The 54892-nt window shown below is 65.2% G+C and carries 53 protein-coding genes and 2 rRNA genes (1 of these 55 cut by a window edge); 32 read left to right on the top strand and 23 right to left on the bottom strand.

Annotated elements, in window-relative coordinates; genetic code table 11:
- The 7 genes from CCZ28_RS21410 to CCZ28_RS21440 all read left to right on the top strand — a co-directional run.
- Nucleotides 1–1841: ribosomal RNA gene (locus tag CCZ28_RS21410) — 23S ribosomal RNA — on the top strand; it begins 1052 nt to the left of the window's first position.
- A 158-nt stretch (nt 1842–1999) separates the two neighbouring features.
- A 5S ribosomal RNA gene (rrf, locus tag CCZ28_RS21415) occupies nt 2000–2115 on the top strand.
- An 85-nt stretch (nt 2116–2200) separates the two neighbouring features.
- On the top strand, nt 2201–3148 hold the full coding sequence (gene birA / locus CCZ28_RS21420) for a bifunctional biotin--[acetyl-CoA-carboxylase] ligase/biotin operon repressor BirA (protein ID WP_140220776.1): 948 nt from the start codon (nt 2201–2203) through the stop codon (nt 3146–3148).
- Nucleotides 3138–3890, top strand: coding sequence for a type III pantothenate kinase (locus tag CCZ28_RS21425; RefSeq protein ID WP_140220777.1), 753 nt, complete (start codon nt 3138–3140; stop codon nt 3888–3890). Before birA ends, CCZ28_RS21425 begins: the two co-directional genes overlap by 11 nt.
- A complete protein-coding gene (locus CCZ28_RS21430; RefSeq protein WP_037006863.1) occupies nt 3887–4066 on the top strand; it encodes a hypothetical protein in 180 nt (59 codons plus the stop codon). The genes CCZ28_RS21425 and CCZ28_RS21430 overlap by 4 nt, the downstream gene beginning before the upstream one ends.
- Before the next feature lie 28 nt (nt 4067–4094).
- On the top strand, nt 4095–4553 hold the full coding sequence (locus CCZ28_RS21435; RefSeq protein ID WP_140220778.1) for a DUF3301 domain-containing protein: 459 nt from the start codon (nt 4095–4097) through the stop codon (nt 4551–4553).
- A 95-nt stretch (nt 4554–4648) separates the two neighbouring features.
- A complete protein-coding gene (locus tag CCZ28_RS21440; protein ID WP_140220779.1) occupies nt 4649–5941 on the top strand; it encodes an MFS transporter in 1293 nt (430 codons plus the stop codon).
- A 39-nt stretch (nt 5942–5980) separates the two neighbouring features.
- On the opposite strand, the gene CCZ28_RS21445 is transcribed toward CCZ28_RS21440, so the two are convergent.
- Both CCZ28_RS21445 and CCZ28_RS21450 read right to left on the bottom strand, forming a co-directional pair.
- On the bottom strand, nt 5981–6370 hold the full coding sequence (locus CCZ28_RS21445) for a hypothetical protein (protein WP_140220780.1): 390 nt from the start codon (nt 6368–6370) through the stop codon (nt 5981–5983).
- A 119-nt stretch (nt 6371–6489) separates the two neighbouring features.
- Complete coding sequence (locus tag CCZ28_RS21450; RefSeq protein ID WP_140220781.1) at nt 6490–7425, bottom strand: alpha/beta hydrolase; 936 nt, start codon at nt 7423–7425, stop codon at nt 6490–6492.
- Nucleotides 7426–7564: 139 nt separating this feature from the next.
- Here CCZ28_RS21450 and CCZ28_RS21455 point away from each other — a divergent pair, with 139 nt between their 5' ends.
- From CCZ28_RS21455 to CCZ28_RS21495, 9 genes are all read left to right on the top strand, one after another.
- Nucleotides 7565–8083: a hypothetical protein gene (locus CCZ28_RS21455; protein ID WP_140220782.1), complete on the top strand. Its 519-nt coding sequence runs from the start codon at nt 7565–7567 to the stop codon at nt 8081–8083.
- A complete protein-coding gene (locus CCZ28_RS21460; RefSeq protein WP_140220783.1) occupies nt 8080–8466 on the top strand; it encodes a DUF3140 domain-containing protein in 387 nt (128 codons plus the stop codon). The genes CCZ28_RS21455 and CCZ28_RS21460 overlap by 4 nt, the downstream gene beginning before the upstream one ends.
- A 144-nt stretch (nt 8467–8610) precedes the next feature.
- Nucleotides 8611–9501: an EamA family transporter gene (locus CCZ28_RS21465; protein WP_140220784.1), complete on the top strand. Its 891-nt coding sequence runs from the start codon at nt 8611–8613 to the stop codon at nt 9499–9501.
- 56 nt (nt 9502–9557) lie between these two features.
- Nucleotides 9558–10340 (top strand): DeoR/GlpR family DNA-binding transcription regulator, encoded by a 783-nt coding sequence (locus CCZ28_RS21470; protein ID WP_140220785.1) that lies wholly within the window; start codon nt 9558–9560, stop codon nt 10338–10340.
- A 21-nt stretch (nt 10341–10361) separates the two neighbouring features.
- Nucleotides 10362–11495 carry an MFS transporter gene (locus tag CCZ28_RS21475; protein ID WP_140220786.1) on the top strand — a complete coding sequence of 378 codons (1134 nt, stop codon included), beginning with the start codon at nt 10362–10364 and terminating at the stop codon, nt 11493–11495.
- Nucleotides 11496–11561: 66 nt separating this feature from the next.
- The gene (locus CCZ28_RS21480; RefSeq protein ID WP_140220787.1) at nt 11562–13610 is read left to right on the top strand and encodes an AsmA family protein; all 2049 of its coding nucleotides are present in this window, start codon (nt 11562–11564) and stop codon (nt 13608–13610) included.
- Nucleotides 13611–13899: 289 nt separating this feature from the next.
- A complete protein-coding gene (locus tag CCZ28_RS21485) occupies nt 13900–14136 on the top strand; it encodes a hypothetical protein (RefSeq protein WP_058765520.1) in 237 nt (78 codons plus the stop codon).
- Nucleotides 14133–14354: a YgdI/YgdR family lipoprotein gene (locus CCZ28_RS21490; RefSeq protein ID WP_140220788.1), complete on the top strand. Its 222-nt coding sequence runs from the start codon at nt 14133–14135 to the stop codon at nt 14352–14354. The genes CCZ28_RS21485 and CCZ28_RS21490 overlap by 4 nt, the downstream gene beginning before the upstream one ends.
- 13 nt (nt 14355–14367) lie before the next feature.
- Nucleotides 14368–14769 carry a Rho termination factor N-terminal domain-containing protein gene (locus tag CCZ28_RS21495; RefSeq protein WP_140220789.1) on the top strand — a complete coding sequence of 134 codons (402 nt, stop codon included), beginning with the start codon at nt 14368–14370 and terminating at the stop codon, nt 14767–14769.
- Nucleotides 14770–14826: 57 nt separating this feature from the next.
- On the opposite strand, the gene CCZ28_RS21500 is transcribed toward CCZ28_RS21495, so the two are convergent.
- The 4 genes from CCZ28_RS21500 to CCZ28_RS21515 form a co-directional block, all read right to left on the bottom strand.
- Nucleotides 14827–16020: a class I SAM-dependent rRNA methyltransferase gene (locus tag CCZ28_RS21500; protein WP_140220790.1), complete on the bottom strand. Its 1194-nt coding sequence runs from the start codon at nt 16018–16020 to the stop codon at nt 14827–14829.
- Nucleotides 16021–16087: 67 nt separating this feature from the next.
- Nucleotides 16088–16327, bottom strand: a complete 240-nt coding sequence (locus tag CCZ28_RS21505; RefSeq protein WP_140220791.1) for a hypothetical protein — start codon at nt 16325–16327, stop codon at nt 16088–16090.
- A gap of 59 nt (nt 16328–16386) precedes the next feature.
- Nucleotides 16387–16773: a Cu(I)-responsive transcriptional regulator gene (cueR, locus tag CCZ28_RS21510; protein ID WP_140220792.1), complete on the bottom strand. Its 387-nt coding sequence runs from the start codon at nt 16771–16773 to the stop codon at nt 16387–16389.
- A complete protein-coding gene (locus CCZ28_RS21515) occupies nt 16770–19166 on the bottom strand; it encodes a heavy metal translocating P-type ATPase (protein ID WP_140220793.1) in 2397 nt (798 codons plus the stop codon). The genes cueR and CCZ28_RS21515 overlap by 4 nt, the downstream gene beginning before the upstream one ends.
- Before the next feature lie 109 nt (nt 19167–19275).
- On the opposite strand from CCZ28_RS21515, the gene CCZ28_RS21520 reads away from it, so the two are divergent.
- Nucleotides 19276–19470 (top strand): heavy-metal-associated domain-containing protein, encoded by a 195-nt coding sequence (locus tag CCZ28_RS21520; protein ID WP_140220794.1) that lies wholly within the window; start codon nt 19276–19278, stop codon nt 19468–19470.
- Here CCZ28_RS21520 and CCZ28_RS21525 read toward each other — a convergent pair.
- Nucleotides 19452–20081, bottom strand: coding sequence for a TetR family transcriptional regulator (locus CCZ28_RS21525; RefSeq protein WP_140220795.1), 630 nt, complete (start codon nt 20079–20081; stop codon nt 19452–19454). The two genes, CCZ28_RS21520 and CCZ28_RS21525, sit on opposite strands and share 19 nt — an antisense overlap.
- A gap of 113 nt (nt 20082–20194) precedes the next feature.
- On the opposite strand from CCZ28_RS21525, the gene CCZ28_RS21530 reads away from it, so the two are divergent.
- From CCZ28_RS21530 to zapE, 3 genes are all read left to right on the top strand, one after another.
- A complete protein-coding gene (locus tag CCZ28_RS21530; protein ID WP_140220796.1) occupies nt 20195–21367 on the top strand; it encodes a multidrug effflux MFS transporter in 1173 nt (390 codons plus the stop codon).
- A 68-nt stretch (nt 21368–21435) separates the two neighbouring features.
- The gene (locus tag CCZ28_RS21535) at nt 21436–21822 is read left to right on the top strand and encodes an MAPEG family protein (protein WP_140220797.1); all 387 of its coding nucleotides are present in this window, start codon (nt 21436–21438) and stop codon (nt 21820–21822) included.
- A gap of 88 nt (nt 21823–21910) precedes the next feature.
- Nucleotides 21911–22960, top strand: a complete 1050-nt coding sequence (gene zapE / locus CCZ28_RS21540; protein WP_140220798.1) for a cell division protein ZapE — start codon at nt 21911–21913, stop codon at nt 22958–22960.
- Here zapE and CCZ28_RS21545 read toward each other — a convergent pair.
- Both CCZ28_RS21545 and CCZ28_RS21550 read right to left on the bottom strand, forming a co-directional pair.
- Nucleotides 22957–23604, bottom strand: coding sequence for a hypothetical protein (locus tag CCZ28_RS21545; RefSeq protein ID WP_140220799.1), 648 nt, complete (start codon nt 23602–23604; stop codon nt 22957–22959). The two genes, zapE and CCZ28_RS21545, sit on opposite strands and share 4 nt — an antisense overlap.
- A gap of 113 nt (nt 23605–23717) precedes the next feature.
- Nucleotides 23718–24608 (bottom strand): LysR family transcriptional regulator, encoded by an 891-nt coding sequence (locus tag CCZ28_RS21550; protein WP_140220800.1) that lies wholly within the window; start codon nt 24606–24608, stop codon nt 23718–23720.
- Nucleotides 24609–24762: 154 nt separating this feature from the next.
- On the opposite strand from CCZ28_RS21550, the gene CCZ28_RS21555 reads away from it, so the two are divergent.
- Entirely contained in the window at nt 24763–25188 is a 426-nt protein-coding gene (locus CCZ28_RS21555) for a VOC family protein (protein WP_140220801.1), read from the top strand.
- Between the two features lie 88 nt (nt 25189–25276).
- A complete protein-coding gene (locus tag CCZ28_RS21560) occupies nt 25277–26575 on the top strand; it encodes a flavohemoglobin expression-modulating QEGLA motif protein (RefSeq protein ID WP_140220802.1) in 1299 nt (432 codons plus the stop codon).
- A 55-nt stretch (nt 26576–26630) separates the two neighbouring features.
- On the opposite strand, the gene CCZ28_RS21565 is transcribed toward CCZ28_RS21560, so the two are convergent.
- On the bottom strand, nt 26631–28544 hold the full coding sequence (locus CCZ28_RS21565; protein WP_140220803.1) for an AAA family ATPase: 1914 nt from the start codon (nt 28542–28544) through the stop codon (nt 26631–26633).
- 197 nt (nt 28545–28741) lie between these two features.
- Between CCZ28_RS21565 and CCZ28_RS21570 the strand changes: the two genes are divergently transcribed.
- Nucleotides 28742–29518, top strand: a complete 777-nt coding sequence (locus CCZ28_RS21570) for an SIR2 family NAD-dependent protein deacylase (protein ID WP_140220804.1) — start codon at nt 28742–28744, stop codon at nt 29516–29518.
- A 17-nt stretch (nt 29519–29535) separates the two neighbouring features.
- Here CCZ28_RS21570 and CCZ28_RS21575 read toward each other — a convergent pair whose 3' ends face one another.
- Nucleotides 29536–30303 carry a hypothetical protein gene (locus CCZ28_RS21575; protein WP_140220805.1) on the bottom strand — a complete coding sequence of 256 codons (768 nt, stop codon included), beginning with the start codon at nt 30301–30303 and terminating at the stop codon, nt 29536–29538.
- A gap of 150 nt (nt 30304–30453) precedes the next feature.
- Between CCZ28_RS21575 and CCZ28_RS21580 the strand changes: the two genes are divergently transcribed.
- Nucleotides 30454–30720, top strand: a complete 267-nt coding sequence (locus CCZ28_RS21580) for a hypothetical protein (protein ID WP_140220806.1) — start codon at nt 30454–30456, stop codon at nt 30718–30720.
- 53 nt (nt 30721–30773) lie between these two features.
- Here the strand turns inward: CCZ28_RS21580 and CCZ28_RS21585 are convergent, their stop codons facing one another.
- Together CCZ28_RS21585 and CCZ28_RS21590 are read right to left on the bottom strand one after the other, a co-directional pair.
- A complete protein-coding gene (locus CCZ28_RS21585; protein ID WP_140220807.1) occupies nt 30774–31049 on the bottom strand; it encodes a hypothetical protein in 276 nt (91 codons plus the stop codon).
- Between the two features lie 124 nt (nt 31050–31173).
- Nucleotides 31174–31989 (bottom strand): HDOD domain-containing protein, encoded by an 816-nt coding sequence (locus CCZ28_RS21590; RefSeq protein WP_140220808.1) that lies wholly within the window; start codon nt 31987–31989, stop codon nt 31174–31176.
- Nucleotides 31990–32328: 339 nt separating this feature from the next.
- Between CCZ28_RS21590 and CCZ28_RS21595 the strand changes: the two genes are divergently transcribed.
- Nucleotides 32329–33348 (top strand): GGDEF domain-containing protein, encoded by a 1020-nt coding sequence (locus tag CCZ28_RS21595; RefSeq protein WP_140220809.1) that lies wholly within the window; start codon nt 32329–32331, stop codon nt 33346–33348.
- Between the two features lie 50 nt (nt 33349–33398).
- Here the strand turns inward: CCZ28_RS21595 and CCZ28_RS21600 are convergent, their stop codons facing one another.
- The gene (locus CCZ28_RS21600; RefSeq protein WP_240795188.1) at nt 33399–34697 is read right to left on the bottom strand and encodes a sensor domain-containing diguanylate cyclase; all 1299 of its coding nucleotides are present in this window, start codon (nt 34695–34697) and stop codon (nt 33399–33401) included.
- A 424-nt stretch (nt 34698–35121) separates the two neighbouring features.
- Here CCZ28_RS21600 and CCZ28_RS21605 point away from each other — a divergent pair, with 424 nt between their 5' ends.
- Complete coding sequence (locus CCZ28_RS21605) at nt 35122–35382, top strand: BTB/POZ domain-containing protein (RefSeq protein ID WP_140220810.1); 261 nt, start codon at nt 35122–35124, stop codon at nt 35380–35382.
- A 12-nt stretch (nt 35383–35394) separates the two neighbouring features.
- Here the strand turns inward: CCZ28_RS21605 and CCZ28_RS21610 are convergent, their stop codons facing one another.
- Together CCZ28_RS21610 and betT are read right to left on the bottom strand one after the other, a co-directional pair.
- Nucleotides 35395–36465 carry an AbrB family transcriptional regulator gene (locus tag CCZ28_RS21610; RefSeq protein ID WP_140220811.1) on the bottom strand — a complete coding sequence of 357 codons (1071 nt, stop codon included), beginning with the start codon at nt 36463–36465 and terminating at the stop codon, nt 35395–35397.
- Between the two features lie 127 nt (nt 36466–36592).
- Nucleotides 36593–38557, bottom strand: a complete 1965-nt coding sequence (betT, locus tag CCZ28_RS21615) for a choline BCCT transporter BetT (RefSeq protein ID WP_140221408.1) — start codon at nt 38555–38557, stop codon at nt 36593–36595.
- A 246-nt stretch (nt 38558–38803) separates the two neighbouring features.
- Here betT and CCZ28_RS21620 point away from each other — a divergent pair, with 246 nt between their 5' ends.
- The gene (locus CCZ28_RS21620; RefSeq protein WP_240795189.1) at nt 38804–39208 is read left to right on the top strand and encodes a response regulator; all 405 of its coding nucleotides are present in this window, start codon (nt 38804–38806) and stop codon (nt 39206–39208) included.
- A gap of 561 nt (nt 39209–39769) precedes the next feature.
- Here CCZ28_RS21620 and CCZ28_RS21630 read toward each other — a convergent pair.
- The 3 genes from CCZ28_RS21630 to CCZ28_RS21640 form a co-directional block, all read right to left on the bottom strand.
- Nucleotides 39770–41599: a glycoside hydrolase family 15 protein gene (locus tag CCZ28_RS21630; protein ID WP_140220812.1), complete on the bottom strand. Its 1830-nt coding sequence runs from the start codon at nt 41597–41599 to the stop codon at nt 39770–39772.
- Nucleotides 41592–42395 (bottom strand): 3-oxoacyl-ACP reductase FabG, encoded by an 804-nt coding sequence (gene fabG, locus CCZ28_RS21635; RefSeq protein WP_140220813.1) that lies wholly within the window; start codon nt 42393–42395, stop codon nt 41592–41594. Before fabG ends, CCZ28_RS21630 begins: the two co-directional genes overlap by 8 nt.
- 83 nt (nt 42396–42478) lie before the next feature.
- Nucleotides 42479–43705, bottom strand: a complete 1227-nt coding sequence (locus tag CCZ28_RS21640) for an MFS transporter (protein WP_167509268.1) — start codon at nt 43703–43705, stop codon at nt 42479–42481.
- A gap of 299 nt (nt 43706–44004) precedes the next feature.
- Here CCZ28_RS21640 and CCZ28_RS21645 point away from each other — a divergent pair, with 299 nt between their 5' ends.
- The 4 genes from CCZ28_RS21645 to CCZ28_RS21660 all read left to right on the top strand — a co-directional run bounded on the left by CCZ28_RS21645 (nt 44005) and on the right by CCZ28_RS21660 (nt 48547).
- Nucleotides 44005–45450 carry a cytochrome ubiquinol oxidase subunit I gene (locus CCZ28_RS21645; RefSeq protein WP_140214987.1) on the top strand — a complete coding sequence of 482 codons (1446 nt, stop codon included), beginning with the start codon at nt 44005–44007 and terminating at the stop codon, nt 45448–45450.
- The gene (cydB, locus tag CCZ28_RS21650) at nt 45447–46469 is read left to right on the top strand and encodes a cytochrome d ubiquinol oxidase subunit II (protein WP_140220814.1); all 1023 of its coding nucleotides are present in this window, start codon (nt 45447–45449) and stop codon (nt 46467–46469) included. Before CCZ28_RS21645 ends, cydB begins: the two co-directional genes overlap by 4 nt.
- Entirely contained in the window at nt 46469–46630 is a 162-nt protein-coding gene (locus CCZ28_RS21655) for a DUF2474 domain-containing protein (protein WP_074529420.1), read from the top strand. The genes cydB and CCZ28_RS21655 overlap by 1 nt, the downstream gene beginning before the upstream one ends.
- A gap of 1023 nt (nt 46631–47653) precedes the next feature.
- Nucleotides 47654–48547 carry a proline iminopeptidase-family hydrolase gene (locus tag CCZ28_RS21660; protein ID WP_140220815.1) on the top strand — a complete coding sequence of 298 codons (894 nt, stop codon included), beginning with the start codon at nt 47654–47656 and terminating at the stop codon, nt 48545–48547.
- On the opposite strand, the gene CCZ28_RS21665 is transcribed toward CCZ28_RS21660, so the two are convergent.
- Both CCZ28_RS21665 and CCZ28_RS21670 read right to left on the bottom strand, forming a co-directional pair.
- On the bottom strand, nt 48544–49920 hold the full coding sequence (locus CCZ28_RS21665; protein ID WP_140220816.1) for a GTPase/DUF3482 domain-containing protein: 1377 nt from the start codon (nt 49918–49920) through the stop codon (nt 48544–48546). The genes CCZ28_RS21660 and CCZ28_RS21665 overlap by 4 nt on opposite strands.
- Nucleotides 49917–51305 (bottom strand): DUF2868 domain-containing protein, encoded by a 1389-nt coding sequence (locus CCZ28_RS21670; RefSeq protein ID WP_140220817.1) that lies wholly within the window; start codon nt 51303–51305, stop codon nt 49917–49919. The genes CCZ28_RS21665 and CCZ28_RS21670 overlap by 4 nt, the downstream gene beginning before the upstream one ends.
- Before the next feature lie 81 nt (nt 51306–51386).
- Here CCZ28_RS21670 and CCZ28_RS21675 point away from each other — a divergent pair, with 81 nt between their 5' ends.
- Nucleotides 51387–51902, top strand: coding sequence for a dihydrofolate reductase (locus tag CCZ28_RS21675; protein ID WP_140220818.1), 516 nt, complete (start codon nt 51387–51389; stop codon nt 51900–51902).
- Nucleotides 51903–51948: 46 nt separating this feature from the next.
- Here the strand turns inward: CCZ28_RS21675 and CCZ28_RS21680 are convergent, their stop codons facing one another.
- Nucleotides 51949–53472, bottom strand: a complete 1524-nt coding sequence (locus CCZ28_RS21680) for an APC family permease (protein WP_205894609.1) — start codon at nt 53470–53472, stop codon at nt 51949–51951.
- A gap of 25 nt (nt 53473–53497) precedes the next feature.
- Nucleotides 53498–54820: a tetratricopeptide repeat protein gene (locus CCZ28_RS21685; RefSeq protein ID WP_140220819.1), complete on the bottom strand. Its 1323-nt coding sequence runs from the start codon at nt 54818–54820 to the stop codon at nt 53498–53500.
- Nucleotides 54821–54892: the final 72 nt, after the last annotated feature.

The raw sequence follows: 54892 nt of genomic DNA on the forward strand, positions 1-54892 counted from the left end.
GGCTTAGAAGCAGCCACCCTTTAAAGAAAGCGTAATAGCTCACTAGTCGAGTCGGCCTGCGCGGAAGATGTAACGGGGCTCAAACCAGGCACCGAAGCTACGGGTATCACCTCTGGTGATGCGGTAGAGGAGCGTTCTGTAAGCCTGTGAAGGTGAGTTGAGAAGCTTGCTGGAGGTATCAGAAGTGCGAATGCTGACATGAGTAACGACAATGCGAGTGAAAAACTCGCACGCCGAAAGACCAAGGGTTCCTGCGCAACGTTAATCGACGCAGGGTGAGTCGGTCCCTAAGGCGAGGCTGAAAGGCGTAGTCGATGGGAAACGGGTTAATATTCCCGTACTTCTAGTTACTGCGATGGGGGGACGGAGAAGGCTAGGCCAGCTTGGCGTTGGTTGTCCAAGTTTAAGGTGGTAGGCTGATCGTTTAGGTAAATCCGGACGGTCAAGGCCGAGAGCTGATGACGACCCTTCTTTTAGAAGGGGAAGTGGTTGATGCCATGCTTCCAGGAAAAGCCTCTAAGCTTCAGGTAACTAGGAACCGTACCCCAAACCGACACAGGTGGTCGGGTAGAGAATACCAAGGCGCTTGAGAGAACTCGGGTGAAGGAACTAGGCAAAATGGCACCGTAACTTCGGGAGAAGGTGCGCCGGTGAGGGTGAAGGGTTTACCCCGTAAGCTCATGCCGGTCGAAGATACCAGGCCGCTGCGACTGTTTATTAAAAACACAGCACTCTGCAAACACGAAAGTGGACGTATAGGGTGTGACGCCTGCCCGGTGCCGGAAGGTTAATTGATGGGGTTAGCGCAAGCGAAGCTCTTGATCGAAGCCCCGGTAAACGGCGGCCGTAACTATAACGGTCCTAAGGTAGCGAAATTCCTTGTCGGGTAAGTTCCGACCTGCACGAATGGCGTAACGATGGCGGCGCTGTCTCCACCCGAGACTCAGTGAAATTGAAATCGCTGTGAAGATGCAGTGTATCCGCGGCTAGACGGAAAGACCCCGTGAACCTTTACTGTAGCTTTGCACTGGACTTTGAGCTTGCTTGTGTAGGATAGGTGGGAGGCTTTGAAGTGGGGACGCCAGTTCCCATGGAGCCATCCTTGAAATACCACCCTGGCAACCTTGAGGTTCTAACTCTGGTCCGTCATCCGGATCGAGGACAGTGTATGGTGGGCAGTTTGACTGGGGCGGTCTCCTCCTAAAGAGTAACGGAGGAGTACGAAGGTGCGCTCAGACCGGTCGGAAATCGGTCGCAGAGTATAAAGGCAAAAGCGCGCTTGACTGCGAGACAGACACGTCGAGCAGGTACGAAAGTAGGTCTTAGTGATCCGGTGGTTCTGTATGGAAGGGCCATCGCTCAACGGATAAAAGGTACTCCGGGGATAACAGGCTGATACCGCCCAAGAGTTCATATCGACGGCGGTGTTTGGCACCTCGATGTCGGCTCATCACATCCTGGGGCTGAAGCCGGTCCCAAGGGTATGGCTGTTCGCCATTTAAAGTGGTACGCGAGCTGGGTTTAGAACGTCGTGAGACAGTTCGGTCCCTATCTGCCGTGGACGTTTGAGATTTGAGAGGGGCTGCTCCTAGTACGAGAGGACCGGAGTGGACGAACCTCTGGTGTTCCGGTTGTCACGCCAGTGGCATTGCCGGGTAGCTATGTTCGGAAGAGATAACCGCTGAAAGCATCTAAGCGGGAAACTTGCCTCAAGATGAGATCTCACTGGAGCCTTGAGCTTCCTGAAGGGCCGTCGAAGACTACGACGTTGATAGGTCGGGTGTGTAAGCGCTGTGAGGCGTTGAGCTAACCGATACTAATTGCCCGTGAGGCTTGACCATATAACACCCAAACAATCTGACCGCGTGTCAGAGCGTGAGGAAGACGACGCCGAAAACAGCGCGTGGGTTCGCAAGACCCAAGACGACACGTTTACTTCTGTCACCAACCCAATTGGGCCAGCCAGGTAGCCTCATCGCCTGGCCAGCCAACCGAATTGCTTGACGAACATAGAGCATTGGAACCACCTGATCCCTTCCCGAACTCAGAAGTGAAACGATGCATCGCCGATGGTAGTGTGGGGTTTCCCCATGTGAGAGTAGGTCATCGTCAAGCGCCTAACACCCAGCACCCCCGCTCAGTTCACTCTGGCGGGGGTGTTGTCTTTGGGGCGGAAGAAAGTCGAACCGGAGGTTCGAGCATGCCGTTGCTGAAACTGCTGAGTGATGGGAAATTTCATTCCGGCGTGGAGCTGGGAGAGGCCTTGGGCGTTTCTCGGAGTGCCATCTGGAAGCGGCTGAAGACACTTGGCGAAGACTTCGGGATCGAGGTGTTCAAGGTGCCAGGCAGAGGGTATCGCCTGGAAGAACCCTTGTATCTGCTCGATGGCGAGCGGATCGCCCAGCAGGGCGGCTGGCCGGTTACGGTGCTCGCCTCGATAGACTCCACCAATGCGGAGGCGCAACGCCGGCTGCAGCAGCATCAGCTACCTCCTTTCGCCTTGCTGGCCGAGCATCAGCAAGCAGGGCGGGGGCGACGCGGTAGAGCCTGGGTCAGTCCCTATGGCAAGAATCTGTATCTGACCGCCGTGGTGTCCAGCCAAGGTGGTATTCAGAAACTGCAGGCCCTGAGTCTGACGATGGGTTTGGCGGTCATCCGTACCCTGCAGCAACTCGGTGTCGAAGACGCCTGCCTGAAATGGCCGAACGATGTGCTGGTCAGAGGCCGAAAGCTGGCGGGTATTCTCATCGAGTTGTCGGGCGATCCGCAGGATACCTGCCAGGCCATCATCGGTATTGGCATCAACGTCAACATGCGGCTGGCCGACAATATCGACCAACCTTGGATTTCCATGGCCGAGGCGCTCGGTGGCCTGCAGGATCGCAACGCAGTCGCCGCCTTGCTGCTACGGGAGATCGATTCTCTTTGGCATATTCATCGGCAGTCGGGATTCGCCGTCCTGCGTAGCGAGTGGGAGCGGTATCATGGCTGGCAAGGTCGAGCGGTTACCCTTTCTTCGGGGGTTCGCTGTATCCAGGGCACAGTGGAAGGAGTTGCCGAAGATGGGGCCATTCTCATGCGCGTGAATGGGCAGACACAGGCGTTCAGTGGTGGTGAATTGAGTCTGAGCCTAGATCATGATTCTTGAACTCGATTGCGGTAACAGCCTCATCAAGTGGCGGCTGGTCGATCCCAGGGCTGAAGCCATCACCACGGGCATCGTCGAGAGCGACGATGCCTTGATCGCTGCCTTGTCCCAACCGGAGGCACCGACCTTCACGGCTTGCCGACTGGTCAGTGTGCGGAGTGACGAAGAGACCCAGCAACTCAAGGAGCGGTTGAGCGCTACCTTCGGCATCACCTGCCATCAGGCGCTGCCCGTGGAGAGCTGGAAGGGTGTCCGCAATGGTTACCGGGATCATCAACGGTTGGGAATGGATCGCTGGTTGGTGATCTTGGCGGCGGTCCAATTGGCCCAGGGCAAGGCCTGTGTGGTGCTGGACCTGGGCACGGCGGTCACCGCGGATCTGGTCGATGCCCAAGGTGAACACCAGGGCGGATTCATTTGTCCGGGTATTCCGTTGATGCGTCGGGAATTGCAGACCCACACCCGCCGTATCCGCTACGATCCACATTGGGCCAGTGGTGAACGCTACGAGGCGCCGGGACGGACGACCATCGAGGCGGTCGAGCGTGGTTGTCTCTATATGCTCAAGGGCTTCGTGCGTACGCAGTACGAACTGGCACAAGAGATGTTCGCCGAGGGTTGTGAGATATTTTTGACCGGCGGTGACGCGGAACTGGTCAAACATGTCGTTCCAGGCGCGCGGATCGTGCCCGATATGGTGTTTGCTGGATTGGCTTTGGCGTGTCCGCTCGAGAACGAATGATGCGTTGGTTGTTTCTGCTATTGGTGGTTCTGAACGTTTTCTACTACATATGGCATCAACAGCAGGTGCCTTTGTTGGGTAAGGAAATTGCCCCTCTGGCGCTTTACAAAGGCGAGCGTGAGAACATTCGCCTATTGAACGAGACGGCATCCGGTGACGCGGCGCGGCGTCAGTGACGGCGGTACCTTTCGATGAGGAACGAAGATGCTGACGCTTGGTAATCTCTGCCTGTTGCTGGGCGCGTTCGGCATCGGTCTGAGCTTCTGGCACGCCCGCGGGATCCGCGAGCGGGCGTTGGTGCTGGCGGAGCAGGAGTGTCGTCGACGCAACGTGACGTTGCTCGATGGTGCCGTGGCGTTCTCCCGCTATCGCTGGCTGGCCGATGCCCAGGGGCGCAAGCGCCTGGCTCGGCTGTTCGCCTTTGAGTTCACGGTGACCGGGGAAGAGCGGCTGAATGCGTCCCTGGCGTTGTTCGGCAAGGTGCTCGCCAAGGTCGAGTTTGCACCTTTCGTGGTGCCGGAGGTCGAACGGCCCGCGGCGAATTCGGTGGTGGCTTCGGCCCCGGTGTATCAGGCCAAGCCGGAACATGGTCAGGTGGTCTATCTGGACCAGTGGCGGCAGCGACAGCGTACCGAGACCGATCGGCGCCAAGAGTCGGAGTGACCTCCGGCCTGCGCCTTCAAATCATCCCTTTCGAGTAGTCCCAATGGTCAGCGAAGGCTGGCCTGCCTGGCTTTTCGCTTTTTCATGTGACCCTGATGTTCAGCCCTCTGATTACCTTTCCTGCGCTCTATTTCGCCACGTTGCTCATGCTGGCCGGTTCCGGCCTGTTCACTACCTATATCGGCCTGCGGCTCACCGAGCAGGGCGCGGGCGATATCTGGACCGGCGCCCTGATGGCGGCTTACTACTTCGGCCTGGTCTGTGGTGGCAAGTTCGGCCACCGGCTGATCGCCGGGGTCGGTCATATCCGTTCCTATGTGGCCTGCGCCGGCGCGGCGACGGTCACGGTGCTCATCCATGCACTGGTGGACGATCTGAATATCTGGATCGCGCTGAGATTCATCATGGGCGTGGTGATGATGAACCAGTACATGGTGATCGAGAGCTGGCTCAACGAGCAGGCGGAGAACCACCAGCGCGGCAAGGTGTTCGCCGGTTACATGGTGGCGGTGGACCTGGGCTTGGTGATCGGTCAGGCGCTGCTGGCCTGGCATCCGCAGCTCGACTACAAGCCTTTGCTGCTGGTGGCCATCTGCTTCGCGTCCTGTCTGATCCCCCTAGCGATGACGCGGCGGGTGCACCCGGCCAAGCTGGTGGCGGCGCCGCTGGAGATCCGTTTCTTCTGGCGGCGGGTACCCCAGTCGCTGGTAACCATTTTTACCGCCGGGCTATTGGTAGGTGGCTTCTATGGCCTGGCACCGGTGTTCGCCAGTCGTAGCGGCCTGGATACGGCACAGTCGAGCTTCTATGTCGGGATGTGCATCGTGGCGGGCTTCTGTGCCCAGTGGCCCTTGGGGTGGCTGTCGGATCGTTTCGATAGGTGCAAGCTGATCCGCGGCAATGCGGTATTGCTGTGCATCGCGGCGGTACCCCTGTGGGGATGGGTGACCTTGCCCTATCCCTGGCTGCTGACCGCGGGTTTCGTCTCGGGGATGCTGCTGTTCACCCTCTATCCCCTGGCGACAGCCTTCGCCAATGACCACGTGGAGCCCGAGCGGCGAGTGGAGTTGTCGGCGATGCTGCTGACGACCTACGGTGTCGGTGCCTGTATCGGTCCCTTGCTGGCCGGGGTAGCCATGGAGCATTTCGGGCCGGGCATGTTCTATGTGCTGGCTTCGGCCTACGCGCTGATCCTGGTGTTCTTCGTGCAACCGCGCTTCGTCAGTGGCGAGCATCGGCTGGACGAGGCGCCCCTGCATCACGTGGCGATGCCGGATACGGTGAGCCCGATGGCGGCGGCCTTGGATCCGCGGATCGATGAGGTACCGCAGGGATTGGTGGTGGAGGCTCCCGCCAGCATCGGGCCGGGTAGCGACAAGCCGTCTTGAGCGAGCCCGGCGCAAGGCCGGGCAGGGGGAGGCGATCGATCAGGCCTGGCTACGCTGGGCTTTTGCGATCAGGGGGGCCAGGGTGCGCGCCGAGCCGTTTTCAGCGACGAAGCGCTCCTGTAGGCGCTGTTGCTGGCGCTCGATCAGGTGACCCACCGGGCGTTGCGCCGATTCTTCGGCAATCCGGCGATCCTGCACGCGCTGCTGCTGTTGCTTGATGACCTCACCCAGGGGGCGCAGGCTGGATTCTTCGGCGACCTTGCGGTCTTGCAGGCGCTGCTGCTGTTGCTTGATCAACTCGCCGAGTGGACGCTGGCTGGACTCTTCGGCGATTTGAGTGGCCGTGCTGGGGGTGAAAGCGAAGTCCTGGGCGAAGGTGTTCAGGGCCAGGGCGGTCAGGGCGAAACCGAAAGCGATACGCAGGTTCATGGTGGTGTCCTCGGGGAAACTGTTCTGGAGTGAGTTCAGTATCCGGATGAGGACGACCAGGAAAAAATAGACTGGCGAGATAGTGACTATCATCGCCGTCGATGACCTAGGCGAAGCGCCTAGCCTCCCGTCGATGATTCCCCTTCGTTTTCCTGGGTTATCCGAGCGGCGCCGAATACCTGACGGAGCGCCTCGGCATAGTCGTGCGTGCCTATCACCATGCTGTTGGAGTGGGTACCGCCGGGTACCAGCAGCAGGCGCTTGGGCGGTCGCGCCGCGGCATAGAGGGCCTCGCTGAAGCGCGGCGGGACATAGCGGTCGTCGCTACCGTGGACGATGAGGATCGGGAGGCGAATGTCGGGGATCTTGTCGAGGGAGTCGAATTTCTCCGACATCAGCCAGCGCAGGGGAAAGCGGGTGTCGATCACCGCCGAGGCGGCATCGGCCAGGGTGGTGAAGGTGGACTCGATGATGAGCCCGGCGGCGGCTGGATAGTCGCCTGCGGGGTCGTTGGCGCGGGCGATGCGCCAGGCCAGATCCACCGCCACGGCGCCGCCGAGGGAGTGGCCGTAGATGTATCTCTTGCGCGCATCGGGTTGCAGGCTTTGCAGGTACTTCCAGGCGATGCGCGCATCTTCGTAGACGCTACGCTCGGAAGGGACGTCGCCAGGGCTTTCGCCGAAGCCGCGATAGTCGATGGCGAGGATCGAGTAACCCAGTTGACCCAGGGTCGCGAGGCGCCGCACCTGGGCCGTCAGATTCCAGCGGGTACCGTGCAGATAGAGCACCGTGGGGGCATCCGGACGCCGCGCCGGCCACCACCAGGCGTGGATGTACTCGGTGCCCTTGAGCGCAGTGCTGACCGGGATATTGAGCTGGCGGACGCCTTCGGGAATGCCGGTGAACCAGCTGGCGTTGCCCGGCTCGATGCTGAATACCCATTGGCGTTCGCGATAGGCCAGTTCCGAGCAGCCATAGGGTACGCCGACGCCCACCAGCAGGGTGACGAAGAGCAGGGGAATCCAGCGGCGGCGGAGCAGGGTAGCGAGCGACATGGCGGTTTCCGGCTACGAAGTGGGCAAGGGGCTGCTGGGCCCAGGGTAGGGGCGTTCGTCGCCTGGGGCGAACCCCCGTTTCGGTTGGACAGTCATCCCTATGACAGCGACTGCAATGACCCCCACTTGAGGTGCAGCCATGAGTGCCACGGCCAAGAAGAGCGATCCCGAACTCTGGGAAAAGGTGAAGCGAGAGATTACCGAGGGCGACAAGGGCGGCAAGCCCGGCCAGTGGTCGGCGCGCAAGGCGCAACTGGCTGCCCAGGAATACCAGAAGCGCGGTGGAGAGTACGAGGGGGGCAAGAGCAAGGACAACCACCTGCAAGAGTGGACCGACGAGAAGTGGGATACCCGCTCCGGCAAGAAGTCCGCGGAGACCGGTGAGCGCTATCTGCCGGAAAAAGCGCGGGACTCCCTGAGCAAGGACGAGTACGAGCGCAGCACCACCAAGAAACGCCGTGATACGCGACGGGGCAAGCAGCATTCCAAGCAACCCGCCGATGTCGCGCGCAAGACGGCGGCAGCCCGCAAGTCAGGGCTGGCCGATCTCACCAAGGACGAATTGATGAAACGCGCGGCGCGCCGCGAGGTACGCGGTCGGTCGCGCATGAAAAAGGACGAACTGGTGAAGGCGTTGCAAAAGGCAGGTGAAAAATGACTACCAAGAAACCCTCCGACGACGACAAGAAGGAACTGCGCAGCGAATTCAAGCAGGTGGTCAATATGACGCCCACCCAGCTGCGCAGATGGCTCAGCGGTGATACCAGCAAGGGCGTGGGCATGACCAAGGGCGGCAAGAAGGTCACCGCGGCCAACGACGGCAAGGCCGTGGGGCATGCCATGGGCGAGCGCATCCTGGAGATCAAGGGCAAGCGTCAGGCCGAGCTGGAAGATGATGACTACCAAGCCATGCGCAAGGTGATCGGCTACGTGCATCGGCATCTCAAGCAGCGGCCGGAGGGCGATATCGAGGATTCGCGCTGGCGCAAGTCGCTGATGAACTGGGGCCATGATCCCTTGCGTGACAAGCGCAGTGCCTGATCCCAACGAACCGCAGCCCTGGCTGCGGTTTTTGTTTGGCGAGAGTGATTGGCCAAATTTGTGGGTAACTGTGACGACGGGAAACGGACGTAAAGGAGTAGGGTAGCAGCCTATCAATTTGTCTGATGTTTCGAGGAGTCGTGCATGTCACCCAGGGATCTACTGCTGGCGTTGGTCGTCATTCTGGCCTGGGGGGTGAACTTCGTTGTCATCAAGCTTGGCCTGCAGGGCGTGCCCCCCATGTTGCTGGGCGCTCTGAGGTTCTGTCTGGCCGCCTTCCCGGCCATTCTCTTCGTCCGGCGGCCCCAGGTATCCTGGCGACTGTTGCTGGCTTATGGGTTGACCATTTCCCTTGGCCAGTTCGCCTTTCTGTTTTCGGCCATGTATGTGGGCATGCCGGCCGGCCTGGCCTCGCTGGTGTTGCAAGCCCAGGCTTTCTTTACCCTGGCCTTCGCCGCCAGCCTGCTCGGTGAAAAGGTGCGGCGCGCCAGCCTCGTTGGCTTGCTGGTAGCCGCCCTGGGCCTGTTGCTGATCGGCTCCGAGCATGGCGTGAGCATGACCCTGGCCGGTTTTCTGCTGACCCTGGCGGCAGCGGCCATGTGGGGACTGGGCAACATTGTCACCAAGCAGATCGGCAAGGTCGACATGCTCGGCCTGGTGGTCTGGGGCAGCCTGATTCCGCCCATTCCCTTCTTCATCCTGTCCTGGCTGCTCGAAGGACCGGAGCGGATGGCTGCGGCGCTGTCCTCGTTGTCGGGCAATTCCCTGTTCGCCATCGTCTATCTCGCCTTCATCGCCACGCTGCTGGGCTACGGTATCTGGAGCCGCTTGCTGTCGCGCTATCCGGCCGGCCAGGTGGCGCCTTTCTCCTTGCTGGTACCTGTGGTGGGACTGAGCTCGGCGGCCGTGCTGCTGGGTGAGCAGATGACCATCCAGCAGGAACTGGGTGGTCTGGCGGTGATGCTGGGCTTGCTGATCAATGTCTTCGGCGGTCGTTGGCTGGATGCCCGCGGTAATGTCTCGCGCAATGCATGATGTTGCACGTTTGTATTTGATTTTGCATGATTAGCTGGTCTTCCTGGAGTATCAGCATGAATGCAGCCATTCACCTACCCGAAGAGCGGCAAGCCGCGATCCTGGCGCTGCTGCGTGAGCGTGGCCGGGTGCTGTCGGCCGAGCTGGCCGAGACCTGGGGCATTTCCGAAGACAGCGTGAGGCGCGACCTGCGCGAACTCGCGCGCCAGGGCTTGTGTCGGCGGGTCTATGGCGGGGCGCTCTCGTTGTTGACGCCACCGGAGGCGCTCCCGACCCGCATCGGTCAGGACGAGGCGGCCAAGCAGGCACTGGGGCAGGCGGCTGCGGCCTTGGTGCAGTGCGGGCAACTGCTGCTGCTGGATGCCGGCTCGACCAATCTGGCCATCGCCCAGGCCTTGCCTCTCGATCACGACCTGACCGTGGCCACCAATGCCCCGCTGATCGCCGCGGCGCTGTTGCAGCGCCCGGGCATCCGGGTGCTGATGATCGGCGGGCTGGCCGCGCCGGAGTCGGGGGCCTGCCTGGGCGCGCGGGCGCTGCGCGATCTACGGGCGATACGGGCTGACCTGGCCTTCCTCGGCACCTGCGCCCTGGCGCTGGAGACCGGGGTGACCGGCTTCGATCTGGAAGAGGCCGAGTTCAAGGCTGCGGTGGCGGAGCAAAGCACCAGGGTGGCCGTCGCAGTGACCGCCGAGAAACTCGACAGCGTGGCTTTCTATCACGTGCTGGACCTCGACCGGGTGAACCATCTGGTGGTGGAGGCCGAGCTGAGTGAGGAACGCTTGCAGCCCTATAGAGACGCCGGGCTGCACCTGCACCAGGCCAAGCGCGACCGCTAAGCCTCCTCTACAAGGATCCCCATGACCTCTGCCGTACTGCGTCGCCAACGTCGGGCCACCTTTACCGTCTTTCTCGCCAATGGCTGCGGGATCGGCGGTTGGGCGGCGGCCATTCCCGAGCTCAAGCGCGATCTGGCGCTGGGAGACGGCCAGCTCAGTCTGGTACTGCTCGCCGTCGCCCTGGGCGCCATGCTCACCATGCCCTTCGCCGGCGTGCTGGTGCCGCGCCTGGGTGGTACCGGGCGGCTCACCCGCTGCAGCATCCTGGCCTTCGTGCTGGTGCTGAGCTGGCCGGGGGCCGCGCCGTCGCTCGCCTGGCTGTTGCCCTGCGCGCTGTTGCTGGGCGCCTGCAATGGGCTGATCGACGTGGCCATGAATGCTCATGCCAGCGATGTGGAAAGTCGCTGGGACGGCCCCCTGATGTCGTCTTTCCATGCCGCCTTCAGCCTGGGCGGCTTTCTCGGGGCCGGCCTGGGGGCGCTGGTGCTGCATCTGGGGGCTTCGGCCTTTGCGGTGCTCCTGACGGCCGCGCTGGTGGCGTTGGTGTTGGCCCTGCCGGCTGCCCTGGCGCTGGACGAGGGGGATCGCAGCCCGGTGAGCCACGCCTTGCGGCTACCGGATCGGCGCGTGCTGGCGTTGGGCTTGATCGCCCTGGGGTGCCTGATGCTGGAAGGCGCCATGACCGACTGGAGCGCCGTCTACCTGGACCAGGTGGGCGGGGCGACACCGGTGGTCGCGACCCTCGGCTATGCCGCCTTTTCGCTGACCATGCTGATCGGGCGCCTCTGTGGCGATGGCATCCGGCGGCGCTTCGGTGGACCCCAGGTGATCTCTGGAGGTGCGCTGCTGGCCACTCTGGGACTGGCCGTGGCGGTCCTGCTGCCGGCGCCCTGGACGGCGATCCTGGGCTTCGCCCTGGTCGGCCTGGGCCTCTCCAATGTGGTGCCGGCCGCTTTCAGCGCCGCGGGCCAGGTGGCCGAGACCCCGGCCACTGGCATTGCCATGACCGCTACCGCCGGCTACCTGGGGTTCCTGCTCGGCCCACCGCTGATCGGCGCCGTGGCGGGGCAGGTGGGACTAAGGGGCAGCCTGCTGCTGCTGACCCTGATCGGGGTGGCGGTGGCGCTGCTGGCGCTGCGCCAGCGCAAGACGTGAGGTCGATCCAGGGAACCCCGCTGCGCTGAGCAGACCCAAGGAGAACGGAAAGACAAGGAGGCGGCCATGACGCGCCCACGCAAGATCCTCGCCTGGTTGCTGGGAATCATCCTGCTGCTGCTCTTGGTGCTGGTGGTGGTATTGGCCACCTTCGACTGGAATCGACTCAAGCCGACCCTCAACGAGCAGGTGTCGAGCGCCTTGCACCGGCCGTTTGCCATCGAGGGCAATCTGGGCGTGGTCTGGCAACGTGAGCCCGACCAGGGTGGCTGGCGCGCCTGGATTCCCTGGCCGCACATCGCCGCCGAAGACCTGACCCTCGGCAATCCGGACTGGGCCAAGGAGAAGACCTTCGTCCATCTCGACCGGGTGCAGCTAAGGATCTCGCCGCTGGCGCTGCTGGCCAAGCAGATCTACATCCCGCGCATCGCTCTCACCCGGCCGGTAGTCAATGCCCAACGCCTCGCCGATGGCCGCAACAGCTGGACCTTCGAGACCGCCGAGAAGGAGCCCAAGGCCGAGCCTTCGGCCTGGACGGTGGACATCGGCACCATCGGTTTCGATGCCGGCCAGGTCAGTTTCGACGATGCCCAGACCGCGACCCAGCTGCGTGCGCGGATTACCTCGCTGGATGCACCCATCGCCTACGCCGATCTGGTCGGCAAGCAGGGCACCTCGCGCCAGCGGGCCAACGTCAAGCAGACCCAGGCCTTCCAGTTCGCCGTGGCGGTGGAGGGTCGCTACAAGCAGGTACCGGTCAGCGGCCGTGGCCAGATCGGCGGGCTGCTGGCGCTGCAGGATGCCGCTACGCCGTTCCCGATCCAGCTCGACGCCCGCGCCGGGGAGACCCGCGTCCAGCTGTTCGGCACCCTGACCGATCCGCGGCGCCTGGGCGCGCTGGACCTGCATCTGGTGCTGGAAGGCAAGAGCCTGGCGCAGCTCTATCCGCTGACCGGCGTCACCCTGCCGGAGACGGCGCCCTATGCCACCGATGGCCATCTCACGGTCAAGCTCAACGATCCGGCCGGTGCCCGTTTCAGCTACGAAGACTTCAATGGCCGGGTGGGCAAGAGCGACTTGCACGGCGACGTACTGTTCACCAGTGGCCAGCCGCGACCCAAGCTCAGCGGCACCCTGAGGTCCGATCAGTTGCTGTTCGAAGACCTGGCACCGCTGATCGGTGCCGATACCAAGGAGCAGCAAGTCGCCAAGGGTGAGACCAGCAAGCAGCCGGCGAACAAGGTATTGCCGGTATCCGAATTCCGCACCGAGCGCTGGCGGGCCATGGATGCGGACGTCCGCTTCACCGGCAAGCGCATCGTGCAGAACGCGCAACTGCCGATCACCGATCTCAACACCCATGTCCGCCTGACCGACGGGGTATTGCTGCTCGATCCCCTGCGCTTCGGGGTGGCGGGGGGCGACCTGAACACCACGGTGCGCCTGGAGGGCAACAAGACGCCCATGCCGGGGCGGGTCGATCTGCACGTGCGCCGGGTCAAGCTGAACCAGTTGTTCCCCGCCGTGGAAACCATGAAGCGCAGCATGGGTGAGCTCAATGGCGATGCGACCCTGAGCGGCACCGGCAATTCGGTGGCGGCCCTGCTCGGCACCAGTGACGGCGAGCTCAAGCTGCTGATGAACGATGGCCGAATCAGCCGCAGCCTGATGGAACTGGCCGGTCTCAACGTGGGCAACTACCTGGTCGACCGCCTGTTCGGTGATGACGAGGTGGAGATCAACTGTGCGGTTGCCGATCTCGACTTCAAGAAGGGTCTGGTGACGCCCCAGGTGTTCGTGCTCGACACCGAGAACGCCCTGATCAACGTCACGGGCAGCATCAACCTGGCGACCGAACAGCTGGATCTCACCATAGATCCCCACAGCAAGGGGCTGCGCATCTTCTCCCTACGCTCGCCGCTCTATGTGCGCGGCACCCTGAAGAATCCTTCGCCAGGCGTGAAGGCGCTGCCGCTAGCCGCACGCGGCGCGGCGGCGGCCTTGCTGGCGACCTTCGCTGCACCGGCCGCTGGCCTGCTGGCGCTGGTGGCGCCGAGCAACGAGCAGGGCGCCCAATGCAGTGCGCTGTTGCAGCAGATGCGGGCGGGGCGTTGAGTGAAAGGGCGCCCTTGAGTGGCCAGGGCTGGCGGCGCCTTTCATGCGTGGCCGGCTTTGCCTCGTCTCGCCCTGGCCCTGCCGCAGGCGGTCGGGGCGCCTGATTCAGACGAAGGGCTTAACCGCCCAAGGATCATTCGGCGGATTTTTGAAGCGCCGTGCTAGAGCCTTTGCGCGGGACTTGACAGATGACCGTTCGGCGGCAGGTGGGGAGTGGCAAAGAACCGCTCTGGTTGCTCAGGCTCTATAGAAGTAACCCGAGTCGGGCAGCCTTTCGCGGAGATCTCTCATGCGTGACGACACCGATAGCCATTACGAAATCCACTACAAGTTGCTGGGCGAGAGTTACACCGACCGTATCAGCAATCTGGACGTACCCATTACCGACGTGGTCCGCGATCTGGCCTGCCGGCACCTGGATGCGATCAACGACGAGCGCTTCCAACTGGCCGACATCGAGTCCGGCCAGGCGCTGGTGGCGCTGCACGACGTCTCCATCCATCGCGTTTCGCCGGAAGCGCCATGAGTCGCGGTCTGCGCTGTGGATTGCTGGCGCTGGTCGTACTGGGCCTTGCTGCCTGTTCCACCGAGACAGTGGTGACCTTGCAGGATGGCACCCAGTACATCACCGAGGATAGACCTAATACCAAGACGGCCGACGGCTTCTATGAATTCACCGACGTGGCGGGTCGCCATGTACGGGTGAAGGCGAGTGACGTGGCCACCATCAAAGCGGAAGACTGACGAGGAGACTGCCATGCCCCGCGGCGACAAGTCCAAGTACAGCGACAAACAGGAACGCAAGGCCGAGCACATCGAGGAGAGCTACGAGAAGAAGGGCGTCTCCAAGGATGAAGCCGAAGCGCGGGCCTGGGCGACGGTGAACAAGCAGTCCGGCGGTGGCGAAAAGGCGGGCTCCGGCAAGAGCAAGAGCGGTACCGCCAAGCGCGCGGATCGCAAGGACTCGGCCCGGCGTGCGGTGGCGACCAAGCAGGGGCAATCGCCCAACAGCGGCCGCTCCTCGGCGCGGCGCTCCCGTAGCGGCAGCACCTCGCTTAGTGACCTGACCCGCGATGAGCTGGTGAAAAAGGCGGCTGAACAGAATGTGCGCGGCCGTTCGCGGATGAAGAAGGACGAGCTGATTCGCGCCCTGAGCTGAGGCTCTGGTAGGCACAAAAAAGCCGGACAGTGTCCGGCTTTTTCTTTGCCTGGCGCCTTAGCTGGGCAGCAGGCGGCAGGTCAGGCTCTTGATGTAGCGGGTTTCCGGGATCGCCGGGTGTACCGGGTGGTCCGGGCCCTGGGCGCCGCGTTCGAGGATCTGCAGGTTGCGATCCAGATGACGGGCGCTGCCGAGCAGGATGTTCTGCAGGTCATCTTCCGGCAGGTGCATGGAGCAGGAGGCGCTGACCAGGATGCCGTCCTTGTTGAGCAGGCGCATGGCCTGTTCGTTGAGGCGGCGATAGGCGGCCTCGCCGTTCTTCAGGTCCTTGCGCTTCTTGATGAAGGCGGGCGGGTCGGCGACGATGACGTCGAAACGCTCGTCACCGGCCTTGAGCTCCTTGAGCGCCTCGAAGACATCGCCTTCGACGCACACCAGCTTTTCCGCCAGGCCATTGAGGGTGGCATTGCGCTCTACGCCATCCAGGGCGAAGCCCGAGGCGTCCACGCACATGACTTCGCTGGCGCCGAAGGCCGCGGCCTGCACGCCCCAGCCACCGATGTAGCTGAACAGGTCGAGCACCCGCTTGCCTTCGACATAGGGCGCCAGGCGCGCACGATTCAGGCGGTGGTCATAGAACCAGCCGGTCTTCTGGCCTTCGCGCACCGGGGCTTCGAAGCGCACGCCGTTCTCTTCCAGCGCCACCCAGTCGGGCACCTCGCCGTAGGCGACTTCCACGTAGCTGCCGAGGCCTTCGGCGGCGCGGGCGCTGCCATCGTTCTTCCACAGCACGCCCTGGGGTTTGAACACCTGCAGCAGGGCGGCGAGGATGGCGTCGCGCTGGCGTTCCATGGTCGCCGAGGCGATCTGCACCACCAGGATGTCGTTGAAGCGATCCACCACCAGGCCGGGCAAGAGGTCCGAATCGCCGTAGACCAGGCGATAGCAGTGGCTGCCGAATAGCCGCTCGCGCAGGCTCAGGGCGACCTTGAAGCGATGCACCAGCAGCGACTTGTCCAGCTCGTAGCCGGTGTCACGGGAGAACAGGCGGGCGCAGATGAGGTTGTTGGGCGACAGGGCCACCACGCCCAGCGGCTTGCCGCTGGTGGTTTCCAGGATGGCTTGGTCGCCCGGCTCGAAGGCGGTGAGCGGCGTGGCGACGACGTCCACCTCGTTGCTGTACACCCAGAGGTGCCCGGCGCGCAAACGGCGGTCGGCATTGGCTTTGAGGCGCAGGCGAGGCAGGGTCATGAAGGTCTCCGGCGAAGGGGGCAAAAGCGCGGAATTATAGCGCAAAGCCACCCGCCTGGCCCGGCCGTCAGTCCTGCTGGCTGACCTCGATGTCGCTCAGACCGGCTTCCTGGGCGCGGCGGGCGATGCTCGGCTGGGCATGACGCTCCCAGGGCGCATCGACCACCACCTGGGGTTCCTCGATGTGCTTGATCAGCAGTTGCAGCACGGCTTCTTCCTCGGTCACGGGCTCGAAGCTTTCCAGTTCGTGAGTGAGCGGCTCGCCGTTGAAGCGGTAGCGGATCTGGTAGTGATGCAGTCTGTGCATGGACTAGACCTCGGCAGTGGGGGATAGAAAATGGACCCCGCGGGCCGTCGGCGGTTGCGTCAGCCGCCGAGCGTATCGAGGATGGGGCAGTCGGGGCGGGTATCGCCATGGCAGCAGGAGACCAGGTCGCCCAGGGTGCTGCGCAGGCGGCTCAGCTCGGCGATCTTCAGATCCAGTTCGGCGATGTGCCGCTTGGCCAGTGCCTTGACGTCGGCGCTGGCGCGTTGCCGGTCCTGCCAGAGGCTGAGCAACTGGCGGATCTCTTCCAGGCTGAAGCCCAGCTCCCGCGAGCGACGGACGAAGGCCAGCACCCGCAGGTCTTCCGCGCCGTACTGGCGATAGCCGCTGTCGGTCCGGCCGGCGGGGGCCAGCAGCCCGATTCGCTCGTAGTAACGCAGCATCTTGGGGGTGAGCCCGCTGGCCTTGGCGGCCTGGCCGATGTTCATGACGGGTGGTCTCCGGACGGGCGCCAGCGGCCGAGCAACAGGGCATTGGCCAGGACGCTGACGCTGGAAAAAGCCATGGCGGTACCGGCATAGACCGGATCGAGCAGGCCCAGGGCCGCCAGCGGCAGGCCGATGACATTGTAGATGAAGGCCCAGAACAGATTCTGGCGGATCTTGCGCTGGGTGCGGCGGGCGATGTCCAGCGCCGCCACCACCTGGCGCGGGTCTTCCTGCAAGAGGGTGATGCCGGCCGCATGGCGGGCAGCGGCAGTGCCCGAGCCCATGGCGATGCCCAGTTCGGCGGCGGCCAGCGCCGGAGCGTCGTTGAGGCCGTCGCCGACCATGGCGACGCCGCCCCGGGTGCCTTGCAGGCGAGCGACCACGGCGGCCTTGTCGGCGGGCAGCACCTCGGCCTCCCAGTGCTCGATACCGAGCGTGGCCGCGACCTGGCGGGCGCTGCCACGGTTGTCGCCGGTCAGCAGCCAGCTGTCGATACCGTCCGCGCGCAGTTGGGCGATGGCGGCGGCGGCGCCGGGGCGCACCTCGTCGCCAAAGGCCAGCAGCCCCAGTACCCGTGATTGAACACCGGTTTCCAGCAACCAGGACAGGGTCAGGCCCTGGTCTTCCCAGGCCCGGGCAGTCTCGGCCAGGGCGCCGGCGTCCTGGCCCTGTTCGCCCAGCAGGCGGGCATTGCCCAGCAGCAGCGGGCGCATCTGCCAACTGCCCGCGAGGCCACGGCCGGGCAGGGCGCGGACGTCGCTGGCCGGTGGGGTGTCCAGGCCGCGTTCGCGACAGGCCGCCAGCACGGCGGCGGCTAGGGGATGCTCGCTGCCTCTTTGCAGGCTACCGGCCAGGCTCAGCAGTTCGCGCTCCTCGATGCCGGGTGCGGTGGCCAGCTGGCGCAGACTCAGCTGGCCGGCGGTGAGGGTGCCGGTCTTGTCGAAGACCACGGTGGTCACGCCCTGGGCGCGCTCCAGTGTCTCGGCGTCCTTGATCAGGATGCCGTGGCGCGCCGCCACCCCGGTACCGGCCATCAGCGCGGCGGGCGTGGCTAGGCCCAGGGCACAGGGACAGGCGATGACCAGTACGGCGACGGCGGCGAGCAGGGCGGTTTCCAGGCTGTGGCCAGTCAGCAGCCAGCCGAGCAGCGTGACGAAGGCCAGGCTGACCACCACCGGGACGAAGATCCGGCTGATGCGGTCCACCAGCTGCTGGATGGGCGCCTTAGTGGCCTGGGCGTCTTCCACAAGGCGGATAATGCCGGCCAGCACGGATTCGCCGCCCAGGGCGGTGACTTCGATCTCCAGGTTGCCTTCGCCATTGATGGCGCCACCCACTACCTCGTCGCCGGGGCCCTTGGCGACGGGACGGCTCTCACCGGTGAGCAGGGCTTCGTCCACCTGGCTTTCGCCCTGGCGGATGCGGCCATCGGCGGGGATGCGCTCGCCCGGGCGGATCTGCAGGCGATCACCCAGGCGCAGTCGGTTGAGGGCAACGTCCTCTGCGTTGCCGTTGGCATCCAGGCGGCGGGCCTGTTCGGGACGCAGGGCTTCCAGGGCGCGCAGGGCGGCACCGGTACGGCGCTTGGCGCGGGCTTCCAGGTATTTGCCGAGGCGGACCAGGGCGATGACCATGGCCGCCGTCTCGAAATAGAGATGGGGGCTGTCCTTGACCAGCCAGAGATAGAGACTCAGGCCATAGGCGGCGCTGGTCCCCAGGGCGACCAGCACGTCCATGTTGCCGCTGCGGGCGCGCAGGGCATGCCAGGCGCCGCGATAGAAGCGGGCACCGACCAGGAACTGCACGGGAGTGGCGAGCAGGAATTGCAGCCAGGCGGGCGGCATCAGGTGCCAGCCGAGGGGGGCCAGCAGCATGGGCAGAACCAGGGGTGTGGCGAGCAGCAGCGCCAGGGCCAGTTCCAGCGGCTCCCAGGGCAACCCTTTACGGGCGACGGGGCCGTCTGCTTCGGCGAGGCGATCCTGGGCGCCGTAGCCTGCGGCTTCCACTGCGCCGATCAGGGTCTGGGTCTCGACCGCGGCCAGGGTCTTTACCCGGGCTCGCTCGCTGGCCAGATTGACCTCGGCCGAGAGGACGCCGGGAACGGCGCGCAAGGCCTTTTCGATGCGCCCGGCACAGCTGGCGCAGCTCATGCCGGACAAGGCCAGGTCGTGCTCGGCCTCGGCCACCTGGTAGCCGGCGGCGCTGACGGCCTCGGCCAGGGCCGGCGCCGCCTCGGCCGGGGCACTGACCCGCGCCTTTTCGCTGGCCAGGTTGACGCCCGCGGCGGTGACCGTTGGCACCTTCTGCAGGGCTCGCTCGACCCGCCCGGCGCAGGCCGCGCAGGTCATACCGGTGATGGAGAGTTCGAAGTCGTGCATGGGGACCTCTGTCATCAGTGTTTCGCTCAGTGTTGACCTTGACCCGAGGTCAAGGTCAACACTGGAACCCTGTCCTGGCGTTGGCGTCAGGTGAGAGAGTCAGATCAATAGACAGGAGCAGACCATGCACGTCATCAAAGTGATAGGAATGAGTTGCGCCCATTGCGTGAGCGCCATTGAAGCCGCGGTTCTCAAGGTCGATTCCCGCGCCCGGGTGGAGGTGGACCTACAGGCGGGCGAGGTACGCATCGACAGTGCCGAGCTGGACGCGCCCTTCCGCTCGGCCATCGAGCAGGCGGGTTATACCGTCGCGGGCTGAGTCCAGTCGCACACGATGGCACGAAAGAAGGTGGTGAAGACCTGTTCGACGTCCAGCAGCGGAGCAAAGGTCTGTTCATCCCGCAGGATGTCGGAGAGAGTGCCGAGGAACAGGCTGTGCAGCAGCCGGCTGGCCAGCTGTGGTGTAACGCCCGGCTGCAGGCGCGCGGCCTGGGCGGTGAAGAGGTCATCGGTGATGCGGATGAATTGCCGCAGGAACTGCAGATCGCGCTCCTCGGCCTCGCGCAACTCTTCTGTGACTTCGCAGCGGTGCAGCAGGATGGTCATCACCCGCTGCTCGCGGCCAGGGCGAGAAAACTTGGTCAGGCCCTCCACGCAGAGTTTGTAGAGTCGCTGCAGGCTGTCTTCCTCGCCATCGATGCGCAGACGTTCGGTCAGCTCGTCGGCCGGGATCCTTATCTGGCTAAGCATTTCATGGAACAGGTGCGCCTTGTTCTGGAAATGCCAGTACACTGCACCCCGGGTGACCCCGCATTCGCGGGCGATCATTTCCAAGCTGGTACGCGCCACGCCATTGGTCAGGAACAGGGCTTCCGCGGCATCGAGAATGGCTTGGCGGGTCTGTTCGGCTTCTTCTTTCGTGCGGCGCATGGGCGTTCTGACTGGTCAGTGGGTCTGCCACGCAGTTTAGCGTGCCTCGCCGCTTTTACAAACAAGATCGTATGTATCTGCGCGGCACTTCCGCTTCCACCGGATCGGCTTCCATGACCTTTCGCTTGCTGTTGATTCTCGGGGCCCTCTCGGCCTTCGCTCCCTTCGCCATCGATATGTACCTGCCCAGCTTCCCCTCGCTGGCCCGGTCTTTCGCCACCGACATCGAACACGTGCAACTGAGCCTGGCGGTGTATTTCGCCGGTCTGGCCAGCGGCCAGCTCTTCTATGGTCCGCTGGCGGACAGGTTCGGCCGCCGGTTGCCGCTGTTGATCGGTATCGGCCTGTTCTGCCTGGCGTCGCTGGGCTGTGCCCTGGCGCCGAGCCTGCCCTGGCTGATCGCCGCGCGCTTCGTCCAGGCCCTGGGCGGCTGTGCCGGCATGGTGATCGCCCGCGCCGTGGTGCGCGACCTCTGCGAGCCGATGGCTGCCGCCCGAGCCTTTTCGCAGATCATGCTGGTGACCGGCATCGCCCCCATCATCGCGCCCTTCGCCGGCAGCCTATTGCTGACGACCTTTGGCTGGCAGGCGATCTTCGTCAGCCTGGCGCTATTTGCCGCCGCCTGCGGTACCGCCGTGGCGCTCTGGCTGCCGGAGTCGCTGCCGGCCCATCATCCGCGGCAACCCTTGAGTGGCGCCCTGCGCAACTACCTGCGCCTGCTGCGTGATCGCACCTTCATCGGCCATACCCTGACCGGCGGCATCGCCATGGCCGGCATGTTCGCCTACATCTCCGGCTCGCCCTTCGTGCTGATCGAACTCTATGGCGTGGCGCCCGAGCACTATGGCTGGGTGTTCGGCCTCAATGCCGCCGGTTTCATCCTGCTCGGCCAGCTCAATGCCCGGCTGGTGGTGCGCCAGGGGCCGGCCTTCTGGCTGCGCCGCGCGGTAGTGGCCTATGCCGCCGCGGGGCTGATCCTGCTGCTGGTCGGGGCCTTCCAGCCCAAGGCGCTGCCGGTGCTCATGGTCCCGCTGTTCTGCGCCATCGCCCTGCTCGGCGGCATCGTGCCCAACGCCTCGGCCTGCGCTCTGGCCGGGCAGGGCGCCAATGCCGGCAGTGCTTCGGCACTGATGGGCAGCCTGCAATTCATCCTGGCGGCCCTGGCCTCCAGCAGCGTGGGCGCCCTGCACAATGGCACTGTGGTCCCTATGTGCGCAGTGCTGGCCCTGTGCGCTGTGTCGAGCGCCCTGCTGGCGCGGTGGACTCAGCAGCGCGTGGTCGCCTGAGCGAGAGTGGATTTTTCCTGACCAGGCAGGTCAGATAGGCGAACCCTTCCATTCCCAGGGACGCCGACATGACCTTCGCCTTCTGGTGCATCTTCCTCGTCTACCTCGTGCCCTATGGCGCGGCCTACTATGCCAAGTTCAAGGGCTCCGGTTTCACGCCCGACGACAACCGTGACCCCCGCAGTTTCCTTGGCAAGCTGGAAGGTGCCCGGGCGCGGGCCAACGCCGCTCAGCAGAACGCCTTCGAGATCAATCCGCTGTTCGCCGCGGCAGTCATCGTCGCCCACATCACCGGTGGTGCCGAGCAGGGAACGATCAACTTCTGGGCCTTGCTCTTCCTGCTCAGTCGCATCGCCTACACCTGGCTGTATATCCGTGATCATGCGACCCGCCGTTCGCTGGTATGGGCCTTTGGCTTCTTCTGCTGCTTCTGCCTGTTCATCGCGGCAGCCTGAGTAAGCCAGCGCCAAGCGCCGTCGGTCTTGACCGGCGGCGCCCGCTGCGGCTTCATTAGCGCCCTATCTTTCCCGGCCGGTCGCCGCCATGACGTCTCCTTCGCCCGCCCAGCAGGTGCTGGCGCACTTCGCTCAACTTGCTCAGACCCGCGGCTACACCCTGGATGCAGCCCAGCAGGCGGCCGTCGCCCGTTTCGCCAACCTGGCCGACGAACTCCTGCGACCCAGGCTGTTCCGTCGTCAGGCGCCGCGTAGCCTCTATCTCTGGGGACCGGTGGGGCGTGGCAAGAGCTTCCTGCTGGATGGCTTCTTCGCCGCCCTGCCGTTCACCGAGAAGCGGCGGGTGCATTTTCATGCCTTCTTTCGCGAACTGCACGAGCGGATGTTCCGTCAACCGCCGGGTGTCGATGCCCTGGCGGCCAGCCTGGACGAGCTGCTGGAAGGTTGCCGGCTGCTGTGCTTCGACGAATTCCACGTGCACGACATCGGCGATGCCATGCTCATCACCCGATTGTTCAAGGCGCTGTTCAGCCGCGGCGTGGTGCTGATCACCACCTCCAACTATCCACCCGAAGGGCTGCTGCCCAATCCGCTGTACCACGAGCGCTTCCTGCCGGCGATCCGGCTGATCGAGACGCGCATGGATATCCTTTCGGTGGCCGGGCCCAAGGACTATCGCAGCGCCAGCCCGGCTGAGCCCGATCCCTTCGGCGTCGGGGCCTATCTCTGGCCGGGCAGCGCCGTCCAGCGTGAGCGCCTGGGGTTGCCGCCGCGTGCCGAATCGCGAGTGGACGTGCCAGTGGGTCATCGCCATCTTCCGGCCATCAGCGCCGCGGATGGCCTGCTGCAATTCAGCTTCGCCGATCTCTGCGAAGGCCCTACCGCAGTACTCGACTACCTGACCCTGAGCGAGACCTGGCCGCGTTGGCTGCTCGATGAAGTGCCGCCCCTGCGCGAGGCCAGTCCCGCCGCCCGGCAGCGTTTCATCAACCTGGTCGACGTGCTCTACGACCGTCGGCTGGCGCTGTTCCTGGTCAGCGCCGCGCCGCTCGACGAGACCCTGGCCGACAGCGATATCGCCGACATGTCACGCACGCGCAGTCGGTTGTCGCAGCTACGGCAGATCGGACCGGATTAGCGCTTCAGGCGCAGCTTGGCACTGTCCAGATGCCAGCGCCGCTGCTCGGCCGAGGCGCCGTCGACGTCGTTGACCCGGCGTACCTGATAGCTGCCGGTGAAGGTCTGGCGGGTGCCATCGTCTAGCTGGGCCTTCACGGTCACCGGGACGCTGACGTACAGCGAGCCCGCCGCCCCTTCCACCGGGCCGAGCTGGCCGAGCGTTACCCGCACGCTGCGGGTCTTGGCATAGCCCTGACGGAATCTCGCGTAGGAGTTACCGGGCTGGCCGTCGTCGCCCCACTGTTGCCAGGCCGTACCGTAGTCCCGGGCATCCAGCGCCCGGTAGTAGCGCTGGACCACCGCCGCCGCGGCTTCGGCGCTACTGGGCAGCGGGCCGCAGCCGGACTGCTTGGTCGCTTCGGCATCGCCGAACAGGGCGCAACTACGGGCGATTTCGTTCTGCAGCAGGGCGCAGCTGTTGGCGGCATTGCAGGGCGGGCGGGTGGCGGGGGAGAGTGCGCGGCAGGTGTCGGCCAGCGCCTGGGCCGGTTGCTGCCCCAGCTCTTGGGAACAGCTGCGCGGGGCGCGCTCGGCGGAGGCGGCCAGCGCGACCGTGGCGAAGGGCAGGAGCAGCAGGGGACTGCAGAGCAGCCAGCGCGGCATGGGCTAGATTCTCCAAGCAAAGGCTCAGCCTAGCAGGCCGGAAGCAAGCCTGAAAAAGACGATTTCTCTTCGGGGCGGTACCGTGGCGGCCAGCGGCGCCGGCGCTCTCGGCTTCACTCCACTGGCTGCTGGTGCAGATGCTCCGACACGGCTTCGGTCAGGCAGCGGCGAAACAGGGCCACCGGCGGCAGGTTGCGGCCGGCGTGGCGGGTGATGATCTGCAATTCGCGATGGAAGGTGAGGGCGCCGAGCGACAGCCGCCGTACCCGTGGATGCTCCAGCCAGAGGCCGGCGCAGGGCACCAGGGCTACACCCAGGCCGCGCTCCACCATCTTGACGATGGCGTCGAGTTCGTCGAGTTCGAGCACCTGGCGCACCGTCAGGCGCTGCTCGCGGAGGAAGGCGCTGACCCGGCGTCCGCCGAAGGAGTGGCGGTCGTAGCGGATGAACGGCTGGGTCTCCAGCAACAGCAGCGGATCGTCGCCCTCCAGATCGGGCGGGGCGATGAGCACGAAGGGTTCCTGCAGCAGGGCGGTGGCGTGCAGCTCCTTGGGCAACTCGAAGGGCGGGCGGATGAGGATGGCCAGATCCAGTTCGCCGGCGTCCACCTGGCTGAGCAGGCTGAGCGATACCCCGGGGACCAGGCGCGGTTCCAGTCGCGGCGCGCGCTGGCGCAGCCGCACCAGGGTGCCGGGCAGGAGGCCGGTCTGGACGCTGGCGATGGCGCCGATGCGCAACTCGCCCTGGATCTCCTCGCCCGCGCCGACCCCGGCCATGCGGCCGTAGGTAGCGAGGATCTCCTCGGCCAGCGGCAGGGCCCGGCGGCCGGCGGCATTGAGCAGGGCGCTGCGGCCGTTGCGGTCGAACAGGCTCACGCCCAGGTTCTGTTCCAGCACGCGGATCTGGGCGCTCACCGCCGAGGGGGTGAGACCCACGTGCAGGCCCGCCGCGGCGAAACTGCCATGGCGGGCCACGGCGAGAAAGGTCTTGAGTTCGCGAAGCATGGCGCGCATCTGCCGAAAAAAGGATAGGGCACTGTAGCGAGCCCGGGCGGCGAGCGACGAAATTTTCGTTGCTCGCAGGCAAGAAAATACGCTTTATCCACAATAAAACCTGGGGTGAGAATGGCCGAAGCCCCTCCCAACAGGATTCCGCACCATGGCCCTCTCGCCCTTCCACCTCGCCATTCCCGTCTATGACCTGGCCGCCACCCGGCATTTCTACGGCGAAGTCTTCGGCCTTGCCGAAGGCCGCTCCAGCGAGCACTGGGTCGATTTCGACTTCTATGGCCACCAGTTGGTGATCCACGAGCACCCCAAGACCGCCTCCCAGGAAGAGGCCCACACCAACGCCGTGGACGGCCACAACGTGCCGGTGCCGCACTTCGGCATCATCCTCGGCTGGGACGAGTGGGAGGCCCTGGCCGAGCGTCTGCGGGCGCGGGAGACGAAGTTCGTCATCGAGCCCTATATCCGCTTCAAGGGCCAGGTAGGCGAGCAGGCCACCATGTTCCTCTTCGACCCCTGCGGCAACGCCTTGGAGTTCAAGGCGTTCAAGGACATGAGCCAGTTGTTCGCCAAGTAGGGCGTTCGGCGGGTCTTGTGGCGAGAAACCTAGGCAAAAGGCCCGTCAGCGGCCATTCTTGGTTCTCGCCTGTCGCCCGGTTGCCGTCATGAATGCCCGCCAGCCCTTTCTTGATCCCTATCACCAGACCATCCGCCAGCTGTCCGACCGCATCGTCGCGGCCCAGGCGCCAATTCGCATCCTCGATGCGGTGAAGTGGGACGACGGGGTGCGTCAGGGCTTCCTGGACGGCAAGGGCAAGCGGCTGCCAGCGGTGGATCGCGCCTTCTACGAGAGTCGCCCGCTGGGCTTCGATGGCGATGCGCTCAAGGGCGAATTCCAGCACATCGAGCGAGAGGTCACCCGCCAGCTCGGCCAGTTCAATCCGGTCGGGCAGATCATGAGGCGCATGTGCCGCGAGTACCGCATGGTGATCCGCATGCTGCAGGCGCGTGGCACGCCGGACTTCGGGCTGATCTCCCAGGAACTCTATGGTGCGGCTTCGGACGCCTTCCACGCCGGCGATCCGACCCTCGCCGACCTCGGCATGATGATGTCCAGCTACCTGGACAACATCGCCCATCGCGGCGCCCTGGAAGACGAGCCCAAGACCCTGACCGCCAAGGATGCGGTGCCCATCCTGCAGGCACGGCTGAACCAGGTGTTCGGCGAGACCGAGGGGACCATCCGGGTATTCGAGTCCGACGGTATCGTCGCCGACGCGGCGGCGGGCGCCGACTACATCAAGGTGCGCGCCGATGCCCTGTTCAACGAGCGCGACGTGCGCGCCCTGGAGGTCCACGAGGGGCTGGTGCATGTCGGCACCACCCTCAACGGCCAGAACCAGCCTATCTGCACCTTCCTGGCCAAGGGCCCGCCATCCTCCACCGTGACCCAGGAAGGCCTGGCCATCCTCATGGAGGTGATCGCCTTCGCCTCCTATCCGACCCGGCTGCGCAAGCTGACCAACCGCACCCGCGCCATCCACCTGGCCGAGGACGGCGCCGATTTCCTCGACGTCTTCCGCTTCTTCCAGGAGCAGGGCTACGACCTGGAGTCGGGCTACCAGAACGCCAGCCGGGTGTTCCGTGGCTCGACGCCGACGGGGCTGCCTTTCACCAAGGACCTGTCCTATCTCAAGGGCTTCATCCTCATCTACAACTACATCCAGCTGGCGGTGCGCAAGGGCAAGCTGGAGCAGATCCCGCTGCTGTTCTGCGGCAAGACCACCCTGGAAGACATGCGCATCCTGCGCCAGCTCGTCGACGAGGGCGTGGTGGTGCCGCCCAAGTACCTGCCTGCGCAATTCCAGGATCTGAATGCCCTGGCGGCCTGGATGTGCTTCTCCAACTTCCTCAATCACCTGAGCCTGGATCGGATCGAGGCGGACTACGCCAACATCCTCTGACAAGCAAAAGCCCCGGCGGACCGGGGCTTTTGCTAGCAGCTAAGCAGCGCTGGAATCACTCGCCCTTGAAGGCGGCGGCGATGCTGGGTTCGCTGTCGCCAGCGACTTCCGGTACGCGAGCCAGGGCGCGATTGAGGGCGCCGCAGGCTTCCAGGCCGCTGGCGCGGGCGATGGCTTCGGCCACGGCGCTGCCGGGGATGGTCTCGTCGCGCAGCAGCTGGTCGGTGATGTCGTCCAGCGCCGGCTTGAGCTCGGTGATCAGCGCCAGGCAGCGATGATCCAGGCTGTGCAGCAGCTGATCGGCGGCGGCGATGCTGGGGCCGGCGTCGAAGTCGATGCCGGCATCGCGCAGGGCCTGCAGGCTGAGCAGCGAACCGCTCGGGCCCATGCCCAGGGAGGCGACCATGGACAGTGCCAGCTTGGAGGCTTCCTGCAGGTCCTGGGCGGCGCCCGAGGAGACCTCGTTGAAGTACAGCTGCTCGGCGCAGCGGCCGGCCAGCAGCATCTGGATGCGGCCTTCGAGTTCCGACTTCAGGTGCAGGCGCTTGTCTTCGGTGGGGGTGATCAGGGTGACGCCCAAGGCCTGGCCACGGGGCAGCAGGGTGACCTTTTCCACCCGGCCGACGTTGAGCACCGCGGCGACCAGGGCATGACCAGCTTCGTGCACGGCGATGCGGGTGCGCTCGGCCGAACCCAGCGGGGTGACGCCGACCGGTTGCTCGCCGATGCGACAGGTCTCGATGGCCTCGACGAAGTGGGCCATGGTCACGGCACTGGCGTTCTCGCGAGCGGCCAGCAGGGCAGCGTGGTTGCTGATGTAGGCGATGGCCGCCGGGGTCAGGCCCACGGTGCCGCGGGAGAGGGCGGCCAGGTCCAGTTCGCCCTGGCAGGGCAGCTTGCCGGCATAGAGTTCGAACAGCGCGCGGCGGTCTTCCAGGCTCGGCAGCGGCACGGCGATGGTGCGGTCGAAGCGGCCTTCGCGGCGCAGCGCCGGGTCCAGCGAGTCGGCGAAGTTGGTGGCGCCCAGTACCAGTACGCCACTGGTGCCGTCGAAGCCGTCCAGCTCGGTGAGGAACTGGTTGATGATGCGGTTGGCCTCGGCATCGCTGGAGCGCGACTGCTCGGCGCGGCGGCCGATGCCGTCGATCTCGTCGATGAAGATGATGCAGGGCGCCTTCTTGCGCGCGGTACGGAACAGCGCCTTGACCTTCTGGATGCCAACGCCGAAGAACATCGAGGAGAAATCGCTACCGGTCACCTGGATGAAGTGGGCGTTGCACTCGGTGGCCAGCGCCTTGGCCAACTGGGTCTTGCCGGTACCCGGTTCGCCGGTCAGCAGCACACCCTTGGGCGGACGAGCGCCGAGGGCGGCGAAGGCCTTGGGATTGCGCAGGCAGGTGGTGACGTCTTCCAGGGCCCGCTTGGCCTCGGCCGCGCCGACCACGTCCTTGAAGGAGATGCCAGTGCCCTTGCGATGCAGCTTGAAAGGGCTGGCGAAGCGCATGGCCAGGGGCACGGCGAGCAACAGCAGGAGCAGATAGCCCGGCAGGTTGATCAGCAGGGTATCCAACCAGGGATGGCGCTGACCAGCCTCGTTCCAGATGGCCACCGGAAATTGCGGCTCGCCCTGGGCGGCGTAGTCGGCCAGCAGCAGGTTGGCGATACGACCGCCGTTGTCCGTCACGGCATAGTGCTCGCCACGGGCGGTATCTATGTAGAGGGTGTGATCACCGATCACGGCGCCGCTGATGGCCTTGGCGCGCAGATCGGCCAGCAGCACGGAAAGGTCACGTGGCTGCTGGGTCCAGTGTTCGGGGGCCTGTTGCACGCTGGCGAGCATGGCGGTGGCGGTCGGTGCCGGTGTGGTGGGCTTGAGCCACAGCCAGCCGGCCAAGCTGGTGACGGTGACAAGGGCGAGAGCACCAGCGATGAACCGGCGCGGATACTTGGCAAAGACGGACTTCTTCATTCACATACCGTTAGGGTCGGAGCGACAGCGGACGCGGACTCCCGGATTATCGGCCTGTGGCGGCGGGGGTGAACCTCGGTTCGGCGGAAAACGATGAGTGGACTCACCATCCGTCGAGTATCGTCACACTTTCGGCCTTTGCCGCGGTCCGCAAGGCCTGGTTGTTTTGCGCCAGATTTCAAGGAGTAGACCACGCCATGCCCGAATGCCTGGATTGCCGACAGGGCCTGCCGGTACTACCGGAGGCCTTGCTCGAACGCCTGAGAGCCGCCGACGAAGTGCTGGTGCTGACCGGTGCCGGGGTTTCGGCGGAGAGTGGCATCGCCACCTTTCGCGAGGCGCTCACCGGGCTCTGGGCACGCTTCGATCCCGCCGAACTGGCTACGTCCGAGGCCTTCAGCGAAGATCCGGCGCGAGTCTGGAGCTGGTACGAGTGGCGCCGCGCCCAGGTGCTCGCGGCCCAGCCCAATCCGGCCCATCGGGCGCTGGGGGAGTGGGCACTTCGCCACGGGCGACTGCGGCTGGTCACCCAGAATGTCGACGATCTGCACGAGCGGGCCGGCAGCCGCGATGTCATCCATCTGCACGGTAGCCTGCATGCGCCGCGCTGCTTCGAGTGCGCGCGGCCGCTGGACGCACCGCCACTCCCAGATGCTGTCGAGGCGCGACTGGTGGCGCCGCCTGCCTGTCCTGACTGCGGCGGCCTGGCTCGTCCCGGGGTGGTCTGGTTCGGTGAGTCCCTGCCCAGCGAGGCCCTGGCCAGCGCCTGGGCCCTGGCGGAGCGCTGCGACCTGTGCCTGGTGATAGGCACCTCAGGACTGGTGCAGCCGGCGGCCAGCCTGCCGGAGGTGGCGCGTCAGCAGGGCGCGACGGTGGTGCGCATCGATCCGCAACCAGCGGCGGACTTTCGTGATGACTGGCAGCTGCTGGGCGCCGCGGGAGTGATCCTACCCGCGCTGCTCAGGCAGCTCTGATTGGCGGCTCCGGTGAACTAGTGCAGCGCCTGGCCGCCAGTGCCCAGCGCATCCAGGGTGCGCTTGAGCGCGGTGTAGGCCTGGCGCTGGTCAGCGTCTTCGGTGAGCAGGCCATCGAACAGGGTGGCGACCAGCGCCGGATCCTGGGCCACGAAGCGGTCGATGAGCACATCGTTGTCCTGGCGGCCGGCGGTGATCAGCAGCACGGCGAGCTGGGCGACATAGCGCGCCGCCAGCGGATAGGCCTTGAGGAAGACCTTGAAGGGCGCATCGGCCAGGCCGGGGGCGAAACCCTTGGCGAGGCCCTGCTGCGCGGCGGCGATGGCCTGGCGGACGGCGTCCTGCCAGTTGCCAGCGGTCACCGCCCCGGCCGGCAAGGCACGGCGCATCTGGCCGAGCAGGCTGTTGAGGAAGATCCGCCGGTTGGCCTGGTAGTCATGATCGGTATCGAGCAGTTCGCTGCGGATCCGGTTGAGTACCCGATCGTCCTCGGCATCGGCGGTTACCGCCTGCTTGAACGCCAGGGTCAGCTCACGATCCAGCAAGCCGGGCTTGCGGCCTTCCAGTTCGGCTTGCAGCAATGGACCGCTGGAGTCGGCGAAGAAGAAACGCTCGGCATGGGGCGCCAGGCGCTCACGCAGGCGCGGCCAGAGCTCCGCCGCGAACAGCTGTTCGGCCGTACCGCCAGAGACGATGACGCGGTGTTGCGGCGCCTCGGCCAGGTAATCGAACAGGGCGGGGGTATCGAGCGCGGTGCGATCGACGATGAGATAACGGTGCTTCACGGCAACTCCTGAACACGACGGCCGGACCTCTCGGGGTACGGCGGGATGCTGATTAGTCTATAGGAAGGCGGGAACGCTTGGCCCGGCCTTTGGCCTAATCAGCCAGGGGCAGCCCGCGACCCCTTCCTTTCGCGGCAGGAGGACACCAAGATGCGCAAGACTTCCCCGATCCTCGCCTTGGGCGCCACGCTGGCGATCCTGGCCGGCCCGAGCCTGGCCGCCGGCAACAACGATGCCGGCGTCACCGGCAATGGCATCGGCGCGCCCGGCAGCTCCAACACCAGCAATCGCGACAGCGCGGACGATACCTCCACCGCCACGCCCTCGACCCAGAACAAGACCGGCAAGTCCGCCGCCACCAAGACTCAGACTGGCAAAGCCCAGGGCGAAAAGCAGAAGCCCGTGCTCAACGACTGACGGACATGAAAAAGGCGCCTCGCGGGGCGCCTTTTCGCTCAACAGCAGAGGACTCAGGATATTGCGCGGGTGTAGCGCACCTGCCAATCGAGCCGTTCGTGAGTGGCGCGCTCGATACGTGCACGGCTGTCGCAGATGAAGGCTTCCAACAACGAGTTGTCCAGCAAATCGACGCGGGCGATGCGGCGTTGCAAGAGCGCCGTGCCGTTGGGGGCATAGACCTCGACGTTGAAAGTCGCCGGGTCCTGGGCGGTCATGGCGCACAGCATCGGTTGGAAGGCGCCCTTGATGATGGTGTTCGCATCCGTGAACTTCAGTGGCTCGGCCATCTCACTCACTCCTGTCAGCTATACAGCTTCGACCGATTTTCGTGGCAGGCGTTCGCTTTTGACCAGAACCGGCTGGCAGATTTGTGATGCAAACGGTGGCCTTTCCCGGCGCTGGGACAACCGGTCAGTTGATCAGCATGCCAAAGGCCTTGTCGGCCTCGATGATTTCCGGCAGCTCACCGAGCAAGGCATCCAGATCCACATCGTTGAGCAGGGGGTTTGCCAGAGCCGCCTTGGCTTGCTCGTTGATGCCACCATGGCGACGCAGGACAAAGGACACCAGCCTGGCCTGGGCGACCAGGCGCGCCATGGTGGCATCGTCCGGAGCATCTTGCGGATGCAACTGGTAGGCAATGGCATGCTGGATCACCAGGGGCAACTGCCAGCGCCGTGCCAACTCCGCGCCCACCTCCGGATAGCCGAAGCCGATGGCGTCCTGCTGGGTAGCCAGGTGCAGCGTACGCTGTTCGGCGTCGATCCGTGCGGCGATGTCGGGCGCCGTCGTCTTGATCAGCAATTCGCCGATGCTATGCAACATACCGCAGGTGAAGGCGGTTTCCGCATCGGCGCCGGTCTGCCGGGCGATAACGCGGCAGATGCTGGCGACATCGAAGCTGTGTTGCCAGAAATCCCGTGGATCGAACGACGGACTGCTGCGAAAGGCCGCGGTCACCGCCGAGGCCAGCACCAAGGTGCGCAAGGCGTCGAAGCCCAGGCGAATGGCGGCGCCTTCGATGCTGGTCGATGGCCGCACCCCACGAAAGCGCACTGAGTTGGCCAGGCGCAGCACCTTGGCGGAGAGTACCGGATCGAGGGACAGATTGCGCGCGACGCCTTCAATGGTGCTGTCGGGATCGTCGAATTGCTGGATGAGCTCCTGCGCTACCTTGGGAATGCTGGGAAGGGTATGCAGGTGATCGAACAGAGCATCGATTTCCATGGGAGCGCCTGGTTTGTTCTATACCGGTAGAGGAACGCTTGAAGAAGGATCAAGGCGGCGAGCGTGCAGCCCGTATACCGACAAGCCTAGTCGCATCCTCGGCCAAGAAGCTTAACGGGCGCCATAAATACCTTCGCCAAACGAACTGACCGAAGGCGTCATTTTGCCGCCGTTCGTCAGGTGCAGGACTCGGTGAACGTTGTCTTAGCAGAAGGTAAAAAAGGCGGGGCCAGGCCAAGGTGCTGGCCAGAAGGCTCTGCAGGCCAGCCGATGAGCGGCGGCGAATGGATGTTCACGTAAGATGTCATTTTGCCACTGAATTTGGCGGTCGAGTTTTCCATGGTTTATCAGACGCATATTCGCCAGATGTTGCAGTTGCCGAACGTCCTGGCGCAATGCACCGGAATTCTTGGCTGGTTGAGCAGCGTGCTGATCAATCCGTTCCTCACCGACGGCCTGGACGGTGGGGGCTGGCTGGCGTTCGCCGGCATGGCGGGCTCCTGCCTGGCCATGACCACGGCCAGACGCTTCGCGGTCTGGCGGCTGTTCGCACTGGTGTTCGTGTTGTTCGAAGCCCTGGCCTTTCGCTTTCAGATCTTGGGCATGGGGCCAGCGGGCCATGATTGGATGATTCCCTTGGCCATCGTCATCACCCTGGGCTCGACCATTCTGTTCTCCCATGTGCTCGACTATGGCATCGCCGCGGGAGCGGTCTGGCTGATCCTGTTCCATGGGCAACTGGAGGCCATCGGCACGGAGACATTGCCCTTGCTGGTGGTGATGATGGTGTGCGGCATGGTGCTCGGTCTGCTGCTCAACGCTACCTTCGTGCGCATCGTCGCCAGCACCCTGGAGCTCAAGGAAGGCTATCGTCTGCAGGCGGAAACCGATTCCCTGACCGGGATCAGCAATCGCCGTGCGCTGATGCTGGATCTGGAGCAGGTGTGTCGAGATGGCTCGTCGTCCTGGCACTTTGTCATGCTCGACATCGATGACTTCAAGCGTATCAATGATCGTTTCGGCCATGATGTGGGGGATCTGGTGCTGCGCGAGGCGGCCGGCACCCTGGCCAGGCACTTTCCCGAGGGCCGCTTCGGCCGCTTGGGCGGTGAGGAGTTCGGGGTACTGCTCAAGACCGATGACGAGCGAGAGCTGATCGAGCGGCTGCAGGCGCTGCTCGACGACATCCGCAGCAATACCCAGGCCGGTACCTGTTTTTCCTTCAGTGCCGGTGTGGCGCGCTTCATTCCCGGCTACCAGCCCGCGGATCTGCTCAAGCAGGCCGATGGGGAACTCTATCAAGCCAAGCGCGCGGGCAAGGACCGGGTGTATTACCGCGGCGGAATGATCTGCGGCTAGCGGGAAAGGTGCCTGGGACCGCTCGGTGCCGGTCAGGCCATCCGGGAGACTCAGCAGGGACAGAGGGGCGGATGGATACGATTGCGGCCCAGGTGCTTGGCGGTATAGAGGGCATCATCGGCGCTGGTCAGCAGCGCGGCCGCGAGAGGCTGCATCTGGCCGGGCAGGTGAACCGCGAAGCCGAGGCTGACGGTGATACGGTCGAACGTACTGCCGGTATGGGGCAAATCCAGGGTGCGCAGGTGCTCCTGGATCACGCAGGCTACGCCAAAGGCGCCTACTTCGTCGCAGTTGGGTAGCAGCAGCGCCATTTCCTCGCCGCCGTAGCGCACCGCGAGGTCACCGGGCCGCCGCGCCGCTGCGGCTACCACCCCGGCGACCGCCTGTAGGCAGCGATCACCCTCGGGGTGACCATAGTGGTCGTTGTAGGCCTTGAAGTAATCGATGTCGAGCATCAACAGGCTGAGCGGCTGCCCCGTGCGTTGCGCCCGGGCCAGCTCAGCCGGCAGCAGGGTGTCGAAATGACGACGGTTGGCCAGCCCGGTCAGGCTGTCCTTGAGTGTCAGTACCTGCAGATTGTCGTGGGCAAGGCGCAGTGCCGCTTCGTGGCGGATGCTCATGCGGATCTCCCGCAGCAGGCTGAAGCCGAAGATCAGCATGCCGAGGATGAGAATGCCAACCACCACGACAGAGCGGAGCATGCCCTGGCGCCAGCTCGCCAGGATGGCGCTCTCGGAGATTCCCGCCAGAGCGAACAGCGGGGCACTGTCCAGGTGTTGAAAGGCGTATAGCCGGTTCTGGCCGTCGATCAAACTGCGCGCCATGGCCGTGCCGCTGGCGCCCTTGGAAACATGCTGACGGTACAGTTCGCCAGTGGCGAGACTCAGGCCTATGTGTTCGAAGGGACGTCGTACGACCAAGGCGCCGTCGTTCATGACGAGGGCGATGGCGCCGCGATTGTCCAGCTGGAAGCGCGCATAGTAGTCGACGAAGTAGCTCAGCCTGATGGTCGCGAGGACCACGCCGGCGAACCGGCCTTCGGCGTCGTCCAGACGGCGAGACACGGGAATGACCAGTTCGCCCGTGCTGCGGCTGTTGATGACGGCTCCGACGTGCATCACGTCTTCCATGTGGTGCTGGTGGAACTTGAAGTAGTCCCGGTCGGCGTTGTCGGTGCGGGGCGGCGTGCTGGTCTTGTCGGTCACCAGCCAATTGCCGGCGTGATCATAGACGAACAGGCCGTGCAGTTGCGGAAGCAAGGCGACTTGCTGCTTGAGCAGGCGCTGTAGGCGCGGGCGGTCGAGCTGTTCCTGCGGTTGGTTTTCCAGCACGTCCCGCACACTCACCATCAGCAGGTCGGCCTCCCGGAAGGCATCGTTGGCATGCTGGGCGGCAGCCAGGGTGATATTGCTGACATCGCTGAGCGCGTTGTCGAAAGCGTTCTGGTAGCTACGCCAGACTTGTCAGGCCTCCAGCGCGAACACGACCGCCACGGCGCACACCAGCAGCGCCAGTGCGCGCCGCCGGGTCGCCGGAGTATGAGTGGGAACAGGAGTGCCTGGGCCCTCGGCCATGGTGAGCGGATTCCTGGTCAGCAGAAAGATGGAGACGCCAGCGCAAGCGCCGAGGGGCGTGTCGATACCTCGAACGCGTCGACGCTTTCATCGGAATCTTGGCGTGGCGATGAATCCTCGCACAGAGGCTGCGGTCTGTACTCGAACAGTCGCCCATGGGGGCGACGACCCTATGTTAGACCCGACCAGGAGGTCAAAGATGTCGCAGATCGCCGAACAGATTGTCGAAGACGCCATGCAGCGTATCGAGGCGAACGAACAGCAGCACGCCGCCGATCCCGTGCGTAATTTTTCCCTGACCTTGACCGACCCCGCGGAGATCCGCGTGGGCGCGGAAATCTATTTTCTCTTCGAACAGCGGCTCAAGGGCTTCTATCCCGATGCCCGGGTCGTGGTGCGCGGCCATGCCGCCGAGGGCTACAACATCACCGCCCAAGTTGAGCGTCGCCGCTCGGCCTGACCGCAGCTCCCATCAGGTGCGGGCGAGTTTCACCAGTTGTCGGGCCAGCAGTGGCCCGGTCAATACCACGCCGATCAGGCGCAACGCCTGCATGGCCAGCACCAGGCCGACATCGGCGTGGGCGTCCACCGCGATGATGGCCATGGAGTCCAGCCCGCCGGGACTGGTGGCCAGGTAGGCGGTGAGAAAGTCGACGTGCATCAGCCGGGCCATCAACAGGGCGGACAGCGCACAGAGCGCGATCAGCAGCAGCGAGGCGAAGATCATCTTCGGTAGCGCGCGCCAGACATAGCTGACCGTGGCGCGATCGAAACGCAAGCCCACGTAGCAACCCATGGCGCCATAGGCCACGGCGAGCAGGACATGGGGCAGGGTAATGTCCAGCCAGCCGTTGAGTTGCAGGAGGGTGCCCAGGGCGATGGGCACGAGCAGGGCGCCGGCGGGAAACAATCGTCCACCCAGCCAACTGCCAACCAGAGCCACCACCAGCGTTAGCAGCAAGTTGACGGCGAAGTGGGCGTCCAGACTGATCGTCGTCGCCTGGTGACCGGTGCCGCTGCCTTCGGCGCCCAGCAACCGACCGACCAGGGCACTGATGACCACCACGCAGACCACCCGCACGTATTGCATGGTGGCGACGATGCGTGGGTCCGCACCGTATTCCTCGGCCATGGCGACCATGGCGGCAGCGGCGCCCGGCGTGGTGCCCCAGGCGGCGGTGCTGCCGGGCAGGCCGCCGAAGCGGACCAGCAGCGCGCCGGTCAGCAGGCTGAGCAGCACCGTCAGCGCCGTCGCCAGCAGCATCACCGGCCAGTGCTCGGCGACGGTGAGTAATACCGCGGCGGTCATGGCGTGGGCGATCAGGCAGCCGACGATGCCCTGGCCGGATTGGAACAGCCGCTTCGGGATCCGAATGGTGGCGCCGCCCACTCCGAAGGCGATGGCCGTGAGCATGGGCCCGAGAAAGAGGGCGGCCGGGACCTGGAGCCAACTGAGGACACCGCCCACGAGGGCGGAGCAGAGGATCAGGGCGAGCCATTGCAGCAGCAGGGAATGGGGCGCAGGGGTAGCGGGGGCGGACAAGAGGGTCTCCGAACGACGAGGGACCGGTGAGGCGTACCGACCCCGAGGCCGGCATGGGTCGGCCCTGGAGCGATTATACGACGTTCGTGACTTTCGATGGCCTTTCGGTCTTGGAAAAAACCATCTACTAGCGCACCAGATGCAGGAATTGCAGGTGACGTTCGTACTGGTCGAGCATGTCGTTGAGGATCTGCTCGCGGTTGTAGCCCACCAGGTCGTAGTCCTGGCTGCCCTCGGTCAGGTGCACCTCGGCGCGGTAGTAGCGGCGGTTCTTCAGGTGCAGGCCGCCCATGCCGGCACGGGCGAAGGAGGGGGTGAAATAGCCCTGCATGATCACCTGGTAGACGAAGGGATGCTCTTCGCCGTGGCCGATGATCAGTTGCAGGTTGGCATTGGTGGCGTCGAACTGGGTGTCCACCACCAGGCCCTTCTCGCGGAACACCTCGACCATTTCTTCCATCGCCGGCCGCACGGTGCTGTCCATGAAGCGGTACACCTCGTCCCGCGAGGGGAAGTACACCGCCTGGGCCAGGCGTTGGCGCCAGCCGCCATGGCGCGCCTTGCCATTGGTCGCCACCGGGGCGAGGGAATGCAGCCGCGCCCGCTGGCGCTGGGTCTCCAGGTGCAGCGCCTTGTGCAGACCCCACATCATCAGCAGGACCACTACCGAGAAGGGCAGCGAGGTCAGCACCACCGCCGACTTCAAGGCATCCATGCTGCCGGCGAACAGCAGGCCGCCGGTCACCACCGCCACGGCGGCGCCCCAGAACACCCGCAGCCACTTGGGACCGTCCTCGTCCGCCTCGCCACCGGTGGACGACAGGGTGGAGAGCACCACGGTGCCCGAGTCGGCCGAGGTGACGAAGAAGACGAAGCTCACCAGTACGGCCACGCTGATCACCACGCGGCTGGCCGGATAAGTCTCCAGCACCTGGTAGAAGGCCATGGCCGGATCGGTGAGGGCGGTCTGCGCCAGGCCGTTCATGCCCTGGCCGAGGACCAGCTCCAGGGCGCTGTTGCCGAAGATCGACAGCCAGGCCAGGGTGAAGCCCAGCGGAATGAACAGCACGCCGAAGACGAATTCGCGGATGGTGCGGCCACGAGAGATGCGCGCGATGAACAGCCCGACGAAGGGCGCCCAGGCGATCCACCAGGCCCAGTAGAACACCGTCCAGCCGCCCAGCCAGTCGGAGGGCTCGTCGTAGGCATAGAGATCGAAGCTCTTGCCCGGCAGTGCCGCGAGGTAGTCGCCGATGTTCTGGATCAGGGTGTTGAGCAGGTGCTGGGTGGGACCGGCGAACAGCACGAACAGCAGCAGGGCGACGGCCAGCACCATGTTGATGTCGGACATGATGCGCACGCCCTTGTCGACGCCGGAGACGGCCACGGCGATGGCCGCGCCCATCATCAGCACGATGAGGATCAGTTGCACCCAGTGGCTATGGCTGATGCCGAACAGGTAATCGAGCCCGGCGTTGAGGTGCAGCACGCCGAAGCCCAAGTCGGCGCCCAGGCCGAAGATGGTGGCGATGATGCCGAAGGCGTCCACGGCGTGGCCGATGGGCCCATTGATACGCTTGCCGATCAGCGGGTAGAGCGCCGAGCGCAGGGCCAGCGGCAGGTTGTGGCGATAGGCGAAGTAGGCCAGCGCCATGGCCACCAGGGCGAACACGCCCCAGCCGTGCAGGCCCCAGTGCAGGAAGAGGATCTGCATCGCTTGGCGCGCGGCGGCCGGCGTACCCCCTTCACCCGCTGGCGGCTGGGCGAAGTGGGTGAGGGGTTCGGAGACGCAAAAGAAGAACAGGGTGATGCTGATGCCAGCGGCGAACAGCATGCCGGCCCAGGAGAGATAGCTGAATTCGGGTTGGTCGTGGTCGGCACCGAGCTTGATCTTGCCGTAGCCGGAGAGGGCGGTGACCACCACGAACACCAGATAGAGCGTCATGGCCAGCAGGTAGTACCAGCCGACCGTATTGGCAGCCCAGGTCTGGGCTTGCAGCAGCCAGGCACCCGCCTGGTCGGGGCGGCTGATGACGATCAGGGAAAACAGCAGGATCACCGCGGCCGCGCAGTAGAACGCGGGGGGATTCAGCCGTACGGTGCCGGATGAGGGCGTTGCACTCATGAGGACTCCTTGCGAGCTGAGAGAGAAGGAATTCTTTTTTACTTGATCGTTCGATCAAAAAAGAATATCACAGGAGGGCTCATGAGTGAACGCTTCGAGTCAGCCCGGCCGGGGAAGTTGCCGTCCAGAGGAGCTGTTGCTGCCGATTGTCGACTTCGCCCGCGGATGGCACGAAAGGTCCGAACCGAGCCGCTCCGGCAAAGTCTGTTGGGTATGAATCAGGCATCTTCCCCACTCGGCTCCTATCGTCCTCTGCTCTTGCTGGTAGAGGATGAGCCGTTGCTGCGGGAATTGGCCACGGAGGCCCTCGAAGCCTTGGTGGACCTGCAGGTGATCGCCGTTTCCACAGCCGATGCGGCCCTGAATTATCTGGAGCAGAACGGCGCGCGGATCGATGTGCTCTTTACCGACGTACGCATGCCCGGTCGATTGGACGGCGAAGCGCTGGCCCAGCTGGTCGCCCAACGCTGGCCGCACATCCCGGTCATCCTCACCTCCGGTGATCGCCTGGCGGTCCCCCGTGGCGCCGGGCGCACCCGCTTCATGCCCAAGCCCTGGCACATCGACGACATGGCCAATTGTGTCAATGAGGCGCTGGGGCAGAGCAGGGTGGCTTGAGTCTGGATCCGCAGCGTCCCCTCTTTTGACCTCCGATCCATGGGTTGTTGGGCCTAAACGACCGAGACGTTAGCCTGTGCCCTTATTTATTTGCACAGGGACGCTGCATGAACAAACGGATGCTGGGACTGCTTTTTGTTGCCCTTGGCCTTGTCGCGACCGAACACGCTGATGCGTTGGTCTTGGACGAGGCGAAGCCAGTCTCTGCGTTGGCTAACCAGCGAGGAGAGCGCATTCCAACGCCTTTCGCCAATACGGTCAGTCAGGCCAGCGCCTGGCAGGAAGCCCGAGGGCGTTCGGGTAGCAGTCGGCGCTCGTCCAGTAGGCGTAGCTATTCCGACTCATCTTCCACAGCCGACGATTGCTCCTGCAGTGGCGGCAATGTCTGTATCGGGCCTCGCGGCGGGCGTTATTGCATTACCGCCAGCGGCAACAAGAGATATGGACGCTGACACCCAGGCCTAGGGACGAACCAAGCCCACCGAGACCGGGTCTCGATCAACCCGCCTCGTTGGGCTTCGACGATGGTGCCGTCTCAGCCCAACCTACCTTTGCTGCTCGCTACGGCTGCCATTGCGGATCCTTGCCGCTGAGCTTGCGGTCCAGGAAGAAGGCCGCGCTGATCAGCGCCAGATGCGACAGGGCCTGGGGGACGTTGCCCAAGGGATAGCCGCGCTTGTCTAGTTCCTCGGCGTAGAGTCCCAGGGGATTGGCGTAGCCGAGCAGCTTCTCGAATTCCAGGTGCGCCTCGTCCACCCGTCCGGCGCGGGCCAGGCATTCGACGTACCAGAAGGAGCAGGCGACGAAGGCACCTTCTTCGCCGTCGAGATTGTCCGCCGGGGTGTCGGCCGGGTCGTAGCGGCGGATCATGCCGTCGTAGGTCAGGTGCTGCTTGATGGCGTCGAGGGTCGCCAGCCACTGGGGGTCGGTGGCGCTGACGAAGCGCACCAGCGGCATCAGCAGCATGGCCGCGTCCAGGCTCTTGCCATGGCGAGTCGCAGTGAAATGACCCAGCTCATCGCTCCAGAAGTTGTCCCAGATATCGTCCTGGATCGCCGAGCGCGTCGCGTACCAGTGCTCGTAGGGCATCGGCAGGGAGCGCTTCACCGCCAGGCGCAGCGCCCGGTCGATGGCCACCCAGCACATCAGCCGCGAGTGCAGGAAGTGCTCGGGTTCGCCGCGCATCTCCCAGATACCGGCGTCCGGTGTATTCCAGACCTCGCAGACGTGATCGATCATCCGCACCACGTGGCGCCAGCGCTGATGGGAGATGGCTTCGCCGTATTTGTTGGATAGATAGACGGCGTCCATCAGCTCGCCATAGATATCCAGCTGCGTCTGTTTGTACGCCTCATTGCCGATGCGTACCGGGCTCGAGTCGGCATAGCCCGCCAGGTGGTCGAGGCTTTCCTCGGGCAGATCCAGGCCGCCGTCGAGGCGATACATGATCTGCAGCCGCTCCGGCTCCTGGTGGCTGTTCTCCATGCAGCGGCCGACCCAGTGGATGAAGTCCTTGGCCTCCTGGGTGTAGCCCAGACGCATGAAGGCGTAGACGGTAAAAGACGAGTCGCGGATCCAGGAGGCGCGATAGTCCCAGTTGCGTTCGCCGCCCAGGGACTCGGGCAGGCTGAAGGTGGCCGCGGCGGCGATGGAGCCGTGCTTGCAGGAGGTCAGCAGCTTCAGCGCCAGGGCGGAACGGGTGACCATCTCGCGCCAGCGACCCTGGTAATGGCTTTTGGCGGTCCAGCGGGTCCAGTAGGCCAGGGTGTCCTGGAAGCAGAGCTCGCTGTCCCCGGCCACCACCTGCGGATCCTCGGCGCAGCCGAAAACGAAGTCCAGGGATTCGCCCTGCTGCAAGTCGAACTCGGCGAAGGCGGCATTGCCCTCGACCTGCAGGGGGACCGGCGAGGCCAGGCGCAGGCTGGGCTGACCGTCGGCCTCGAACAGGGCGCCATCGTCCAGGCGCCGGGCGCGGGTAGTGGCGCGGGCATAGTCGTGGGCCGGTGCGCAATGCAGGCGGATGCGACCGTGGCCGGCGACCATCTGCACGCGGCGGACGATGCGCGGCTTGGTGTCCTCGGCGCTGCAGACCGGCATCAGGTCGGTGACCTCGGCGACGCCCTCGGCCGCCAGCCAGCGGGTCTGCAGGATATTGGTATCCGGCAGGTACAGCTGCTGTTCGCGGGCATCGTCCCACAGCGGCGCCAGGCTGAAATAGCCGGCTTTCTCCGAGTCCAGCAGGGAGGCGAACACCGACGGGCTGTCGAGGTTCGGCCAGCAGAAGTGATCGATGGTGCCGTCGGTGGCGACCAGGGCGCAGGTGCGCAGGTCGCCGATGACACCGTGGGCGCCGATACTGCGGCGGGCGTGCACGGAGGTGGAATCAGCCATTGTCTTCGAATCCCGGATAGAGGCACATGCCGCCGTCGACGAAGAGGGTGGTACCGACGACGTAGTCGGCCAGGTCACTGGCGAGAAAAACCGCAGCGTTACCGATGTCTTCCACGTGGCCGATGCGCTTGTAGGGGATCAGCTTGAGCAGTTCGCGGGCCTTCGCCTCGTCGTTGACGACGTCGGCGTTGATGGCTGTGGCGATGGCTCCGGGCGCGATGCTGTTGATGCGGATGCCCTCGGCCGCCACTTCCTGCGCCAGGCTGCGCATCAGCATGTAGATCCCGCCCTTGGACGCGGCGTAGTTGACGTGGCCGGCCCAGGGGATGACCTCGTGCACCGAACTCATGTGGATGATCTTGCCCAGGGCGCGGGAGATCTTTTCATCGCGGCCCTGTTTGCGGAACTGGCGGATGGCGGCCTGGGCACAGAGGAACTGGCCGGTGAGATTGGTGTTGATGACGGTGTTCCAGTCCTTGAGGGACATCTCGGTGACTGCGGCATCTTTCTGCAGGCCGGAGTTGGCTACCAGGATGTCCAACCGGCCGAAGGCCTCCAGGGTGCGGTCGAACATGGCTTGCACCGCGCTTTCGTCACCCACGTCACCACCCACGGCAATGGCGCGGCCGCCGGCGTCCTGGATGCGCTGGGCCAATTCCTCGGCGGGTTCGGCATGGGAGTGGTAGTTGATGGCGACGGCGGCGCCGGCCTTGGCCAGGGCCTCGGCGACAGCGGCACCGATCCCGGAACTGCCGCCGGTGACCAGGGCGACCTGGCCGTTGAGGGAAAGCTGCATGTCCAGACTCCTGCGCGGAAAAGGTGTCTGACTGCTGACCGTCGCGCTGGCGTCTAGTTTCAGCCTTGGCGCGTTGCCGGATGTTAGGTCTGGACCGGCTCGTGCAGCCGGTCGCGCTGGGCCAGGCCAGGGAACAGCTTCATCCATACCCCCGTCACCACCAGGGTGCCGATGCCCCCCAGTACCACCGCCGGCACCGTACCGAAGAAATGGGCGGTGAGGCCGGATTCGAACTCGCCAAGCTGGTTGGAGGCACCGATGAACAGGCCGTTGACCGCGCTGACCCGACCGCGCATGGCGTCGGGGGTCTCCAACTGGACGAAGGAGGTGCGGATCACCACGCTGACCATGTCGGCCGCGCCCAGCACCACCAGGGTGAACAGCGAGAACCACAGCGAGGTGGATAGGCCGAAGGCGATGGTGGCTACGCCGAATACCCCCACGGCACCGAACATGATGCGTCCCACGTGGCGATTGAGGCTGACGTAGGCGAGCAGGAAAGACATGCCCAGGGCGCCCACCGCTGGCGCCGAGCGCAGGAGGCCCAGGCCCCAGGGCCCGGTGAGCAGGATGTCGGCGGCGAACACCGGCAGCAGGGCGGTGGCGCCACCGAGCAGCACGGCGAAGAGGTCCAGGGAGATGGCGCCGAGCACGTCCGGACGGCTTTTGATGAAGCGAATGCCGGCCAGCAGGTTTTCCAGGGTCGGTTTTTCCTTTTGGCTGGGCGTCTGCCGGGCGGGCAGGCTGGACACCAAGAGTACGGCTATTGCGTAGAACAACAGGGCCGGACCATAGACCCAGGCCGCGCCCAGGGCATAGAGCAGGCCGCCCAGCGCCGGGGCGATGATGGTGGCGCCCTGCATGGCCGAAGCTGCTGCGGCGATGGCGCGGGGAAAGATGGCCGGCGGCACGATATTGGGGAGCAGGGCCTGGGTGGTGGGTTGCTCGAAGGCCCGTGCGGTCCCCAGGCAGAAGGCCAGGATGAATATCAGGTCACGGGTCACTGCCTGGTTCAGGCTGCCCACCAGCAGCACCAGGGCGATCAGCCCCTGGCCGGTCTGGCAGAGGGCGGCGACCCGACGGCGGTCGTAGCGGTCGGCGACGTGGCCGGTGTGCAGCATGAACAGCACCCGCGGCAGGAATTCCACCAGGCCGACCAGGCCGAGGTCGAGCACGTTGCCGGTGAGGGAATAGAGGTGCCAGCCGATGGCGACGGTGAGCATCTGGAAACTGCCGGCGGTGCAGATGCGGGCGAACCAGAAGGCAACGAAAGGACGGTGGTGACGCAGCAGCAAGGTGTCGCCGGACATGATCGAGGCTCGGGGAGGCAGAGGCGGCATCTTAAGCCACCTGTGGAGTTGTCGTCATACAACTACGGGTGCGACAGCCTGCCTAATGCGACATCGAACCACGTAAGCAAATGTATCCAGGAGGACTACTCTAAAGCCTGACGTTGATTCAGGTCAGCTTTGCGATAGGCTGAAGACGCTAGTCAGGGTGGTTTTTTGCGCGTTTCGCTAGAACCGTCCGCATGGCAGTGGTTCGAACTTCGGTCAACGTCAACTCGATCGGCCGCTCTCGACGGCCGGCGTGCCTGAGAGGAAAAGTTATGTTCGGCCTCGAAGCCCTGGATCTCGCGCGGATCCAGTTTGCCTTCACCGTGTCCTTCCACATCATCTTCCCGGCGTTGTCCATCGGCTCCGCGAGCTTTCTCGCCGTGCTCGAAGGCCTCTGGCTGAAGACCGACAATCACGTCTACAAGGATCTGTATCACTTCTGGCTGAAGATCTTCGCGATCTTCTTCGGCATGGGCGTGGTGTCCGGTCTGGTGATGGCCTATGAATTCGGCACCAACTGGAGCGGCTTCGCCGACTATGCCGGCGCCGTGACCGGGCCATTGCTGACCTACGAGGTGCTCACCGCCTTCTTCATCGAAGCCGGTTTCCTCGGCGTCATGCTGTTCGGCTGGAATCGCGTCGGCCGCGGCCTGCACTTCTTTTCGACGGTGATGGTGGCCATCGGCACCCTGATGTCGACCTTCTGGATCCTGGCGTCCAACAGCTGGATGCACACGCCCGCCGGCTACGAGATCGTCGATGGCCGCATCGTCCCGATGGACTGGCTGGCGGTGATCTTCAATCCGTCCTTCCCCTTCCGCTGGGCGCACATGACCATCGCCGCCTACCTGTCGGTGGCCTTCCTGGTCGGTGCCTCGGCGGCCTGGCACCTGCTGCGCGGCAACGACAACCCGGCGGTGCGCAAGATGTTCTCCATGGCCATGTGGATGGCCCTGCTGGTGGCGCCGATCCAGGCCTTCGTCGGCGATGCCCATGGCCTCAATACCCTGGAGCACCAGCCGGCCAAGATCGCCGCGATGGAGGGCCACTGGGAGAATCCGCCCGGCGAGGCGACCCCGCTGATCCTGTTCGGCTGGCCGGACATGGAACAGGAGAAGACGCTCTACAAGGTCGAGATCCCGGTGCTCGGTAGCCTGATCCTCAAGCACAGCTTCACCGAGCCGATCCCGGCCCTCAAGGACTTCCCCAAGGAAGACCGGCCGCCGGCCTACGTGGTGTTCTGGTCGTTCCGCATCATGGTCGCCCTGGGCCTGCTGATGATCGCCGCCGGTCTGTGGAGCGCCTGGCTGCGCTGGCGCGGCAAGCTGTTCGAGACCCGCGGTTTCCTGCGCCTGGTGATGTGCATGGGCCCGGTGGGCTTGATCGCCCTGCTGGCCGGCTGGTTCACCACCGAGGTGGGCCGCCAGCCGTGGATCGTCTACGGCCTGCTGCGCACCAAGGATGGGGTGTCGAATCACAGTGTCACCCAGCTGAGCATCACCCTGGTGGCCTTCGTGGTGGTCTATTTCGCCGTGTTCGGCATCGGCACCCTCTATGCCCTGCGCCTGATCGGCAAGGGGCCCCATACCGGCGAAGGCGATCTGCCCACCTCCGGTGGTCCGGGTACCGATCGGCACCCCAAGCGTCCGTTGTCCGGCGCCGATGACGGCCTGGAAGAAGACAATCCCAAAGACCAGCTGACCGGAGACCGCGCATGAACGGCATCCCTGGCATCGACCTCCCGCTGATCTGGGCGATCATCATCATCTTCGGCCTCATGATGTACGTGGTCATGGACGGCTTCGACCTGGGCATCGGCATCCTCTTCCCCTTCGTCAAGGGCAAGGAAGATCGTGACGTCATGATGAACACCGTGGCACCCATCTGGGACGGCAACGAGACCTGGCTGGTGCTCGGCGGGGCGGGGCTGTACGGCGCCTTCCCGCTGGCCTACTCGGTGATCCTGCCGGCGCTCTACCTGCCGCTGATCTTCATGCTGATCGGCCTGATCTTCCGCGGCGTGGCCTTCGAGTTCCGCTTCAAGGTCCACGAAGGCAAGGAAGCCCTGTGGGACAAGTCCTTCATCTTCGGCTCGCTGCTGGCCAGCTTCTGCCAGGGCGTGGCCCTGGGCGCCTTCATCGAGGGCTTCCCGGTGGAGAATCGCCAGTACGTCGGTGGCCCGCTGGACTGGCTAACGCCCTTCTCGGTGTTCTGCGGCCTGGGCGTGATCGCCGCCTATGCGCTGCTGGGCAGCACCTGGCTGATCATGAAGACCGAGGGCCCGCTGCAGGCCACCATGCGCCGCCTGACCAAGCCGCTGCTGTTCCTGCTGCTGGCCTTCACCGTGGTGGTGAGCATCTGGACACCGCTGACCCACGCGGCCATCTCCCATCGCTGGTTCAGCCTGCCCAATTTGTTCTGGTTCCTGCCGGTGCCCATCCTGGTGGGCGTGGTGACCCTGGCCCTGCTACGCGCCATCCTGCGCGAAGACTCGCACCATGCGCCCTTCCTGCTGACGCTGGCGCTGATCTTCCTCGGCTATAGCGGTCTGGGCATCAGCCTCTGGCCGAACATCATCCCGCCGGGCGTTTCCATCTGGGAGGCCTCGTCACCGCCGCAGAGCCAGCTGTTCCTGCTCATCGGCACCCTGTTCATCATCCCGATCACCCTGATGTACACCTTCTGGGGCTACTACGTGTTCCGCGGCAAGGTACGCGCGGGTGAGGGCTACCACTGATGGCCGGCCGCTCGCGCGAACCCAACCCCGCCGACAGCAAGCCACTCTGGCAGCGGCTGGCCTGGATGGCCGGTATCTGGGCCTGCAGCCTGGTCGCCCTCGGCGTGGTGGCCTGGGTGCTGCGGTTGGTGCTGACGGCGGCTGGGCTCAAGTCGCATTGACCTGACTCGGGTGTTGCGGTGGATGAGGCTGCGCCGTCATCCACCCTACGCAGGGGATTGTCCTTGCGTAGGAGACTTGTCCCGCACGCTGGACCGCCCCCTCTCCCGCTTGCGGGGGAGGGTTGGGGTGGGGGTGGCTGCCAAGCTGATTTACGGCGTTTTCGGATAGCTTTCGTTCCGCCCTCGCCGGGCGGGTTACTTTTTTCAATTGCCAAAAAAGTAACCAAAAAGGCTCGCCCCGACTGGCCGGTCCTGCGCTTTGCGCAGGATGCCCTCACGTCAGCGCCGCTCCAGCGGGCCGGGGCCGAAGGGCCGTCCTGGCCCTCGGCCCCTTTCGCGGCATCCATGCCGCTCACCCGTTTCCGCGACACTGCCGCTCGGCCGGCCAAACGGGGCACTAGGGTGCCGGTTGAAAGTTAGGCTTTTTCCAGCCGGCTTAAAGCAGGTGCAGTGCTGCTTTCCGAACCTACTGATGGATTTGGCAGCGAGAAGGGATAAACGACTTTTCAAAGAAAACTTCCAGCCGGCACCCAGTGCCCTGTTCAGGAGGCCGAACGTAGCCGTTCTGGAGGTGGGTGAGCGGCAGGGATGCCGCGAAAGGCGTCGAGGGCCAGGACGGCCCTTCGACGGCGGCCCACCGGAAGGGCGGCGGAGTGAGGGGACCCGGCGCGCAGCGCCGGGCCGGATGACCAGGGCAAGCGTTTTTGGTTACTTTTGTCCGGGGCGCGCAGCCGCGACTGCAAAAAGTGACCCGCCCGGCGGGGGCGGAACAGGAGCTTTCCGAACACGCCATGAATTAGCTTGGCAACATGAGCTAAACGCACTACCCCCACCCCAACCCTCCCCCGCACGCGGGAGAGGGGGCAGTCCGGCGCGAAGGGGGCCTATTAGATGCTGCGGCTTGGCACCTGATTCGGTCAGTCATGACAGCCCAACTCCCCAAACCTACAACTTTTCCCAGTTATCCCCCTTGCCCCCGCCCGTTAGCCTGCTCTCGTTCCCATCGATACGAGGAAGGCATCCATGCAGGTTCACGAAGGCTACGCCGATTTTCAAGGCCACCAGACCTGGTACCGGGTAACCGGTGATCTGGCCAGTGGGCGATTGCCGCTGGTGGTAGCCCATGGCGGTCCCGGTTGTACCCATGACTACGTCGACAGCTTCAAGGACCTGGCCGCCCAGGGCTGGCCGGTGGTGCATTACGACCAGCTCGGCAATGGCCGCTCCACGCACCTGCGCGGCATCGATCCGGGATTCTGGACGGTGGCGCTGTTCCTCGACGAGTTGAACAACCTGCTCCGGCACCTGGGGATCACCGAGTACGTGCTGCTTGGCCAATCCTGGGGCGGGATGCTCGCCGCTGAGCATGGGGTGCGCCAGCCCGCCGGATTGCGGGGGCTGATCATCGCCAACTCGCCGGCCTCCATGGCCTTGTGGCGGGCGGCGGCGGCGGAGTTGCGCGCCAAGCTGCCGCCCGAGGTGCAGGCCACCCTGGATAGGCACGAAGCCGCCGGCAGCACCGACTCGCCCGAGTACCGCGCCGCCAGTGACGTCTTCTATGCCCGCCACGTTTGCCGGGTGCAGCCGATGCCCGCCGAGGTAGCACGCACCTTCGCCGCCATCGACGACGATCCCACCGTCTATCACGCCATGAACGGTCCTACCGAATTCCATGTGATCGGCAGTCTCAAGGACTGGAGCGTGATCGACCGTCTGGAGCGGATCCAGGTCCCCACGCTGCTGATCTCCGGTCGCCATGACGAGGCCACCCCGGCCTGTGTGGAACCCTTCGACCGACTCATCCCGGATGTACGCTGGCGCATTTTCGAGGAGTCCAGCCATATGCCCCACGTGGAAGAGCGCGAAGCCTGCATGGCCACGGTGGCGGTTTTCTTGGCTGAGGTGGCGCGCGGCTAGACGTCCGCGTCCAAGGCGTCGGCGATCTCGTCGATGCGGGTCTGGCGGTCGTCGGCCTGCAGGCGCGGACGCGGATTGAGCGCCGACCATTCCGGGTGGGCACGGGCCACCTGCACGGCGGGCGGCAGTTTGCCTTCCCGCCAGCGTTGTTCGTCCGGCGCCGCGACCTCGATGGCACCCTGGGCGGCATGACCGCGGGCTTCCAGGGCTGCCAGCAACTGGCGTTGGCGCACGGCCAATAGCCGCAGCACCGCATCGTCGATGGACAGCTCCCGACCGCCGCGCAACTTGCCGAACAGGCGCCGGCCGTAGTGCCCGCCGGTCTGCGCCAGGCCGCCGGCCAGGGCGCCCAGCACCGTGGCGGCGCCCAGGGTCAGGCCGCCGGCGAGCAGGTCGAGACCGACGCCGGCCGCTGCCCCAGCCGCCACCCCACCGCCCAGGCGAATGCCCAGCAGCCGCAGGGTTTCCGGATTGAACAGATCGTCGCCCCAGCGCCCGTCCAGCAGGGGCAGGTCGCTGGCATGGGCGTCGCCCGGCCGAAAGCCGAACAGCCGCAGCAGGTCTTCCACGCAACGTTGCTCGCGGGTGCGCAGGGCGTCGCGCAGTTCAGCCGTCGCCGCTGTCACCTCGGCTTCGCCGGGTGCCACGCTGCGGCGGGCGGCAGCGGCGTCCACCAGTAGTTCGGCGATCAGGCGTACGCCTTCGTGATGGCGCCGTTGGGCCTGTTCGGCATGGTCGGCGATGAGGCGTTGCAGTGCCGGGCGGCCGCTTTCCAGCAGGGTCGCCAGACTTTCGTAGAGGCGGGCCTCGCCGTCCGCGGGCGGTGCCACGCTGTCGAAGCGCACCAGGGCGTGCAGGCCGAGACGGGCCAGGGTGGCGCGCCAGTCGTCGGCGCGATGCCCCTCGGCGGCGACGAAGTTGAGTACCGGCACCAGCGGGCGGCCGCAGCCGGCCAGCACCGCCAGTTCGTCGCGGTACTTGGCCAGCACCGGCTCGCGGGCATCGATCACATAGAGGCCGGCATCGGAGGAACGCAGCTGGCGGATCACCTTGGCTTCCTGCTCGAAGCGCTGGCGGGCTTCCACGCTGTCGAGGAAACGGTCGAGCAGGGTGGCGGCGTCCAGGCGTTCGCCGGGTCGCTCCAGCTGTTCCAGGTAGTCGCGCAGGGCGATGGCGTCTTCCAGGCCGGGGGTGTCGTAGAGCTCCAGCAGGGCTTCGCCGTCCACCGACAGCCGCGCGCCCTCCACATGCCGCGTGGTACTGGGGCGATGGGAGACCTCGCCGAAGTCGATGTCGCGAGTCAGGGTGCGCAGCAGGGAGGTCTTGCCGACGTTGGTATGCCCGACCAGCGCCAGGCGCAGGGGGCCGCTCATGGATTCGCCTCCAGCCAGGCCAGTTCTTCGAGATCGCCCTCGCAATGCGCCAGGCGCAGGGCATCCAGCGCCTGGCGCCAGTCGTCCAGGCGGACCGGATCGAGCTTGCCGCCCAGGGGCGCGGGGAGCAGCCAGACGCGGGTCGCCGTGGCGCAGCGCGACAATTCCGCCAAGAGCGCGAGGGTACCGCGATCGGGCGAGCGCCGTGGGTCGCAGGCGATCAGCAGGCGGCGGGCCGGGTAGCGGGTCAGTTGTTCCAGCAGATGGCGGCGGCCCTGGCCGTCGTCGAGGATGCCGGCATCGCTCACCCCCTCGGGCAGCGGTGGCGGCCAGGTGTGGTCGGTGAGTTCGATGCCCACCAGCAGGGCTTCGTCGCCGGTACGCGCCAGGCCACCGGCATCCTGTACCGGCAGGTGCGCGGGGGCTGCGTCGTTCACGCCCAGGCGTTCGCTGGTGGGCAGCAAGCGCTCGCGCAGCCGTAGATAGCCGGGGCGCTCCACATCCAGGCGCAAGCGGCGGCATCCCTGGCGCCAGCGCCACAGGCAGATGAGGGTGAGCAGCAGGCGCGGCAGCAGACCGTAGACCAGCACCACGCCCAGCAGCCAGCCGGCCCAGGCCTGCCGCGCCGCATCCAGAGGGCTGGCGGCATCGCCACTGGCCGCGATGCTGGCGGCGTCCGGCAGCGGAAAGCCGAGCAGTTGGGGCAGGGCGCCCAGGAGCTGGGTCAGCAAGACGAAGGTATCGCTGCCGAGCAGGGTGGTCTCCCAGACGAACAGATAGTTGCGTCCAGACAACAGCGCCAGCAGGGTCGCCAGGGCACTGCCGAGGATCAGCAGCCAGAGACCGTGGACCAGGCCGCCCAGCGCCCAGGGCAGCAGGCGTGCGCGCCCGAGCAGACCGACCAGCGCCGGGCCCAGGTACAGGGCCCGGGCATCCCGGGCCAGGCGTCCGGAGAGCCACAACCATAGGCGCGCCAGCGGCGAAGCCAATTGCCGCCCGCCACCCAGCAGCCCGAGGGCCCAGACTGCGAGACTGAGCAGGTTCAGACCGAGCAGGCTGCCCAGGGCCCAGAAGACATTGACCGGCCGGCTGCCGTCACCCAGGGCTCCGGCGGCGAGACCGGCGCCGCAGAACAGCGCCACTATGCCCAACAGCCAGGCGGCGAGTACCGCGCCCTGGCGCCAGCGGCGTCGCGCGGCCAGGAGGCCGTCCCGCTGGGCGAGCAGATGGGCGCGGGTTACGAGGCGGGTCTCGAAAGCACCCCCGGCCGCGCGCGCCTGGCGATTGGCCTCGGCATCTTCCAGGGGGCCGCTATCTTCCTCGGTCAGGCGCAGGGCCTCGGTCAGCCAGAGATCGTCGAAGGCGGGAGGGGGAGTAGCGGTCACGCGGGGGTGCCCTTGCGGCGGAAACCGTGAGGATAGTCCCTGGCGCCCTCGCTGTTAACGGCTCTGTTATGCTCTGTCACCATGAAAACCTCTCTTCCCCTGAGCCTGATCGTCGCCGTGGCCGAAAACGGTGTCATCGGCATCGAAAACCGCCTCCCCTGGCATCTGCCGGCGGAGCTCAAATACTTCAAGGCCGTGACCCTCGGCAAGCCGCTGGTCATGGGCCGCAAGACCTGGGACTCCCTTGGCCGCCCGCTACCGGGACGGCTGAATCTGGTGGTCTCCCGTCAGACTGATCTGCTGGCCGAAGGTGCCGAAGTTCGCTCTTCGCTGTCCACTGCGGTGGAGCGCGCCGAGGCCTGGGCACGCGAGCGCGAGGCAGGCGAGATCATGCTGATCGGTGGCGCCCAGTTGTTCGCCGAGGCTCTGCCGGTGGCGCAACGTCTCTACCTGACCCGCGTCGCCCTGGCGCCGGAGGGGGATGTGTTCTTTCCGGAGTGGGATGAACGCGATTGGCAACTCGTCTCGCGGCAGGAGCATCCGGCCGAGAAGGGTCGTCCGGCCTATGCCTGCGAGGTGTGGGAGAGGCGGGGGTGAGGTAGCGCCCCGTCGCGTTTGGCGCGACAGGGCGCTTGGTTTGCCTTTAGGGCTCGGCGCGAACCAACTGGCCGATGAGGCGATAGCGGGCCGGATCGTTGCGGCGGAAGTACAGCGCCAGCAGAGCGCCGGCCAACAGGCTGGCGGCGATGATCCAGGGGATCAACTGGAACAGTGTCGATTGGGCGGCGTTGCCGGCGGCGAAGGTCATGTTGGTGAACAGCAGATCCACCACATAGACCAGTCCCAGGCCGCCCAGCAGCGGAGCCAGCAGGGTCTTGAACCAGTGCTTGTCCTGTTGGTGCGGCCCTGGTACCCGATGGAAGTAGACGATCACCGCGAAGGCACAGAGGGCCTGGACCACCAGGATACCCAGGGTGCCGAGCAGTCCCAGCAGGGTGAAGAGGTCCGCATAGGGATCCTTGCCGGCGGCGAAGAACAGCAACACGATCACGCTGGCCAGTACCGTCTGCACCGTGGAGGCGCGGTGCGGCGAGCCGTGCTGGCTATGGGTCCGACCCAGGGCGGCGGCCGTGCCCGGCAGCAGATTCTCGCGCCCCAAGGCATAGAGATAGCGCGCCGCGCAATTGTGGAAGGCCAGGGCGCAGGCGAAGGTGCCGGTGACGATCAACACCTTGAACAGCGATACCGCCCAGTCACCCAGGAAGCGTCGGGTGGGATCGAAGAATAGATTCGCCGCGGTGGCCGGGTCCTGGGCGATGCGGATCGCTTCGGCGGGGCCGTTGGCGGCCACCACCATCCAGGACACGAAGACGTAGAACAGTCCCACGCCCAGGGCTGAGAAGATCACCGCGATGGGAATGTTGCGCCGCGGATTGCGCGACTCCTCGCTGTACATGGCCGAGGATTCGAAACCGACCCACGACCAGAAGGCGAAGAACAGGCCGATGCCGGCGCTTGCCCCGGAGACACCCGCCGCCGCCTCGAAGGCCCGCGCCGGATTCAGCGACTCGGGCACCAGTCCAGCGGGACCACCGCCGGCGAACAGTACCGCACCGGAGAGGAGCGTGAGCATCAGCACCTCGAGGATCAGACAGACGCCCAGCACCTTGGCCGCCAGGGCGATCTCGAAGTAGCTGAGTACCCCACCGGCCAGCAGCAGGAAGGCGGCGAACCACAGCCAGGACAGCTGCAGGCCGCTGAGCTCCTTGACCAGGTCGGCGGCGAAGAAGGCGAAGATGCCGACGATGGCCGGTTCGAAGACGACGTAGGTAAGAGTCACCGTGACCCCGCAGGCGAGACCTGCCACCGGTCCCAGCCCGTGGGTGATGAAGCCGTAGAAGGCCCCGGTGGCGGAGATGTGCCGAGCCATCTGCGCATAGCCGATGGCGAACAGGGTGAGGATCAGGGTGGCCACTACATAGCCGGCCGGGGTGTACTGGCCGTTGCCGAAGCCGACCGAGATGGGCACGTTGCCGACCATGGCGGTGATCGGCGAAGCCGTGGCGATGACCATGAAGAGCACGCCGGCCAGGCCGACCGAGTTGCCCTTCAGGCGATCGAAGTGATGCCCTGCGGGTGCGTTCTGTACAGTGGTGGTGAGTGTCATGGGGCGTCCTTTCGGCTTGGGGCGACTAGAGGCTGGCGACCTGTGCCTGTTTCTGTTGGTTGTAGAGACTCTGAGGCCGGGCGTACTGGCGCTCGACCAGCAGCGCCTGGGCCAGAGGCCGGTCGCCGGCGCGGATGGCTGCCTCCAGCAGGGTGCGGGCGAAGACGTCGCGCTGGGCGTGGCTGCCGCCGAACTCGCCAGTGCTGTTCTTGATGGGCAGCAGTTCTTCGATGACCTGGGCGTAGTCCTCTCGGGCGAAGGCCAGTACGGCGCGCGCCACCGGCAAACCGACGCGCTGGTGCATGAGGGCGTAGGCGCTGTCGGGCGGCGGGCGCTGGGCGCTCAGGCGCTGCAGGAAGTCTTCCGCCTGGCTCAGGTCGTCCTGGGCGGCGAAGGCCAGCATGGCGTGGGCATCGTTGAAGGAGTAGAACTGCTGATCGGCCTTCTTGGCCCAGGAGTCGGCCAGTTCCTGTGGCCGCTCGCCGAGGGGTTGGCGTTCCAGGAAGAGGCGCCAGAGGATCGAGGAGCCGTCGACCAGGACCATGGGTTGCGGCGTGATACCCGGCCAGTGGATATGGCTGTCGTAGAGGGCGACGGCATCATCGACCAGGCCGTTCTCCAGTTGGAACAGTCCCAGGTGCACGGCGTTGTGCGAGACCATCAGGTTGTCCTGGGTCCACTGGGGGCGGGTTTTTTCCAGGAAGGCCAGGCCCTGCTCGTGCTTGCCCTGCATCTCCAGAGCATGGGCCACGGCGTGGATGCCCCAGATGTCCCCGGGGTTGGCTGCCACGGCACTGTAGGCGGTTTCTTCCGCGCGCTCGTATTGGCCGGCTTCTTCCTGGCCGAAGCTGAGCATGCCCAGCAGATAGCCATAGTAGGGATGCTCAGGGCTCCAGGCCGGCAGGGCACGCAGCAGACGGTCGCGCAGATTGGTGGCGGCGCCGATGAAGAAGTCCAGCTGATGGCCGCTGAGCAGCGCCAGGATATCCTGCGGATAGGTGAGCAGCAGTCGATCCAGAGACAAGGCGGCTTGGTGCAGGCGTCCCTCGCTCCATACCCGTAGCGCCTCCCGGTGCAGGCGTTCGCGGGAGTTCAGCTGTCCGCTGGGAAGGGCGTCGAGTTCGGCTAGCGCGGTGCGCGCTGCTGGCAGATCGGCGCGGTCGGTGGACCATAGCGCCAGGTGGCCGGACAGCACCAGAGCCATGGGGAAGCGCGGCTCGATCTCCAACGCCCGGGTCAGCGCCGCCGTGGGATCGGCGAAGCGGATCAGGGCGGCGATGGCCTCTTCGTAGGCGGCGAGCGCCTGGTGGTCGCTGACGGTGAGGACTAATCCGGTGCAGTCTTTCATGAGGTACCTGTTCTAAAAAAGCAGCGACATAAGGCCGCCTGGCGTCGCATAGAGGAGCCAGGTGCCGGGTTG

The sequence above is a fragment of the Pseudomonas oryzihabitans genome, assembly GCF_006384975.1.
In the GTDB taxonomy this organism is placed as follows: Bacteria; Pseudomonadota; Gammaproteobacteria; order Pseudomonadales; family Pseudomonadaceae; genus Chryseomonas; species Chryseomonas psychrotolerans_B.

Coding starts and splice junctions, on each gene's coding strand:
- CCZ28_RS21530 (WP_140220796.1), top strand. CDS start 20,195: ATGACCTTTCGCTTGCTGTTGATTCTCGGGGCCCTCTCGGCCTTCGCT.
- CCZ28_RS21555 (WP_140220801.1), top strand. CDS start 24,763: ATGGCCCTCTCGCCCTTCCACCTCGCCATTCCCGTCTATGACCTGGCC.
- CCZ28_RS21460 (WP_140220783.1), top strand. CDS start 8,080: ATGACTACCAAGAAACCCTCCGACGACGACAAGAAGGAACTGCGCAGC.
- CCZ28_RS21565 (WP_140220803.1), bottom strand. CDS start 28,544: ATGAAGAAGTCCGTCTTTGCCAAGTATCCGCGCCGGTTCATCGCTGGT.
- CCZ28_RS21445 (WP_140220780.1), bottom strand. CDS start 6,370: ATGAACCTGCGTATCGCTTTCGGTTTCGCCCTGACCGCCCTGGCCCTG.
- CCZ28_RS21645 (WP_140214987.1), top strand. CDS start 44,005: ATGTTCGGCCTCGAAGCCCTGGATCTCGCGCGGATCCAGTTTGCCTTC.
- CCZ28_RS21620 (WP_240795189.1), top strand. CDS start 38,804: ATGAATCAGGCATCTTCCCCACTCGGCTCCTATCGTCCTCTGCTCTTG.
- birA (WP_140220776.1), top strand. CDS start 2,201: ATGCCGTTGCTGAAACTGCTGAGTGATGGGAAATTTCATTCCGGCGTG.
- CCZ28_RS21515 (WP_140220793.1), bottom strand. CDS start 19,166: ATGACAGAGGTCCCCATGCACGACTTCGAACTCTCCATCACCGGTATG.
- CCZ28_RS21450 (WP_140220781.1), bottom strand. CDS start 7,425: ATGTCGCTCGCTACCCTGCTCCGCCGCCGCTGGATTCCCCTGCTCTTC.
- CCZ28_RS21480 (WP_140220787.1), top strand. CDS start 11,562: ATGACGCGCCCACGCAAGATCCTCGCCTGGTTGCTGGGAATCATCCTG.
- CCZ28_RS21600 (WP_240795188.1), bottom strand. CDS start 34,697: ATGGTGAGTGTGCGGGACGTGCTGGAAAACCAACCGCAGGAACAGCTC.
- CCZ28_RS21655 (WP_074529420.1), top strand. CDS start 46,469: ATGGCCGGCCGCTCGCGCGAACCCAACCCCGCCGACAGCAAGCCACTC.
- zapE (WP_140220798.1), top strand. CDS start 21,911: ATGACGTCTCCTTCGCCCGCCCAGCAGGTGCTGGCGCACTTCGCTCAA.
- cueR (WP_140220792.1), bottom strand. CDS start 16,773: ATGAACATCGGCCAGGCCGCCAAGGCCAGCGGGCTCACCCCCAAGATG.
- CCZ28_RS21505 (WP_140220791.1), bottom strand. CDS start 16,327: ATGCACAGACTGCATCACTACCAGATCCGCTACCGCTTCAACGGCGAG.
- cydB (WP_140220814.1), top strand. CDS start 45,447: ATGAACGGCATCCCTGGCATCGACCTCCCGCTGATCTGGGCGATCATC.
- CCZ28_RS21680 (WP_205894609.1), bottom strand. CDS start 53,472: ATGACACTCACCACCACTGTACAGAACGCACCCGCAGGGCATCACTTC.
- CCZ28_RS21560 (WP_140220802.1), top strand. CDS start 25,277: ATGAATGCCCGCCAGCCCTTTCTTGATCCCTATCACCAGACCATCCGC.
- CCZ28_RS21475 (WP_140220786.1), top strand. CDS start 10,362: ATGACCTCTGCCGTACTGCGTCGCCAACGTCGGGCCACCTTTACCGTC.
- CCZ28_RS21440 (WP_140220779.1), top strand. CDS start 4,649: ATGTTCAGCCCTCTGATTACCTTTCCTGCGCTCTATTTCGCCACGTTG.
- fabG (WP_140220813.1), bottom strand. CDS start 42,395: ATGCAGCTTTCCCTCAACGGCCAGGTCGCCCTGGTCACCGGCGGCAGT.
- CCZ28_RS21425 (WP_140220777.1), top strand. CDS start 3,138: ATGATTCTTGAACTCGATTGCGGTAACAGCCTCATCAAGTGGCGGCTG.
- CCZ28_RS21550 (WP_140220800.1), bottom strand. CDS start 24,608: ATGCTTCGCGAACTCAAGACCTTTCTCGCCGTGGCCCGCCATGGCAGT.
- CCZ28_RS21570 (WP_140220804.1), top strand. CDS start 28,742: ATGCCCGAATGCCTGGATTGCCGACAGGGCCTGCCGGTACTACCGGAG.
- CCZ28_RS21435 (WP_140220778.1), top strand. CDS start 4,095: ATGCTGACGCTTGGTAATCTCTGCCTGTTGCTGGGCGCGTTCGGCATC.
- CCZ28_RS21495 (WP_140220789.1), top strand. CDS start 14,368: ATGCCCCGCGGCGACAAGTCCAAGTACAGCGACAAACAGGAACGCAAG.
- CCZ28_RS21500 (WP_140220790.1), bottom strand. CDS start 16,020: ATGACCCTGCCTCGCCTGCGCCTCAAAGCCAATGCCGACCGCCGTTTG.
- CCZ28_RS21545 (WP_140220799.1), bottom strand. CDS start 23,604: ATGCCGCGCTGGCTGCTCTGCAGTCCCCTGCTGCTCCTGCCCTTCGCC.
- CCZ28_RS21630 (WP_140220812.1), bottom strand. CDS start 41,599: ATGGCTGATTCCACCTCCGTGCACGCCCGCCGCAGTATCGGCGCCCAC.
- CCZ28_RS21640 (WP_167509268.1), bottom strand. CDS start 43,705: ATGTCCGGCGACACCTTGCTGCTGCGTCACCACCGTCCTTTCGTTGCC.
- CCZ28_RS21535 (WP_140220797.1), top strand. CDS start 21,436: ATGACCTTCGCCTTCTGGTGCATCTTCCTCGTCTACCTCGTGCCCTAT.
- CCZ28_RS21675 (WP_140220818.1), top strand. CDS start 51,387: ATGAAAACCTCTCTTCCCCTGAGCCTGATCGTCGCCGTGGCCGAAAAC.
- CCZ28_RS21660 (WP_140220815.1), top strand. CDS start 47,654: ATGCAGGTTCACGAAGGCTACGCCGATTTTCAAGGCCACCAGACCTGG.
- CCZ28_RS21490 (WP_140220788.1), top strand. CDS start 14,133: ATGAGTCGCGGTCTGCGCTGTGGATTGCTGGCGCTGGTCGTACTGGGC.
- CCZ28_RS21580 (WP_140220806.1), top strand. CDS start 30,454: ATGCGCAAGACTTCCCCGATCCTCGCCTTGGGCGCCACGCTGGCGATC.
- CCZ28_RS21465 (WP_140220784.1), top strand. CDS start 8,611: ATGTCACCCAGGGATCTACTGCTGGCGTTGGTCGTCATTCTGGCCTGG.
- CCZ28_RS21430 (WP_037006863.1), top strand. CDS start 3,887: ATGATGCGTTGGTTGTTTCTGCTATTGGTGGTTCTGAACGTTTTCTAC.
- CCZ28_RS21520 (WP_140220794.1), top strand. CDS start 19,276: ATGCACGTCATCAAAGTGATAGGAATGAGTTGCGCCCATTGCGTGAGC.
- CCZ28_RS21605 (WP_140220810.1), top strand. CDS start 35,122: ATGTCGCAGATCGCCGAACAGATTGTCGAAGACGCCATGCAGCGTATC.
- CCZ28_RS21470 (WP_140220785.1), top strand. CDS start 9,558: ATGAATGCAGCCATTCACCTACCCGAAGAGCGGCAAGCCGCGATCCTG.
- CCZ28_RS21595 (WP_140220809.1), top strand. CDS start 32,329: ATGGTTTATCAGACGCATATTCGCCAGATGTTGCAGTTGCCGAACGTC.
- CCZ28_RS21525 (WP_140220795.1), bottom strand. CDS start 20,081: ATGCGCCGCACGAAAGAAGAAGCCGAACAGACCCGCCAAGCCATTCTC.
- CCZ28_RS21485 (WP_058765520.1), top strand. CDS start 13,900: ATGCGTGACGACACCGATAGCCATTACGAAATCCACTACAAGTTGCTG.
- CCZ28_RS21685 (WP_140220819.1), bottom strand. CDS start 54,820: ATGAAAGACTGCACCGGATTAGTCCTCACCGTCAGCGACCACCAGGCG.
- CCZ28_RS21590 (WP_140220808.1), bottom strand. CDS start 31,989: ATGGAAATCGATGCTCTGTTCGATCACCTGCATACCCTTCCCAGCATT.
- CCZ28_RS21665 (WP_140220816.1), bottom strand. CDS start 49,920: ATGAGCGGCCCCCTGCGCCTGGCGCTGGTCGGGCATACCAACGTCGGC.
- CCZ28_RS21455 (WP_140220782.1), top strand. CDS start 7,565: ATGAGTGCCACGGCCAAGAAGAGCGATCCCGAACTCTGGGAAAAGGTG.
- CCZ28_RS21585 (WP_140220807.1), bottom strand. CDS start 31,049: ATGGCCGAGCCACTGAAGTTCACGGATGCGAACACCATCATCAAGGGC.